The sequence below is a fragment of the Mycolicibacterium septicum DSM 44393 genome (genome assembly GCF_000455325.1).
GTDB classification, from domain to species: domain Bacteria; phylum Actinomycetota; class Actinomycetes; order Mycobacteriales; family Mycobacteriaceae; genus Mycobacterium; species Mycobacterium septicum.
Genome location: NZ_HG322951.1, coordinates 2,476,604 through 2,521,971, shown reverse-complemented (window position 1 = coordinate 2,521,971; position 45,368 = coordinate 2,476,604). Strand labels below are relative to the sequence as shown.

47 protein-coding genes are annotated in these 45,368 nt (G+C 67.3%); 33 read left to right on the top strand and 14 right to left on the bottom strand.

What is annotated here, in order from left to right; translation table 11 throughout:
- A partial coding sequence (locus TX88_RS35080) for an alpha/beta hydrolase-fold protein (RefSeq protein ID WP_044516979.1) occupies positions 1–360 on the bottom strand: 360 nt, incomplete at its 3' end.
- A gap of 462 nt (positions 361–822) precedes the next feature.
- Here TX88_RS35080 and TX88_RS11860 point away from each other — a divergent pair.
- Entirely contained in the window at positions 823–1,989 is a 1,167-nt protein-coding gene (locus TX88_RS11860) for an acyl-CoA dehydrogenase family protein (RefSeq protein WP_044516977.1), read from the top strand.
- Between the two features lie 13 nt (positions 1,990–2,002).
- Positions 2,003–2,626 carry an NAD(P)H-dependent oxidoreductase gene (locus TX88_RS11855; RefSeq protein WP_044516976.1) on the top strand — a complete coding sequence of 208 codons (624 nt, stop codon included), beginning with the start codon at positions 2,003–2,005 and terminating at the stop codon, positions 2,624–2,626.
- Between the two features lie 7 nt (positions 2,627–2,633).
- Here the strand turns inward: TX88_RS11855 and TX88_RS11850 are convergent, their stop codons facing one another.
- On the bottom strand, positions 2,634–3,191 hold the full coding sequence (locus TX88_RS11850) for a type 1 glutamine amidotransferase domain-containing protein (protein ID WP_044516974.1): 558 nt from the start codon (positions 3,189–3,191) through the stop codon (positions 2,634–2,636).
- A gap of 176 nt (positions 3,192–3,367) precedes the next feature.
- On the opposite strand from TX88_RS11850, the gene TX88_RS11845 reads away from it, so the two are divergent.
- The 8 genes from TX88_RS11845 to TX88_RS11810 are packed head-to-tail and all read left to right on the top strand — an operon-like array spanning position 3,368 to position 11,018.
- A complete protein-coding gene (locus TX88_RS11845; protein ID WP_044516973.1) occupies positions 3,368–4,459 on the top strand; it encodes a homogentisate 1,2-dioxygenase in 1,092 nt (363 codons plus the stop codon).
- A gap of 2 nt (positions 4,460–4,461) precedes the next feature.
- On the top strand, positions 4,462–5,697 hold the full coding sequence (locus TX88_RS11840) for an alpha/beta hydrolase family protein (RefSeq protein WP_044516971.1): 1,236 nt from the start codon (positions 4,462–4,464) through the stop codon (positions 5,695–5,697).
- Positions 5,694–6,896 carry a CaiB/BaiF CoA transferase family protein gene (locus tag TX88_RS11835; protein ID WP_044516970.1) on the top strand — a complete coding sequence of 401 codons (1,203 nt, stop codon included), beginning with the start codon at positions 5,694–5,696 and terminating at the stop codon, positions 6,894–6,896. Before TX88_RS11840 ends, TX88_RS11835 begins: the two co-directional genes overlap by 4 nt.
- A 1-nt stretch (position 6,897) precedes the next feature.
- Complete coding sequence (locus tag TX88_RS11830; protein WP_044516969.1) at positions 6,898–7,800, top strand: hydroxymethylglutaryl-CoA lyase; 903 nt, start codon at positions 6,898–6,900, stop codon at positions 7,798–7,800.
- A gap of 7 nt (positions 7,801–7,807) precedes the next feature.
- A complete protein-coding gene (locus tag TX88_RS11825) occupies positions 7,808–8,419 on the top strand; it encodes a TetR/AcrR family transcriptional regulator (RefSeq protein ID WP_044519336.1) in 612 nt (203 codons plus the stop codon).
- Positions 8,420–8,452: 33 nt separating this feature from the next.
- On the top strand, positions 8,453–9,697 hold the full coding sequence (locus TX88_RS11820; RefSeq protein WP_044516967.1) for an acyl-CoA dehydrogenase family protein: 1,245 nt from the start codon (positions 8,453–8,455) through the stop codon (positions 9,695–9,697).
- Entirely contained in the window at positions 9,694–10,674 is a 981-nt protein-coding gene (locus TX88_RS11815; protein ID WP_044516966.1) for a phosphotransferase family protein, read from the top strand. Before TX88_RS11820 ends, TX88_RS11815 begins: the two co-directional genes overlap by 4 nt.
- Positions 10,671–11,018 (top strand): DUF6285 domain-containing protein, encoded by a 348-nt coding sequence (locus tag TX88_RS11810; protein WP_044516964.1) that lies wholly within the window; start codon positions 10,671–10,673, stop codon positions 11,016–11,018. Before TX88_RS11815 ends, TX88_RS11810 begins: the two co-directional genes overlap by 4 nt.
- 5 nt (positions 11,019–11,023) lie before the next feature.
- On the opposite strand, the gene TX88_RS11805 is transcribed toward TX88_RS11810, so the two are convergent.
- On the bottom strand, positions 11,024–11,659 hold the full coding sequence (locus tag TX88_RS11805) for a class I SAM-dependent methyltransferase (protein WP_044516962.1): 636 nt from the start codon (positions 11,657–11,659) through the stop codon (positions 11,024–11,026).
- 58 nt (positions 11,660–11,717) lie between these two features.
- On the opposite strand from TX88_RS11805, the gene TX88_RS11800 reads away from it, so the two are divergent.
- The 18 genes from TX88_RS11800 to TX88_RS11715 all read left to right on the top strand — a co-directional run bounded on the left by TX88_RS11800 (position 11,718) and on the right by TX88_RS11715 (position 29,418).
- Positions 11,718–12,107, top strand: a complete 390-nt coding sequence (locus tag TX88_RS11800) for a nuclear transport factor 2 family protein (protein WP_044519335.1) — start codon at positions 11,718–11,720, stop codon at positions 12,105–12,107.
- A 37-nt stretch (positions 12,108–12,144) separates the two neighbouring features.
- Complete coding sequence (locus tag TX88_RS11795) at positions 12,145–12,660, top strand: YceI family protein (protein WP_044516961.1); 516 nt, start codon at positions 12,145–12,147, stop codon at positions 12,658–12,660.
- A gap of 64 nt (positions 12,661–12,724) precedes the next feature.
- On the top strand, positions 12,725–13,123 hold the full coding sequence (locus tag TX88_RS11790; protein WP_044516959.1) for an Rv3143 family two-component system response regulator: 399 nt from the start codon (positions 12,725–12,727) through the stop codon (positions 13,121–13,123).
- A 173-nt stretch (positions 13,124–13,296) separates the two neighbouring features.
- The gene (locus tag TX88_RS11785; RefSeq protein ID WP_044516957.1) at positions 13,297–13,665 is read left to right on the top strand and encodes an NADH-quinone oxidoreductase subunit A; all 369 of its coding nucleotides are present in this window, start codon (positions 13,297–13,299) and stop codon (positions 13,663–13,665) included.
- The gene (locus TX88_RS11780) at positions 13,656–14,210 is read left to right on the top strand and encodes a NuoB/complex I 20 kDa subunit family protein (protein ID WP_036388633.1); all 555 of its coding nucleotides are present in this window, start codon (positions 13,656–13,658) and stop codon (positions 14,208–14,210) included. The genes TX88_RS11785 and TX88_RS11780 overlap by 10 nt, the downstream gene beginning before the upstream one ends.
- A complete protein-coding gene (locus tag TX88_RS11775; protein WP_044516955.1) occupies positions 14,207–14,914 on the top strand; it encodes an NADH-quinone oxidoreductase subunit C in 708 nt (235 codons plus the stop codon). Before TX88_RS11780 ends, TX88_RS11775 begins: the two co-directional genes overlap by 4 nt.
- Positions 14,914–16,218, top strand: a complete 1,305-nt coding sequence (nuoD, locus tag TX88_RS11770) for an NADH dehydrogenase (quinone) subunit D (RefSeq protein WP_044516953.1) — start codon at positions 14,914–14,916, stop codon at positions 16,216–16,218. The genes TX88_RS11775 and nuoD overlap by 1 nt, the downstream gene beginning before the upstream one ends.
- Positions 16,219–16,279: 61 nt before the next feature.
- Positions 16,280–17,008: an NADH-quinone oxidoreductase subunit NuoE gene (gene nuoE, locus TX88_RS11765; protein ID WP_110918054.1), complete on the top strand. Its 729-nt coding sequence runs from the start codon at positions 16,280–16,282 to the stop codon at positions 17,006–17,008.
- The gene (gene nuoF / locus TX88_RS11760; protein ID WP_044516952.1) at positions 17,005–18,321 is read left to right on the top strand and encodes an NADH-quinone oxidoreductase subunit NuoF; all 1,317 of its coding nucleotides are present in this window, start codon (positions 17,005–17,007) and stop codon (positions 18,319–18,321) included. Before nuoE ends, nuoF begins: the two co-directional genes overlap by 4 nt.
- 96 nt (positions 18,322–18,417) lie before the next feature.
- A complete protein-coding gene (locus tag TX88_RS11755; protein WP_044516950.1) occupies positions 18,418–20,805 on the top strand; it encodes an NADH-quinone oxidoreductase subunit G in 2,388 nt (795 codons plus the stop codon).
- Positions 20,802–22,025 (top strand): NADH-quinone oxidoreductase subunit NuoH, encoded by a 1,224-nt coding sequence (gene nuoH / locus TX88_RS11750; protein WP_044516948.1) that lies wholly within the window; start codon positions 20,802–20,804, stop codon positions 22,023–22,025. Before TX88_RS11755 ends, nuoH begins: the two co-directional genes overlap by 4 nt.
- A complete protein-coding gene (gene nuoI / locus TX88_RS11745) occupies positions 22,018–22,542 on the top strand; it encodes an NADH-quinone oxidoreductase subunit NuoI (RefSeq protein WP_044516947.1) in 525 nt (174 codons plus the stop codon). Before nuoH ends, nuoI begins: the two co-directional genes overlap by 8 nt.
- The gene (locus TX88_RS11740) at positions 22,539–23,288 is read left to right on the top strand and encodes an NADH-quinone oxidoreductase subunit J (protein ID WP_044516945.1); all 750 of its coding nucleotides are present in this window, start codon (positions 22,539–22,541) and stop codon (positions 23,286–23,288) included. The genes nuoI and TX88_RS11740 overlap by 4 nt, the downstream gene beginning before the upstream one ends.
- A 4-nt stretch (positions 23,289–23,292) precedes the next feature.
- A complete protein-coding gene (gene nuoK, locus TX88_RS11735) occupies positions 23,293–23,592 on the top strand; it encodes an NADH-quinone oxidoreductase subunit NuoK (RefSeq protein ID WP_044516943.1) in 300 nt (99 codons plus the stop codon).
- Positions 23,593–23,599: 7 nt separating this feature from the next.
- Positions 23,600–25,480, top strand: a complete 1,881-nt coding sequence (gene nuoL, locus TX88_RS11730) for an NADH-quinone oxidoreductase subunit L (protein WP_044516942.1) — start codon at positions 23,600–23,602, stop codon at positions 25,478–25,480.
- The gene (locus tag TX88_RS11725) at positions 25,474–27,063 is read left to right on the top strand and encodes an NADH-quinone oxidoreductase subunit M (RefSeq protein WP_044516940.1); all 1,590 of its coding nucleotides are present in this window, start codon (positions 25,474–25,476) and stop codon (positions 27,061–27,063) included. Before nuoL ends, TX88_RS11725 begins: the two co-directional genes overlap by 7 nt.
- 2 nt (positions 27,064–27,065) lie before the next feature.
- Positions 27,066–28,631 (top strand): NADH-quinone oxidoreductase subunit NuoN, encoded by a 1,566-nt coding sequence (gene nuoN, locus TX88_RS11720; RefSeq protein ID WP_044516939.1) that lies wholly within the window; start codon positions 27,066–27,068, stop codon positions 28,629–28,631.
- A 19-nt stretch (positions 28,632–28,650) separates the two neighbouring features.
- On the top strand, positions 28,651–29,418 hold the full coding sequence (locus TX88_RS11715; protein WP_044516937.1) for an enoyl-CoA hydratase: 768 nt from the start codon (positions 28,651–28,653) through the stop codon (positions 29,416–29,418).
- Here the strand turns inward: TX88_RS11715 and TX88_RS11710 are convergent.
- From TX88_RS11710 to TX88_RS11685, 6 genes are all read right to left on the bottom strand, one after another.
- Positions 29,415–30,461 (bottom strand): zinc-dependent alcohol dehydrogenase family protein, encoded by a 1,047-nt coding sequence (locus tag TX88_RS11710; RefSeq protein ID WP_044516935.1) that lies wholly within the window; start codon positions 30,459–30,461, stop codon positions 29,415–29,417. The two genes, TX88_RS11715 and TX88_RS11710, sit on opposite strands and share 4 nt — an antisense overlap.
- Positions 30,462–30,491: 30 nt before the next feature.
- A complete protein-coding gene (locus TX88_RS11705; protein ID WP_044516934.1) occupies positions 30,492–31,166 on the bottom strand; it encodes a PIG-L deacetylase family protein in 675 nt (224 codons plus the stop codon).
- Between the two features lie 2 nt (positions 31,167–31,168).
- Complete coding sequence (locus TX88_RS11700) at positions 31,169–31,567, bottom strand: SgcJ/EcaC family oxidoreductase (protein ID WP_044516932.1); 399 nt, start codon at positions 31,565–31,567, stop codon at positions 31,169–31,171.
- 33 nt (positions 31,568–31,600) lie between these two features.
- Positions 31,601–32,965 carry an LLM class flavin-dependent oxidoreductase gene (locus TX88_RS11695; protein WP_044516930.1) on the bottom strand — a complete coding sequence of 455 codons (1,365 nt, stop codon included), beginning with the start codon at positions 32,963–32,965 and terminating at the stop codon, positions 31,601–31,603.
- The gene (locus TX88_RS11690; RefSeq protein WP_162563179.1) at positions 32,962–34,254 is read right to left on the bottom strand and encodes an MFS transporter; all 1,293 of its coding nucleotides are present in this window, start codon (positions 34,252–34,254) and stop codon (positions 32,962–32,964) included. Before TX88_RS11690 ends, TX88_RS11695 begins: the two co-directional genes overlap by 4 nt.
- A gap of 96 nt (positions 34,255–34,350) precedes the next feature.
- Positions 34,351–34,959, bottom strand: a complete 609-nt coding sequence (locus TX88_RS11685) for a TetR/AcrR family transcriptional regulator (protein WP_044516927.1) — start codon at positions 34,957–34,959, stop codon at positions 34,351–34,353.
- A 45-nt stretch (positions 34,960–35,004) separates the two neighbouring features.
- Between TX88_RS11685 and TX88_RS11680 the strand changes: the two genes are divergently transcribed.
- Together TX88_RS11680 and TX88_RS11675 are read left to right on the top strand one after the other, a co-directional pair.
- Entirely contained in the window at positions 35,005–36,150 is a 1,146-nt protein-coding gene (locus TX88_RS11680; protein ID WP_044516925.1) for a phosphotransferase family protein, read from the top strand.
- 1 nt (position 36,151) lies between these two features.
- Entirely contained in the window at positions 36,152–37,267 is a 1,116-nt protein-coding gene (locus tag TX88_RS11675; protein ID WP_044516924.1) for an Rv3169 family protein, read from the top strand.
- An 83-nt stretch (positions 37,268–37,350) separates the two neighbouring features.
- Here the strand turns inward: TX88_RS11675 and TX88_RS11670 are convergent, their stop codons facing one another.
- Positions 37,351–37,716: a DUF4345 domain-containing protein gene (locus TX88_RS11670; RefSeq protein WP_209446972.1), complete on the bottom strand. Its 366-nt coding sequence runs from the start codon at positions 37,714–37,716 to the stop codon at positions 37,351–37,353.
- Between the two features lie 33 nt (positions 37,717–37,749).
- On the opposite strand from TX88_RS11670, the gene TX88_RS11665 reads away from it, so the two are divergent.
- The gene (locus tag TX88_RS11665; RefSeq protein WP_044516920.1) at positions 37,750–38,505 is read left to right on the top strand and encodes a helix-turn-helix domain-containing protein; all 756 of its coding nucleotides are present in this window, start codon (positions 37,750–37,752) and stop codon (positions 38,503–38,505) included.
- Positions 38,506–38,569: 64 nt separating this feature from the next.
- On the opposite strand, the gene TX88_RS11660 is transcribed toward TX88_RS11665, so the two are convergent.
- Together TX88_RS11660 and TX88_RS11655 are read right to left on the bottom strand one after the other, a co-directional pair.
- Complete coding sequence (locus TX88_RS11660; protein ID WP_044516919.1) at positions 38,570–40,057, bottom strand: flavin-containing monooxygenase; 1,488 nt, start codon at positions 40,055–40,057, stop codon at positions 38,570–38,572.
- 44 nt (positions 40,058–40,101) lie between these two features.
- Entirely contained in the window at positions 40,102–41,073 is a 972-nt protein-coding gene (locus TX88_RS11655) for a TIGR03617 family F420-dependent LLM class oxidoreductase (RefSeq protein ID WP_044519333.1), read from the bottom strand.
- Between the two features lie 27 nt (positions 41,074–41,100).
- Between TX88_RS11655 and TX88_RS11650 the strand changes: the two genes are divergently transcribed.
- A complete protein-coding gene (locus TX88_RS11650) occupies positions 41,101–42,453 on the top strand; it encodes a flavin monoamine oxidase family protein (protein WP_044516916.1) in 1,353 nt (450 codons plus the stop codon).
- A gap of 7 nt (positions 42,454–42,460) precedes the next feature.
- On the opposite strand, the gene TX88_RS11645 is transcribed toward TX88_RS11650, so the two are convergent.
- The gene (locus TX88_RS11645; RefSeq protein ID WP_044516914.1) at positions 42,461–43,384 is read right to left on the bottom strand and encodes an alpha/beta fold hydrolase; all 924 of its coding nucleotides are present in this window, start codon (positions 43,382–43,384) and stop codon (positions 42,461–42,463) included.
- A gap of 43 nt (positions 43,385–43,427) precedes the next feature.
- Complete coding sequence (locus TX88_RS11640) at positions 43,428–44,525, bottom strand: NAD(P)-dependent alcohol dehydrogenase (RefSeq protein WP_044516911.1); 1,098 nt, start codon at positions 44,523–44,525, stop codon at positions 43,428–43,430.
- A gap of 69 nt (positions 44,526–44,594) precedes the next feature.
- Between TX88_RS11640 and TX88_RS11635 the strand changes: the two genes are divergently transcribed.
- Positions 44,595–45,368, top strand: a 774-nt coding sequence (locus TX88_RS11635) for an NADPH:quinone oxidoreductase family protein (RefSeq protein ID WP_044516910.1), incomplete at its 3' end; no start/stop codon positions are given.

Here is a 45,368-nt window from a genome sequence, read left to right as displayed (position 1 = left end):
GGTGTAGAAGCTGGACTGACCACCGACCGGCATGACCACCGACAGACCGCTGTTCAGGAACATCTCGAACGCGTTGGTGTTGATGTCCCAGCCGTTGAAGTCGTCCTGGGCGCGCAGGCCGTCGAGCAGGTACACCGCGTGCGAACCCGGCCCACCGCTCTGGAACTGAATCTTGATGTCACGGCCCATCGACGGCGACGGGACCATCAGGTACTCCACCGGCAGGCCCGGCCGGGAGAATGCCCCCGCGGTCGCCGATCCGCCGGTAACGCCGATCAAGCCAGGCAGCATCAGCGCTGCCACAGCCGCCACCGTCATGCGGCGGGCCCAATGGCCACGAATCTTGTCAATGAAGGTCATACTGCGAATCCATCCGTCTTCCGGTCATTACGCCATTTGCGCGGTCGGCGATCAGCATCGCCAAGCGACACCGCAGCGACGAAGTCACTGCACTGTCACGCCCGCCCGTCTGAGCCGGTGCCTCTGAAGAGCGGACCGAAGAATTCAGTTGTTGCGCCATGAGTAAATCACGGGCCCACGACGGGGGAAAACCCGCCGCGCGCCGCCGAACTGCATATCTTCGGATTCAAAAAAGTGAATTCGGCTTTATCTATCACCGCCGCACAGGCGATCTAGCTGGGAAAACGCCTCCCACCCCCGGACGGCACCAGCGGCACCCGATGAACGCCGATGCCTTTCCGTTCACAACTGGTGTCCGGAGGGTTATCCGATCGTCGCCAACCGGTTTTCGAAATGCCCGCCAGCAGCCCTCCCACGGCCTCAAACCCGGACCATACTAAAAAGTATGGTAGCTTTCGGGCCATGATCTCGCCCCCCACCGCCGGCTGCGTCATCAGCCCCGAATTCGTCGCACGACTGGCCGACCGCGCCGCCGAAGCCGAGGAGTTGCGCCGGCTTCCCGATGCCACGGTCACCGACCTTGTCGAGTCCGGTTTCACCGAGCTCCTGGTGCCGGCCCGCTTCGGCGGCCTGCAGGCCGATTTCCCGGCAATCCTGGATCCCGTGCGCCGGATGGCTCACGGCTGCACGTCGAGCGCCTGGACCATCGGTTTCCTGGCCCTGCACAACTGGATGCTGGCGCTGTTCGGGGAGCAGGCCCAGGAGGAGGCATTCGCGAGCCGCCCGTTCCTCGCCCCTGCCCCACTCGCGCCGACCGGGCGCGGGCTGCCGGCCGACGGCGGCATCCGCCTGACCGGCAGGTGGTCCTGGGCCACCGGCGTCATGCACGGGAACTGGATCATCGTCGCCGCCCTGTGCGGACCCGACGACGCGCTGTATCCGGCGCTGGCGCTGCTGCCGATCGGCGATGTGACCGTTGCCGACGTATGGCACACCGACGGCATGCGGGCCACCGGCTCCAACGACGCCATCGCCACCGATGTCTTCGTGCCGACGCACCGACTGGTGAAAGTGCTCGACATCTACTCCGGCACGGCCCCGGGCGCCGGACTGCACGACAGCACCGCCTACCGCTGGCCGATGGTGCCCGCCCTGGCCCTGCTCGCGGCGATGCCCGCCCTCGGCAGCGCCGAGCGGGTCACCGAGATCTACGCGCAACGCCTCGGCGAACGCGTGCTGCCCTACGAAGGCGTCATACAGAAGGACAAGCCGATCGCGCAGGCCCATCTGGCCGGGGCTCAGGTACGGGTGCGCGCGTTGCGCGCCCTACTGGCCGACACCGTCGGCGAGATCGAGGCCATCGTGGCGTCGGGCGACTCGGTGGACAAGCCGGTGCGGGCACAGGCCCGGCTGTCGGCCGCGCACATCGTCAGCGAGTCCAAGGCGGTGATCGCCGACCTTCTGGGCGCAGGGGGTGCGAGCATCCATTTCCTGTCCAGCCCACTGCAGCGGTTCAAACGCGATGTCGACGTCCTGTCGGGCCACGTGGTGTTCGACTACGACACCAGCCGCGAGTTGGCCGGTGCTCTGGCTCTCGGGATGAAGATCCCCCGTACGTCCATGATCTGACGGAGCTGAACTGATGCGGACTCTGTGGATCGAGGCCAGCCCAAAAGGGGACGACGCGCTGTCCTCACAGTTGGCGCAGGCCTATCTGGATGCCGCCGACGGCGTCGGCGTGGTGGAACGGTTCTCGGTATGGGACGACGATGCGCTGCGGTTCGGCCGGGATGCGGCGGTCGCGAAGTTCGCGCAACTGTTCGGCGAACCGATCACCGAGGATCAGCAGGCGGTATGGCGGCAGGTGCTCGGGGAGATCGAGCGGGTGCGCGGCTTCGACCGCCTGGTGGTGTCCTCCCCCATGTGGAACTGGCATGTGCCGCATGCGCTCAAGGCGTGGATCGACATCATCGTGCAACCGGTGGCCAGCTTCACCCTCAACGAGCGTGGTGAACACGTCGGCACTCTCGGCGAGGGAAAACCGTTGCAGCTCATCCTGACCCGCAGCAGCGCGTACGACGGGCGCCACCCGGAGCTGCAGGATTTCCAGAAGCCGTATCTGGAGTACGTGTTCGGGATGCTGGGCTACCGCGTCGACACGCTTGTCGTGGAGCCCACCACCCGGTGGACACCCGCTGAACGGGAACAGATGCGCGCGGAGGCAGTCGAGCTGGCCCGGGAAGTTGCCCGCGCCGCCGGGGCCTGACCGGCGCTCAGGTCTGGGCCGGAGTACACGCCAACGCCTCGGTGATCGCCTCACAGAACGCGGGCAGATCGCCGGGAGCGCGGCTGGTGATCAGGTTGCCGTCGACGCAGACCTGCCGATCCACCACGGTGGCACCGGCGTTGCCGAGATCCGTGCGGATGCTCGGATAGCCGGTCAGCGTGCGGCCGCGCACCACGTCCGCCTCGACCAGGGTCCACGGACCGTGACAGATCGCCGCGACGGGCTTGCCCGACCTGACGAAATCGCGGACGAAGGCCACCGCGGTCTTGTCGAGCCTCAACTTGTCCGGGTTCACGGTCCCGCCCGGCAGGATCAGCGCGTCGAACTGATCGACCTTCGCCTCGGCGACCGTGCGGTCTACCGGAAAGGTGCCCGCGGGTTCGAGATCGTGATCGCGGGCCTGGATTTCGCCGGCCCGAAGCGACAGCAGCTCGACGTGGCCACCCTCGTTCTCGACGGCCGCGCGCGGTTGTTCGAGTTCGATGCGCTCCACACCGTCGGCGGCAAGGATCCCGACCCTGCGGCCTTCCAATTCCTTTCTCATGACAGTCCTTTCGTTGACACCGACGGGCAGCAGTGAGCCTGGGCGCCCGCTCGAGGGCTACCCGGGGAAGCGGAGCCCGAAACGCGGAACTTCAGTCCCGCACACCTCTTGTCACCGGCCGTAACAAAAAGTAAAGTCACTTTCAGTTTTTAGCCCGCACCCTTCAGGAGTCGAGCATGGAATCCTTCGTCCACCTGCGTAAAGGCAAGACCCCGAAACGGGTGCATGCCGACCTCGACGGCCTCAAGGACGACGAACTCGGTCGCGGCGGTTTCGTCGGCCGTACCGCCAACATGTACCGGCGCAACGACCCCACCGCCTACCGCTCCGTCGGCCCGCTGCGCCCCACCGACGTGCTGTCCAGTGAGCTCAAGCCCAGCGACGCCACCGACGCCCAGGGCGGCCCGCTGCTCATGTTCTCCAACGCCGACTGCCAGGTACTACTGAGCCGGCGCACCGAGGAGATGCCGTTCTTCGTCCGTTACGTGGACGGCGACCTGCTGTTGTTCGTACACAAGGGATCGGGCCTGCTGGAGACCGAGTTCGGCCCACTGCATTACCGCGAGGGCGACTGGGTCTACATCCCGAAGGCCTGCACGTTCCGCCAGGTGCCCGAGACCGAGAGCACGTGGCTCATGATCCAGGCCACCGATGATTTCCGGGTCCCGCCGGCGGGCACCCTGGGCCGCCACTTCCCCTTCGACCCGGCGCAGGTGACCATCCCCGAACCGCAGCCCATCGACGACGACGGGCGAGACGAGTACGAGGTTCGGCTGATCCATGAAGGTGGACCGACTTCGCTGTTCTACCAACACAATCCCCTCGACGTGGAAGGCTGGCGGGGCGACAACTTCCCCTTCACCTTCAATATCGAGGACTACACCGTCATCACCTCCGAGAGCGTGCACCTGCCACCAACCGTGCACCTCTTCATGCAGGCCACCGGTGTGTACGTGATGAACTTCCTGCCCAAGCCCGCCGAGAGCGTGCCGGGCACCGAGCGCACCCCGTGGTATCACCGCAACGTCGACTACGACGAGATCGCGTTCTTCCACAGCGGTTCGCTCTACGGCATCCCGATGCCGCCCGGCCTGGTCTCCCATGCGCCGCAGGGCGTTCACCACGGGGCACCCGAGAAGGCGCGGGAACGCGCCCGCCGCAAGTTCGACGACTACGACCGGGTCGACTGGTCGGTGATCGCCATCGACACCCGTCGCCGTCTCATCCCGTCCGCCGAAATCCTCGCCAACGATCTGGGGCAGCACTAGAGATGACAACTGTTGAAGCACCTGTGAAGCACGAGTACGACCGCATCCCGTATCTGGTTGCCTACCAGAACAACTCGTCGGTGCGCGACGTGTACGGCGGAGTCGCCGAGCTCGTGGTGCTGGAGAGCTACCTGCTGCGGCCGAAATCGAAACCTTCCGACACGGTGCTGGTGTTCATGCACCCGATCGGCGGCGGTGCGTACCTGCCGATGATCAATGCCCTGGCCCGCGCCGGACACCACGTCATCTACTGCAACAGCCGGTTCCGAGGTACCGACTCGGCACTGCTCATGGAGAAGGTGGTCGAGGATCTCGGCGAGTGCATCAAGGACGCTAAGAACCGGCTCGGGTACGACAAGGTGGTGCTGGCCGGGTGGAGCGGCGGTGGGTCGCTGTCGGTGTTCTACCAACAGCAGGCGCAGAACCCCACCGTGACGGCGAGCCCGTCCGGTGACGGGCCCGACCTCACCAAGCTCGGCCTGATCCCCGCCGACGGAATCATGTTGCTGGCCGCGCACATCAGCCGGCACGGCACCATGACCGAATGGATGGATGCGTCCATCCTCGACGAGAACGACCCGACCAAGCGGGACCCCGAACTGGATCTCTACAACCCGGACAATCCCAACCAGCCGCCCTACACCGCGGAGTTCCTGGAGCGTTACCACCAGGCCCAGATCGCCCGCAACCGGCGAATCACCAAGTGGGTCAAAGAGAAGCTCGCCGAGCTCAGGGCCGCCGGGCGGCCGGATGACGAGTTCGCGTTCGTCGTGCACGGCACCATGGCCGACCCGCGATGGCTGGACCCCACCGTCGATCCCAACGATCGCAAACCCGGAACCTGTTATCTGGGTGATCCCCAGGTGGTCAACATGAGCCCCGTCGGCCTGGCGCGATTCTGCACGCTGCGCAGCTGGCTGTCGCAGTGGAGCTACGACGACGCCAACGGTGACGCGGTCAAGGCCGGTCCGGATATCGCGGTCCCCGCGCTGGTGATCGGGAACCTGGCCGACGACGCCTGTACGCCCAGCCACACCCGCCGGCTCTATGAAGCGATCGGCCACTCCGACAAGGAGATGCACGAGATTCCCGGCGCCAACCACTACTACTCGGGCCCGGATCAGCGCGGAACCCTGCGCCAGGCCGTCGCGATCTGCACGGATTGGCTGCACCGGCGCGGATTCGGAGGGCAGGAGCGAAGCGACCGGGGATCAACACAGTCGCTGGATCCGGCATGACAACCGGAGCTTTGGACGGCATCAGGGTGATCGAGCTCGGCACCCTGATCTCCGGCCCGTTCGCCGGCAGGCTGCTCGGGGACATGGGCGCCGAGGTCATCAAGATCGAACTTCCGTCCACCCCGGATCCGCTGCGCACCTGGGGGCAGGCTGAACTCGACGGGCACCATTTCTTCTGGACCGTGCACGCCCGCAACAAGAAGGCCGTCACCCTGGACCTTCGTACGGCCAAGGGCCGGGAATTGTTCCTGGAGCTGGTCGAGCAGTCGGACATCATCGTGGAGAACTTCCGGCCCGGGACCCTGGAGAAGTGGAATCTGGGCTACGACGTTCTGCGCGAACGCAACAAAGGCATCATCCTGGTGCGGGTGTCCGGATACGGACAGACCGGGCCGGACGCCGGCAAGGCCGGTTATGCCTCGGTGGCCGAGGCGTCGAGCGGGCTGCGACACATGAACGGGTTCCCCGGCGGCCCGCCGCCGCGGCTGGCCCTGTCGCTGGGCGACAGCCTGGCCGGCATGTTCGCCGCCCAGGGCGCCCTGGCCGCGTTGTACCGGCGGACCGTCACCGGCGAGGGGCAGATCGTCGACACCGCGCTGACCGAAAGTTGCCTGGCGATACAGGAATCCACCATCCCCGACTACGACATCGGCGGGGTGGTACGCGGGCCGTCGGGCACGCGGCTGGAAGGTATCGCGCCGTCGAACATCTACCAGAGCGCCAACGGCAGCTGGGTGGTGATCGCCGCCAACCAGGACACCGTGTTCCGCCGGCTGTGCGCGGCGATGGGCAGCCCCGAGCTGGCAACCGACGACCGGTTCTCCAATCACGTTGCCCGTGGCCGCAATCAGGACGAGCTGGACAAGATCATCGGCGATTGGGCCGGCAAGCGGCAGCCGGAGGAGATCATCGAAACCCTGTCGCAGGCCGGAGTGATCAGTGGGCCGATCAACACCGTGGCCGAGGTCGTGCAGGATCCGCAGTTGCAGGCCCGTGGCATGATCGCCGACCACTTCGACGAGCGCATCGGACGGACCGTGAAAGGCCCGGGCGTGGTCCCGGTCCTCTCCGAGTCACCCGGCACGATCCGCAACGCCGGCTCAGCCCGACCGGGCCAGCACAACGACGAGGTGTACGGCGACCTGCTCGGGCGCAGTGCACAAGACCTGGAAACCCTGCGCACAGAGGGGGTGCTGTGAGATGAACCTGCCGGCGAAGGTCGATATCCGCGAGGTATGCCTGCGTGACGGCCTGCAGATCGAGACGCCGATTCCGTTGTCCGCCAAGGTTGCGATCCTCGAAGCCATCGTCGCCACCGGGGTGCGGGAGGTGGAGGCCACGGCATTCGTCTCCCCGTCGAAAGTGCCTGCACTGGCCGACGCGGCCGAACTCGCCGAAGAACTACACAGATTCCCCGAGGTGGAGTTCTCCGCGCTGGTGGCCAGCCCCAACGGCGCCAAACGTGCCATCGCCGCCGGCCTGCGCTCGATCGAGTACGTGGTGTCCGCTTCGGATGCCCACTCCCATTCCAACGTGGGACGCACCTCGGCCGAGGCCACGGCACAGATCGCCGACATCGTGGCCATCGCGGGTGACAGCGACACCTCGGTGGAGGTGATCATCGCCACCGCGTGGGACTGCCCGTTCGACGGCCCGACCGATCCGCAGCGGGTGCTCGACATCGCCTCGGCTGCTGTCGGTTTCGGAGCGAACCGCTTGGCGATCGCCGACACCATCGGCACGACCACCCCGCGCCGGGTCAGCTCGTTGATCGAGAAGGTCCGGCCGCTGATAGGTGACCTGCCGCTGGGCGCACACTTCCACAACACCCGCGGAGCGGGACTGGCCAGTGCCTATGCGGCCGTCCAGTCCGGAGTCACCCGCCTGGACGCGTCGGTCGGCGGTTTGGGCGGCTGCCCGTTCGCACCGGGGGCCAGCGGCAACATCGCCACCGAAGACCTGGTCTACATGTTGCGCGACAGCGATATCGACGTCGACGTCGACCTGACTGCGGCCATCGACGCGGCCCGTGTCGCCCAGGATGCCGTGGGCCATGAACTTCCCAGCGCGCTGCTGCGGGCCGGCGACCGGATCCTGGGCTGAGGCGTCGATGACCGCCGCCGAGCTGGGCACCAAGGGCCGCCAGACCCGGTCTGCCATCGAGTTGGCCGCACGGAAGCTCTTCGCCGAGCGCGGCTTTCACGGCACCACCCTGTCGGACATCACCTCGGCCGCGGGCAAGAGCCCGGCGGTGTTCTATCGGTATTTCACCGACAAAGAGGATCTGCTGGCGGCGCTGGCCGAATCGTTCCTGCATGACGTCGTGGAACCATCCGGACTGAATCTGCACCTGCCGGACTCCCCCGACGACACCGACTTCTTCACCACGGTGGTCACCGGCTACTGGAACATCTTCAAACAGAACATCGGCATCATGATCGCGGTCGCCCAGCTGGCGGCCACCCAACAGCGATTCGCCGACGTGCAGAACAAGTTCCGGCGGTTCGGCATCGACATCGTCATCGCGTCGGTGCGCCACGCCCAGGAACAGGGCCACGCTCAAGGACTGCAGCCGGAACATGTGGGCGCGGCGATCGCCTTGTTGTTCGAGAACTTCACCACGGTCTTCGTCGGCCAGTCCGGGCTCGGCATCGAGATCGGCGATGCCGACGCCATCGCCACCCTGTCCACCATCTGGAAGAGAACCTTGTACGGCTTCTGACCCGAGCCTCAGACCCGAGAAAGAGAGATCATCGTGGATTTCGCTTTGCCCGACCATCTTTCAGCTGTGCTCACCGAGATGGACGAGTTCATCGAGGCCGAGATCAAGCCGCTTGAGCGTGAGCACATGCAGTACTTCGACCAGCGCCGCGAATATGCCCGCACCGACTGGGAGAACGGCGGAGTGCCCGCCCGCGCCTGGGAGGACCTGCTCGACGAGATGCGTCGACGTGCCGATGCCGCCGGCTGGCTGCGGTACGGCCTGCCCGCCCGGTTCGGTGGGCGTGACGGCAGCAACCTGGACATGGCGGTCATCCGGGAACACCTGGCGCACAAGGGCCTCGGGCTGCACAACGATCTGCAGGACGAATCCTCGATCGTGGGCAACTTCCCACAGGTGATCATGATGGACCGGTTCGGTACCGAGGCGCAGAAGTCCGAATGGGTCGAGGCGATGCTCACCGGCAAGCGTTCGATGGCGTTCGGTCTGACCGAGCCCGACCACGGTTCGGATGCGACCTGGCTGGAGACGACCGCGATACCTGACGGGGATGGCTGGGTCATCAACGGTCGCAAGCGGTGGAACACCGGAGTACACCGGGCCACCCACGATCTGATCTTCGCCCGGACCTCCGGCGAACCCGGGCAGGCCCGAGGCATCAGCGCATTCCTGGTTCCCACCGATTCGCCGGGATTCACCGTCCCGTTCTATTGGTGGACGTTCAACATGCCCACCGATCACGGCGAGGTCGAGTTGAACAACGTGCGGGTGCCCGCCGATGCGGTGCTCGGTGAGATCGACCGCGGCCTGGAGGTCGGGCAGACGTTCCTGCACGAGAACCGGATTCGTCAGGCCGCGAGCAGCCTGGGCGCGGCCCAGTTCTGTATCGACCGCGCGGTGGACTACGCCAACCGGCGCATGGTGTTCGGCAAGCCGCTGGCGGTGAACCAGGCCGTGCAGTGGCCGTTGGTGGAACTGCAGACCGAGGCGCAGATGGTCAGGCTGCTGGTCCGATACGCCGCAACGCAGTTGGACCAGAACCACCACATGGAGGTGTCCGACAAGGTGTCGATGGCCAACTACCGCGCCAACCGCCTGGTGTGCGAAGCCGCCGACCGGGCCATGCAGGTGCACGGTGGCATCGGCTACAGCCGTCACGAACCGTTCGAGCACATCTACCGCCATCATCGTCGCTACCGCATCACCGAAGGTGCCGAGGAGATCCAGATGCGCCGGGTGGCGCAGCGGCTGTTCGGGTTCGGCAAGGCCAAACGGTGAGCGAGGCCGCCCTTCTCGTTCCGCGGCTGGTCGACGTCCTCGCGCCGGTGCTGGGCGACGAACCGGCGGTGGAGAACCTGCGCGAGCTGACCGGCGGAGCCAGCCGCACCACGTGGTCCTTCGACGCCGTCACGGACTCGGCTCGTCGTGCGCTGATCCTGCGCACCGGCGCGCCCGACGAGATCCACGCCGGGATGGAACTGGAGGCCGGTGCCCAACGGGCGGCGGCGCTGGCCGGGGCGCCGGTCCCCCACGTTCTGGTCGCCGACAATTCCGTTGCCGCGCTGGGTGATCCCTTCCTGATCTGTGACTTCATCGGTGGCGAGACCATCGTGCGGCGCATCCAGCGCCGGCTCGACGATGCCGGCCGGACCCGGCTGCTCGCCCAGTGCGCACAGGCGCTGGCCGCCATCCACCGGGCCGAGCCGCCCGCGCTACCCGGTCTCGTCGAGCAGGACCAGCTGTCCCAGTGGCGCGAACAGCTCGACGAGATGGGCGACACCACGGCCACTTTCGAGTGGGCGTTTCGCTGGCTGGCCGCCAACCGGCCGCCCGCGTCGCCACTGCGGCTGGTGCACGGCGACTTCCGGATGGGCAATGTGATCGTCGACGACTCGGGCCTGGCCGCGGTGCTGGACTGGGAGTTGGTGCACCTCGGCGAGGTGTACGAGGACCTGACCTGGTTCTGCATCCGGGCCTGGCGGTTCGGGGCCCCGGCCGCCCTCGGCGCCGGTGGGCTGGGCAGCATCGAGAGCTTTCTGAACGCCTACGAGGAAGCCGGCGGCGCCACCCTCGACAGGTCCGCGATCCGGTGGTGGCTCGTGCTTGCCACGCTGCGCTGGGGCGTCATCTGCCGCTATCAGGCCGAACGTCACCTGAGCGGGCAGACCCGGTCGGTGGAGCTGGCGACGATCGGCCGACGGGTCTGCGAGACCGAGTGGGACCTGTTGACTCTGCTGGACGGGAGCAGCTGGTGAGCAACCTGTACGGACGGCCGACGGCGGCCGAGCTCGTCGCCGCGGTCGCCGAATTCCTCGACACCGAGGTGCGCGACAGTGAGACGGTCGCGGCTCCGGTGAAATTTCAGGCCAGGGTCGCGGCCAATGCGCTACGCATGGTCGAACGCGAACTGCTGGCCTCCGACACCCCTGCGGCAGCCACGACGGCCCTGGCGGATCTCGGGTTCACCGATGAGGCCGCGCTGGCCACGGCGATCCGGACCGGTGAACTCGACGACCGACCCGACGACGTCACCGCCTGCCTGCGGGCCTTGGTACGTCAACGGCTTGCCGCCGCACATCCGGGCTACGACGAGCAGTGAACCCGTCAGAGCCTGCGGATCCGGGCCAGCCACGCCGGCTCGTCCACCCGGGCTCCGACCTGCTCGCCCAGCGCCTCCGCATGGGCAGCGCCGACCACGCCGCGGTACGTCGTGGTGTCCAGGGCCTCCAGTTCCCAGCCCTCGGCGAAGGCCCGGCGGATCACCTCGGCGCTGACCTGCGGCCCGAATCCGCGGCCCGCGTCGGACAGTGCCAGAACATGCACCGTCGCACCGGGACGGGCCGCTCGGTGCAGGCTGGCCACATAGCGCGGCCGGTCGGCATCGTCGAAGACGTGGAACAGCGCGCTGTCGACGATGGTGTCGTACCGCGGGCCCGGCGACTCGCCGAGGCGGGTGGCGTCGGCGACGGCGAAGTGCGCGTCGATACCCCGCTGCGCGGCGTTCTCCCGGGCCTGGGCGACGGCATGTTCGGAGAAGTCGATGCCGAGCACGTCATAGCCGAGCCGGGTCAGCAGCATGGTGTGCTCGCCGGCACCACAGCCGACGTCGAGTACCTTGCCGCCCAGGCGGCCCGTGCGTTCCAACTCGACGATGGCCGGTTGCGGTTCGCCGATGACCCACGGCGCGGAACGCGACTCGTAGGCTTCGTCGAACAGCGAATGTGCGGGCGTGGAGTTCATGATTCGAGTCTGAAACCTGAATGGCCATTGAGGTCAAGCCCTAACCGAGGAGCCGATGATGTCCCCTGCCGAAGTTTCAGTCGTCGACGACGTCGCGCACCGACTGTTCGCTGCGATCGAGCGCGGCGACAAGGCGGGCGTGGCCCAACTGTGGGCCGACGACGTCGCGGTATGGCACACGGGCGATCCGAAGGACAACGACCGGACCCGCGCGCTGAAGGTCATCGACTGGTTCATCAACGCCACCCGCGAGCGCCGCTACGAGGTGCTGGACCGGCAGTTCTTCGACGGCGGCTTCGTCCAGCAACATGTCCTGCACGCCGGTGCCCGTGACGGCACATTGATCGCACTGCGGGTGTGCATCGTGATCAGAGTGGGTACCGACGGTCTGATCCATCGCATCGACGAGTATTTCGATCCGAAGGACATCGCGCCCCTGTTCACCTGAACGTCCACCCGCACCGAACCGACGAAATGGAGGTGTCATGGCCACGACCAGCGACATCCTGACCGCAAGCGCCGGAAACTGGACGCTGATCCCGGATCGGTCCACGGTGACGTTCCGGAACAAGACGCTGTGGGGCCTGGCGACGGTCACCGGGAGGTTCACCGAGTTCACCGGTGAAGGGTCCGCCGGCGCCGGGGTGAACGGCCGGGTGGTGATCGCGGCGGCATCGGTTCGCACCGGGATCGGTAAGCGGGACAACCATCTGCGGTCGGCCGATTTCTTCGATGTCGAGGCGCATCCCGACATCACCGTGCAGGTGACAGGTTTGGAGCCGTCCGACGACAGCGTGCGGTTGACGACGGTCCTGACGGTTCGCGGAGTGTCGAAGCCCGTCGAGTTACCGATCGACACGGAGGTACTCGACGACGGCGCGCTGCGACTGTCGGGCCGTTGTGAGGTTCAGCGAGACGACTTCGGCGTGTCGGGAGACCTGCTCGGGATGGTCGGTCCGACGACGGTCCTGTCGGGTGAACTTGTGTTCACCCGAGTCTGATGCCCCGCAACAGAATTCGCTGAGTTGTCCGGCCTACGGCGCCCTGCGCAGTAGCATCGGCGTCATGGCCGGCCCCGCGCCGCTGCACATCCTGGTGTACAGCGACAACCCGCGCACCCGCGAACAGGTACGTTTCGCCCTGGGCAAACGCGTGCATCCGGAACTGCCCGAACTGGAATACGTGGAGATCGCCACCGCACCGATGGTGGTCTCGCGGATGGACGCCGGCGGTATCGACCTGGCCATCCTCGACGGTGAAGCCACCCCCGCCGGGGGCATGGGGGTGGCCAAACAGCTCAAGGACGAGGTCGCGAAGTGCCCGCCGATCCTCGTACTCACCGGGCGGCCCGACGATGCCTGGCTGGCTAGCTGGTCACAGGCCGAGGCGGCGGTGCCACACCCGATCGACCCGATCCGGTTGGGCGACGCGGTGGTGTCGCTGCTGCGCACCCCGGTCCAGTAACTTTTCCGCGAATTGCCCTGTTGCCGTTGATTGTTCGCGGCATGGCTGTGGCCGCAGCGACACGCTGCCCCGATATGAAACGATACTAACCAAAATGTGTGGCACAGGCCGCAAACCTCGCTAGGCTGTGGGTTAGCTCACATCGACAGCCCAGCGAGGGAGCGATAAGTGGCATGAATTTATATACGCCCATCCTGGTTCTCGGAGCGATCGCGGCCGCTTTCGCCGTGGGTTCCGTGGGGATCGCGCTCGTGATCGGCCCGCGCCGTTACAACCGGTCCAAACTCGAGGCCTACGAATGCGGGATCGAGCCGATGCAGCCCGGGGCCGCCGGCGTGACCGGTCAGCGCATGCCGATCCGCTACTACCTGACCGCGATGTTGTTCATCGTGTTCGACATCGAGATCGTCTTCCTTTACCCGTGGGCTGTGGCGTTCGACAGCCTCGGTTTGTTCGCGCTGGTGGAGATGCTGCTGTTCATGCTCACGGTGTTCGTGGCATACGCCTATGTCTGGCGGCGAGGGGGCCTGAATTGGGACTAGAGGAACGTCTGCCCGGTGGAATCCTGCTGTCGACGGTCGAGGCAGTCGCAGGCTACGTGCGTAAGGGGTCGTTGTGGCCCGCCACGTTCGGCCTGGCCTGCTGCGCCATCGAGATGATGTCGACGGCCGGACCACGTTTCGACATCGCCCGGTTCGGTATGGAGCGCTTCTCGGCGACGCCGCGACAGGCCGATCTGATGATCGTGGCGGGCCGGGTGAGTCAGAAGATGGCGCCGGTGCTGCGCCAGATCTACGACCAGATGGCCGAGCCGAAATGGGTGCTGGCCATGGGGGTTTGCGCCTCCTCGGGCGGGATGTTCAACAACTATGCCGTGGTCCAGGGCGTCGATCACGTGGTTCCCGTGGACATCTACCTGCCCGGCTGCCCACCGCGACCGGAGATGCTGCTGCACGCAATCCTGAAGCTGCACGACAAGATTCAGCAGATGCCGCTCGGGGTGAACCGCGAGGAGGCCATCCGGGAAGCCGAACAGGCCGCACTGGCCGTCACCCCCACCATCGAACTCAAAGGCCTGCTGCGGTGAGCACGGTCAACGGAAGCGGCGAGAGCACCGACGCGGGCACCGGTCAGGGGCCCGAGGTGATCGGGACGCGCCGCGGCATGTTCGGCGCCACGGGCACGGGCGACACGTCCGGATACGGCCGGTTGGTGCGTTCGGTGGCATTGCCCGGCAGCTCCCCCCGGCCCTACGGAGGGTATTTCGACGAGGTGGTCGACCGGCTCGCCGAACTCCTCGGCGAGGAGCGCTATGCGGTCTCGATCGAGCGCGTGGTGGTTCATCGAGATGAGCTGACCCTGGAGGTCAGCCGGGTCCAACTACCCGCCGTGGCCAGCATCCTTCGCGACGATCCCCAATTGCGGTTCGAGCTGTGCCTGGGTGTGAGCGGGGTCCACTACCCCGACGACACCGACCGCGAACTCCATGCGGTCTACCCGCTGATGTCGATCACCCACAACCGCCGGATCCGGCTGGAAGTCGCGGCGCCCGACGGGGATCCGCACATCCCGTCGCTGTTCTCGGTATACCCCACCACCGACTGGCACGAGCGCGAGACCTACGACTTCTTCGGCATCGTGTTCGACGGGCATCCGGCGTTGACCCGGATCGAGATGCCCGACGACTGGGTCGGACATCCCCAGCGCAAGGACTATCCACTGGGCGGGATTCCGGTCGAGTACCACGGCGCGCAGATTCCGCCGCCCGATCAGCGGAGGTCATACAACTGATGAGCACCGAATCCCCCGTCGTGGTGGTCGGCGGACAGGACTGGGACGACGTGGTGGCCGCGGCCCGCGAGCACGCCGGCGAACGCATCGTGGTCAACATGGGTCCCCAGCATCCGTCGACCCACGGGGTGCTGCGGTTGATCCTGGAGATCGAGGGCGAGATCATCACCGAAGCCCGTTGCGGCATCGGCTATCTGCACACCGGCATCGAGAAGAACCTGGAATACCGCAACTGGACCCAGGGCGTCACCTTCGTCACCCGGATGGACTATCTCTCGCCGTTCTTCAACGAGACGGCGTACTGCCTGGGTGTGGAGAAGCTGCTCGGCATCACCGACGACATCCCGCCGCGGGCCAGCGTCGTGCGGGTGATGCTCATGGAGCTCAACCGGATCTCCTCACATCTGGTGGCGCTGGCCACCGGCGGTATGGAGTTGGGTGCGATGTCGGCCATGTTCTATGGGTTCCGGGAACGCGAAGAGATCCTGCGGGTCTTCGAGTCGATCACCGGCCTGCGCATGAACCATGCCTATATCCGGCCGGGCGGGCTGGCGGCCGACCTGCCCGACGACGCGGTCAGCCAGGTCCGGGCACTGGTCGATCTGCTGCCGAACCGCTTGCAGGACTTGGAGGATCTGCTCAACGAGAACTACATCTGGAAGGCGCGCACCGTCGGTGTCGGGTATCTCGATCTGACCGGGTGCATCGCGCTCGGGATCACCGGTCCGGTATTGCGCTCCACCGGACTCCCCCACGATCTGCGTCGTGCGCAACCGTATTGCGGTTACGAGGACTACGAATTCGACGTCATCACCGATGACGGCTGCGACTCTTACGGCCGGTACATCATCCGGGTCAAGGAGATGCGGGAGTCGGTGAAGATCGTCGAGCAGTGCCTGGAGAAGCTGGCGAAAATCGGCCCCGGTCCTGTGATGATCACCGACAAGAAGCTCGCCTGGCCGGCCGATCTCAAGGTCGGCCCGGACGGACTGGGCAACTCCCCCGAGCACATCGCCAAGATCATGGGCCACTCCATGGAGGGGCTGATCCACCACTTCAAGCTCGTCACCGAGGGCATCCGGGTACCGGCCGGGCAGGTCTACGTCGCGGTGGAGTCCCCTCGTGGGGAGCTCGGGGTGCACATGGTGTCCGACGGCGGCACCCGGCCCTACCGCGTGCACTACCGCGACCCCTCGTTCACGAATCTGCAAGCGGTGGCGGCGATGTGCGAAGGCGGCATGGTGGCCGATGCCATTGCGGCGGTGGCGTCGATCGATCCGGTCATGGGCGGTGTGGACCGCTGATGAGCGCTTGCGCGAAGAGGAAACGCGTCATGAGCGCTTGCGCGAAGAGGAGACAGCACGGATGACTGAAGTGTTCCTGGAGCTGGGGCAACGCCCCGATGAAGCGGGCCCGCCGATCAACGGGCCCGCGGCATATCCGGAGGAGGTGACAGCCCGGCTCACTGCCGACGCCGAACAGATCACCGCCCGCTATCCCGACGCCCGCTCGGCGCTGCTGCCGCTGCTGCACCTGGTACAGGCCGAGGACGGATGCCTCACCCCCGCCGGAATCGGTTTCTGCGCGGGGCTGCTGGGACTGACCGATGCCGAGGTCACCGCGGTCGCCACGTTCTACTCGATGTACCGGCGCACGCCTACCGGCGACTATCTCGTCGGCGTGTGCACCAACACGTTGTGCGCGATCATGGGCGGCGACGCGATCCTGGACGCACTGCAGGATCATCTGGACATCCACGCCGGGGAAACGACTGCGGACGGCCGGGTCACCCTCGAACACATCGAGTGCAATGCGGCATGCGACTACGCCCCGGTGGTGATGGTGAACTGGGAGTTCTACGACAACCAGACTCCTTCGTCGGCACGGGATCTGGTGGACGGCCTGCGCGGCGGAACACCCCCGGCACCGACCCGCGGGGCACCGCTGTGCACCTTCCGGGAAACGGCTCGCACCTTGGCCGGTCTGACCGATCCGCATGTCCCGGGCGGCGCCCCTGGGACGGCCACCCTGGCCGGCCTACGCGAGGCCCGGAAGCGCGGAATGTCCACTCCTGAGGCAGGTCCGACCACATGACCGCACTGACCCCGGTACTCAGCCGATTCTGGGACGAACCAGAACCGTGGACGTTGGACACCTATCGCCGCCACGACGGTTACCGCGGGCTGGAGCGGGCCCTGGCGATGGGGCCGGACGACGTGATCGCGCTGGTCAAGGATTCCGGGCTGCGTGGACGCGGCGGCGCCGGTTTCCCGACCGGGACCAAGTGGTCGTTCATCCCGCAGGGTGAAGACGGGGCGGGCGCCAAGCCTCATTACCTCGTGGTCAACGCCGACGAGTCGGAACCCGGTACGTGCAAGGACATTCCGCTGCTGTTGACCACTCCGCACTTCCTGGTCGAGGGTGTGATCATCGCGGCCTATGCGATCCGGGCCCGCCACGCGTTCATCTACGTACGCGGCGAGGTGCTGCCCGTGCTGCGGCGTCTGCAGGCCGCCGTCGACGAAGCCTATGCGGCCGGATATCTCGGAAACAACATCCTGGGTTCGGGCGTCGATCTGGAACTGACCGTGCATGCCGGTGCGGGCGCCTACATCTGTGGCGAGGAGACCGCACTGCTGGATTCCCTGGAGGGCCGGCGCGGCCAGCCACGGTTGCGCCCACCGTTTCCCGCCGTCGCCGGCCTCTACGCGTGCCCGACCGTCGTCAACAATGTCGAGTCCATCGCCAGCGTCCCGCCCATCCTCGTCAACGGTGTGGATTGGTTCCGGTCGATGGGATCGGAGAAATCCCCTGGCTTCACGTTGTATTCGCTGTCGGGTCACGTCAACCGGCCCGGTCAGTACGAAGCGCCGCTCGGGATCACGCTGCGCGAGCTGCTCGACTACGCGGGCGGGATCCGGTCTGGCCATTCTCTGAAGTTCTGGACCCCGGGCGGCTCGTCGACACCGCTGCTGACGGCCGAACACATCGACGTGCCACTGGATTACGAGGGCATGGCCTCCGTCGGGTCCATGCTCGGCACCAAGGCGCTGCAGATCTTCGACGAGACCACCTGTGTGGTGCGGGCCGTGCGGCGGTGGACGCAGTTCTACGCCCACGAGTCCTGCGGGAAGTGCACACCGTGCCGTGAGGGCACCTACTGGCTGGCCCAGATCTATGCCCGGCTGGAAACCGGGGCGGGTAGCCAGGCCGACATCGACAAGCTGCTCGACATCGCCGACGGCATCTTCGGAAAGTCGTTCTGCGCATTGGGAGACGGTGCGGCCAGCCCGATCATGTCCTCGATCCAGCATTTCCGGGACGAGTACGTGGCGCACCTGGACGGGGGCTGCCCGTTCGATCCGCACGCCTCGACGTTGATGGCGACCGAAGGGGCGGGTGCGTAGACCGATGATTCATCCCGCGAGCAGACGCGTAGGTGCCCCGGATGCGGGCATTTCGGGTACCTGCGCGTCTGCTCGGCCTAACAAAGGGGGGCGTGCATGACATTGGCTGAGCCGACCAAGGACACCCCGCCGGTGGAGATGGTGTCGCTGACCATCGACGGTGAACAGATCAGTGTCCCCAAGGGCACGTTGGTGATCCGCGCCGCCGAACTGATGGGCGTCCAGATCCCCCGGTTCTGCGATCATCCGCTACTCGATCCGGTCGGGGCGTGCCGGCAGTGCCTCGTCGAGGTCGAGGGCCAGCGCAAACCGATGGCCTCGTGTACCACCACGGTCAGCCCGGACATGGTGGTACACACCCAGTACAGCTCGGAAGCGGCCGACAAGGCGCAGCGCGGCGTGATGGAGCTCCTGCTGATCAACCATCCGCTGGACTGCCCGATCTGCGACAAGGGCGGCGAATGTCCGCTACAGAACCAGGCGATGTCCAACGGGCGCCCGGAGACCCGGTTCGAGGACGTCAAACGGACGTACCCGAAGCCCATCAACATCTCCTCCCAGGTACTGCTGGACCGTGAACGGTGCGTGCTGTGCGCGCGCTGCACCCGGTTCTCCGCACAGATCGCCGGTGACCCGTTCATCGAGCTGCTGGAACGCGGTGCGCTGCAACAGGTCGGTATCGCCCCGGGCGAACCGTTCCAGTCGTACTTCTCCGGCAACACCGTGCAGATCTGCCCGGTCGGCGCCCTCACCGGGACGGCCTACCGGTTCCGGGCCCGGCCGTTCGACCTCGTCTCCAGCCCCAGTGTCTGCGAGCACTGCGCGTCGGGTTGCGCCCAGCGCACCGACCATCGACGCGGGAAGGTACTGCGCCGCTTGGCCGGCGACGATCCCGAGGTCAACGAGGAGTGGAACTGCGACAAGGGCCGATGGGCGTTCAGCTACGCGACCGTCGGCGACCGGATCACCACGCCGTTGATCCGTGAGGACGGCGTATTGCGGCCGGCTTCGTGGTCGGAGGCGCTGACCGTGGCGGGGGCCGAACTGCTGGCCGCGGGCACGAACACCGGGGTGCTGGTGGGTGGGCGCACCACGGTGCAGGATGCCTACGCGTACTCGAAGTTCGCCCGAATGGTGCTGGGCACCAACGACATCGACTTCCGGGCCCGGCCGCACTCCGCCGAGGAGGCCGATTTCCTCGCGGCACGCATCGCCGGACAACCCATGACGCTGCGCTATGCCGAACTGGAGAAGGCACCAACGGTGCTGCTGGTCGGGCTGGAGCCCGAAGAGGAATCCCCGATCGTCTTCCTTCGGCTGCGCAAGGCCGCCCGCAAGAACGGCCAGCAGGTACTCGCGGTGGCACCCTTCGCCAGCCGTGGGCTGACCAAGATGGCGGGCACCCTGATTCCGGCGGTTCCCGGGACCGAAGCTGCCGCACTGGATGCGCTGCAGACCGACGAGCGGCTGCGACGCCCGGGCGCGGTGATCCTGGTGGGTGAACGACTGGCCACCTCACCAGGTGCACTGTCGGCCGCGCTGCGGCTCGCCTCGACCACTGGCGCCCGGCTGGCCTGGATTCCCCGCCGGGCCGGCGAGCGCGGCGCGCTGGAAGCCGGCGCCCTGCCGAACCTGCTGCCCGGCGGGCGCCCCGTCGATGACGCCGAGGCGCGGAACCAGACTGCCGCGGTGTGGAACACGTCCGATCTGCCCGGCGCCGCGGGCCGCGACACCGGTGCCATTCTGGCTGCGGCCGCTGACGGACGGCTCTCGGCGCTCATCGTCGGCGGCGTCGAGGTCACCGACCTGCCCGACCCGGCCACGGCCTTGGCCGCACTGCGCGCCACTCCGTTCGTGGTGAGCCTGGAACTGCGCGAGAGCGAGGTCACCGAACTGGCCGACGTGGTCTTCCCCGTGGCTCCGGTGGTGGAGAAGGGCGGCGCATACCTCAACTGGGAAGGCCGGATTCGTCCGTTCGAGCCGGCACTGCAGACCAACGCGATCCCCGACCTGCGGGTGCTGCACTACCTGGCCGACGAGATCGGCGTCGACCTCGGCCTGACCGGGCCCGAAGCCGCCGACAGCGAGCTGGCCCGGCTCGGCACCTGGACCGGACCCCGCCCCGCCGGTCCGTCGTCGGCACCCCAGCCGCCCCCTGCCCCGGGCCCGGGACAGGCAGTGCTGGCCAGCTGGCGTCTGCTGCTCGACGCGGGACGCCTTCAGGACGGCGAACCGTACCTGGCCGGCACCGCGGTCAGCCCCGTGGTGCGCCTCTCCCCGGCCACGGCCACCGAACTCGGTGTGACGCCGGGAGATCCGGTGACCGTCAGCACCGATCGCGGTTCTGTCACTCTGCCGCTGTCGATCGCCGAGATGCCCGACCGGGTGGTGTGGGTGCCGACCAATTCCCCGGGGTCGGCGATCCATCGCCAACTCGGGGTGACCGCCGGAGCACTGGTTTCGATCGGGCGGGCCGAGTCATGACCTACCCCGACCCCACTCTGTTCGGTCACGACCCGTGGTGGCTGATCCTGGCCAAGGCGCTGGGGGTGTTCGTCTTCCTGCTCCTCACGGTGCTCTCCGCGATCCTGATCGAACGTAAGGTGCTGGGCCGCATGCAGCTGCGGCCCGGCCCGAACCGGGTCGGCCCCTGGGGTCTGCTGCAGTCGTTGGCCGACGGCGTGAAACTCGCCCTCAAGGAGGGCCTCACCCCCGCCGGCATCGACAAGCCCATCTACCTTCTGGCGCCGATCATCTCGGTGATCCCGGCGTTCATGGCGTTCGCGGTGATCCCGATGGGCGGCGAAGTCTCGGTGTTCGGTCACCGCACCGCACTGCAACTGACCGATCTACCCGTGGCGGTGCTCTATATCCTCGCCGTCACCTCCATCGGGGTGTACGGCATCGTCCTGGCCGGCTGGGCGTCCGGATCCACCTACCCCCTGCTGGGTGGCCTGCGATCGAGCGCCCAGGTGATCTCGTACGAGATCGCGATGGCCTTGTCGTTCGCCGCGGTGTTCCTCTACGCGGGCACCATGTCCACCTCCGGCATCGTCGCGGCGCAGGACCGCACCTGGTACGTGTTCCTGCTGCTGCCCTCGTTCGTGGTGTACGTGACCTCGATGGTGGGCGAAACCAACCGGGCGCCTTTCGATCTGCCCGAGGCCGAGGGAGAACTGGTCGGCGGGTTCCACACCGAGTACTCGTCACTGAAGTTCGCCATGTTCATGCTCGCCGAGTACGTGAACATGACCACGGTCTCCGCCCTGGCCACCACGATGTTCCTCGGTGGCTGGCATGCACCGTTCCCGTTCAACCTGATCGACGGCGCCAACAGCGGCTGGTGGCCGCTGCTGTGGTTCACCGCCAAGGTGTGGACGTTCATGTTCCTGTACTTCTGGCTTCGGGCCACCCTGCCCCGGTTGCGCTACGACCAGTTCATGGCATTGGGCTGGAAGGTGCTCATCCCCGTGTCGCTGGTCTGGATCATGGTCGTCGCGGTCACCCACAGCCTGCGCGAGCACGGCTACCACAACTGGGCCACCGGCCTGGTGACCACCGCGGTGGTGGTTGTCGCGGTGCTGGCCGTCGCGCTGTGGAAGGCACTGCGCGGCAGAACCGTTCAGCCGATACCGCAGCAGAGCACCGGGGCCTATCCGGTACCGCCGCTGCCGAACGCTGGGAAGGAGGCCGTCGATGCCTAAATTCCTCGACGCCCTGGCCGGATTCGCGGTCACGTTCAGTTCGATGTTCAAAAAGACACTCACCGAGCAGTATCCGGAGAAACCCGGGCCGGTGGCACCGCGCTATCACGGCCGCCATCAGCTCAACCGCTACCCCGACGGCCTTGAGAAGTGCATCGGCTGCGAGTTGTGCGCCTGGGCCTGCCCGGCCGACGCCATCTTCGTCGAAGGCGCCGACAACACCGGCACAGAACGGTTCTCGCCAGGTGAGCGCTACGGCCGGGTGTACCAGATCAACTACCTGCGCTGCATCGGATGCGGGTTGTGCATCGAGGCGTGCCCGACACGCGCCCTGACGATGACCAACCAGTACGAGATGGCCGACGACAACCGCGCAGATCTGATCTGGGGCAAGGACAAGCTGCTGGCCCCGCTGCAACCCGGCATGCAGGCGCCCCCGCATGACATGGCACCGGGCAGCACCGACGACGACTACTACCTCGGCCGGATCAACCCGTTGACCGAGGACGTCCAGTGAGCCCCGACGTCGTGCTACTCGCCGCGAGCACGTCGACGTCGGAGGCAGTTCTGTTCTGGATCCTCGGGATCGTCGCGGTGCTCGGCGCCATCGGAGTGGTAGCCGCACCGAAAGCGGTGTACTCCGCGGTCTTCCTGGCCTGCACCATGATCTCGCTGGCAGTGCTCTACATCGCCCAGGGCGCCCAGTTTCTCGGGGTGGTCCAGGTGGTGGTCTACACCGGTGCGGTGATGATGCTGTTCCTGTTCGTGATGATGCTCATCGGGGTCGACCTGTCCGAATCCTTCGCGGAAACACTGCGCGGCCAACGTCTTGCGGCCCTCGCCGCCGGTACCGGATTCGGCATCCTGTTGATCGCCGGGATCGGCAATGTATCGGTTGCCGGCTTCACCGGGCTGGCGCAGGCCAACAGCGGCGGCAATGTGGAGGGGCTCGCGGCGCTGATCTTCACCCGCTACCTGTGGGCATTCGAACTGACCAGCACACTGCTGATCACCGCGGCGCTGGGCGCGATGGTGCTCGCACACCGGGAGCGCGTCGAGCGCCGCAAGACCCAGCGCGAACTGGCCGTCGAGCGGTTCCAGGCCGGCGGGCATCCGACCCCGCTGCCCAACCCCGGCGTCTATGCCCGCCACAACGCGGTCGACGTCCCGGCCCGGCTGCCCGACGGCTCCGACGCGGCGTCATCGGTCAGCGCCATTCTGCCGCACCGCACGATGAGTAACTCGGCGAACGGGGAGGGGTGATGCCGTGAATCCCGACAACTATCTGTACCTGTCGGCGTTGTTGTTCACCATCGGCGCGTCAGGAGTGCTGTTGCGACGCAATGCCATCGTGATGTTCATGTGCGTCGAGCTCATGCTCAACGCCGCCAATCTGGCGTTCGTGGCGTTCTCCCGCATGCACGGTCAGCTCGACGGGCAGGTGGTGGCGTTCTTCACCATGGTGGTCGCCGCCTGCGAGGTGGTGGTGGGCCTGGCGATCATCATGACGATTTTCCGCACCCGCCGTTCGGCCTCGGTCGACGATGCCAGCCTGCTGAGGCACTAAGGGCGACATGACGATTCCCATATGGCTCGTGATCGCCCTGCCCGCCGCCGGAGCCGTTGTGCTGTTGTTGAGCGGCCGACGTTCCGATCGGTGGGGACATCTGTTGGGTTGCGCGACGGCGCTGGGCGCGTTCGTCCTCGGGGCCGTGCTGTTCGCCCAGATGCTGGGCCGCGACGGCGAGCACCGTGCGATCGGCGAATCGCTGTTCTCCTGGGTGCCGGTCGCCGGCCTGCAGGTCGACTTCGGATTGCAGCTCGATCAGCTGTCGGTGTGCTTCGTGCTGCTGATCACCGGCGTCGGATCCTTGATCCACATCTATTCGATCGGGTACATGGCCGAAGATCCTGATCGGCGAAGGTTTTTCGCGTATCTGAACCTGTTCTTGGCAGCCATGCTGCTGCTCGTCCTCGCGGACAACTACCTCGGCCTGTACGCCGGGTGGGAAGGCGTGGGCTTGGCCTCGTATCTGCTGATCGGGTTCTGGTCGCACAAGCCCTCGGCTGCCGCCGCGGCCAAGAAGGCGTTCGTCGTCAACCGCGTCGGCGACATGGGCCTGGCCATCGCGCTGATGATCATGTTCGCCACCATCGGGTCGATCTCGTTCGCCGGGGTCTTCAGCGCCGCACCGTCATTGAGCGAGCCCACGCTCACCGCGATGGGGCTGCTGCTGTTGTTGGGCGCCTGCGGCAAATCAGCCCAGGTGCCGCTACAGTCCTGGCTCGGAGATGCGATGGAGGGCCCGACCCCGGTGTCGGCGCTCATCCACGCCGCCACCATGGTCACCGCCGGCGTCTACCTGATCGTGCGGTCCGGGCCGATCTTCGATCTGGCCCCGAGCGCCCAGACCGGTGTGGTCATCGTCGGTGCCGTCACGCTGCTGTTCGGTGCGATCGTCGGCTGCGCCAAGGACGACATCAAGAAGGCCCTGGCCGCATCCACGATGAGCCAGATCGGCTACATGGTGTTGGCCGCCGGGCTCGGCCCGGCCGGTTACGCGTTTGCGATCATGCACCTGCTCACCCACGGCTTCTTCAAGGCAGGCCTGTTCCTCGGCGCAGGGTCGGTGATGCACGCCATGAACGACGAGGTGAACATGCGCCGCTACGGCGGGCTGCGCAAGCTCCTGCCGATCACGTTCGCCACCTTCGGGCTCGGCTATCTGGCCATCATCGGGGTACCGCCGCTGGCGGGCTTCTTCTCGAAAGACAGCATCATCGAGGCGGCGCTGGGTGCCGGGGGCATCCGGGGCGTGATCCTCGGCGGGGCAGCGATTCTCGGCGCCGGGATCACCGCGTTCTACATGACCCGGGTGATGCTGATGACCTTCTTCGGCGAGCCGCGCTGGGATGAGAAGGCACATCCGCACGAGGCCCCGGCCGTGATGACCTGGCCGATGATCCTGCTCGCGGTCGGCTCGGTGGTCTCCGGTGGCGCGCTGGCCATCGGCGGCACGCTGTCGCACTGGCTCGAGCCGGTGGTCGGGGCTCACGAGGCACACCACGCGATCCCGGCGTGGGTGGTCACGGTGATGGTGCTCGCGGTCGTCGCGGTCGGCATCGCGGTGGCCTACCGGATGTACGCGCAGCGGCCGGTCCCGGCCGAGGTGCCCGACGGGTCGGCGCTGACGGTGGCCGCCCGCCGCGATCTGTACGGCGACGCATTCAACGAGGCGGTGTTCATGCGAGGCGGCCAGACCCTGACCGCGGCGCTGGTCGCCGTCGACGACAAGGTGGTCGACGGCACCGCGGGCGGGCTGGCTGCTCTGGTGAGCCGAACGTCGAATGGACTGCGCCAGTTGCAGACCGGCTTCGCCCGGTCCTACGCGCTGTCCATGCTCGGCGGGGCGGCTCTGGTGGTGGCGACGATCCTGGCGGTGCGACTGTGGTGAGCACATTTCCGTGGCTGACGGCGCTTTGGGCGCTCCCGACGGTGGGGGCCGCGGTGGTGATGCTGCTCCCGGCCGCACAACGGGCACTGGCGAAATGGCTGGCACTGGCGATCTCGCTGGCAGCCCTTGGCCTGGCGGGCGTGATTGCCGTCGGCTTCGACCCGGCCGGCGAGCAGTATCAGTTCGTCGAATCGCACCGCTGGATCCCGTCCTTCGGTACCGGTTACATCCTCGGGGTCGACGGGATCGCCCTCGCTCTGGTCGTTCTCACCGCGGTGTTGCTGCCGCTGCTGATCATCGCGGGCTGGAATGATGCCGCCCACCAGACCGGGCTCGGCGGCCGGGGCGTGCAGGCCTACCTGGCCCTGACGCTGGCCGTCGAGGGCATGGTATTCATGTCTCTGGTAGCTCTGGACATCCTGCTGTTCTACGTGTTCTTCGAAGCCATGCTGATCCCGATGTACTTCCTGATCGGTGGGTTCGGCGGGGAACACCGCTCGAAAGCGGCAGTGAAGTTCCTGCTGTACAACCTGTTCGGCGGTCTGGTGATGCTGGCCGCGGTGATCGGGCTGTACGTGGTCACGGCGGGCAGCGACGCATTCGATTCGGGCACCTTTGATTTCCGGGCCATCGTCGCGGCGGTGTCGTCCGGCGAGTTCGCGATCAACCCCGCGGTGGCGAACTTCTTGTTCCTCGGTTTCATGTTCGCGTTCGCGGTCAAGGCACCGCTGTGGCCGTTCCACCGGTGGCTGCCCGATGCCGCGGTCCAGGCCACCCCGGCCAGTGCGGTGTTGATGATGGCGATCATGGACAAGGTCGGCACCTTCGGCATGCTGCGCTACTGCCTGCCGCTGTTTCCGGATGCAGCGACGTATTTCCGTCCACTGGTCATCACGCTGGCGGTGATCGGCATCATCTACGGCGCCGTCCTGGCAATTGGTCAGACCGATGTGATGCGCCTGATCGCCTACACGTCGATCTCCCATTTCGGCTTCATCATCCTGGGCATCTTCGTGATGACCAGCCAGGGCCAGTCCGGTTCGACGCTGTACATGATCAATCACGGGATCTCCACGGCCGCACTGTTCCTGATTGCAGGGTTCCTGGTGTCGCGGCGCGGTTCCCGCTTGATCGACGCCTACGGCGGCGTGCAGAAGGTCGCCCCGGTGCTCGCCGGCACGTTCCTGGTGGCCGGCCTGGCGACGTTGTCGCTGCCGGGTCTGGCGCCCTTCATCAGTGAATTCCTGGTTCTCATCGGCACATTCACGCGCTATCCGGTGGTCGCGGTGTTCGCCGCCACCGCGCTGGTGCTGTCCGCGGTGTACATCCTGTGGATGTACCAGCGGATGATGACGGGTCCGGTCCGCGACGAGCTGCTCGACGGTGAGAACAAGGTACGGGATCTGGTGCCACGCGAGCTCATCGTCGTGGCACCGTTGATCGCGCTGCTACTGGTGTTGGGGATCTATCCCAAACCCGCTCTGGACGTGATCAATCCGGCCGTGCAGCACACCTTGACCACCATCGGACAGAGTGATCCGGTGCCGAGCGCACCACCGACCATCGCCGAGGGGGGCCGCTGATCATGGTAACGCCGAGCATCGAGTACGGCCTGCTCTCCCCCATGCTGATCGTGTTCGGGGTCGGGGTGGCCGGTGTGCTGGTCGAGGCCTTCCTGCCTCGGGCGGCCCGGTATCGGGTACAGGTCACGCTTGCGCTGGGTGGCTTGGTGGCCGCCGTGGTGGCGGTCGCGCTGCTGGCCCGCGACCTGCACGGCACCCCCGGCAGGCCCGCGGTGCTGGGCTCGGTGGTGCTCGATGCCCCGGCGTTGTTCTTGCAGGGCACCATCGCCCTGGTCGGCATACTGGGCATCCTTCTCATCGCCGAACGCCAGCCTGCCTCAGAGACTTCCGGCGATCCCCGCGGTCTGGACGGCTTCACACCGCAGGCGTCGGCGGTACCGGGGAGTGTGGCCGAGAAGCTGGCCACGAAGACCGGTGTGATGCAGACCGAGGTCTTTCCGCTGACCATGTTCGCCATCGGCGGCATGCTGCTGTTCCCGGCCGCCGACGATCTGCTGACCATGTTCATCGCGCTGGAAGTGCTGTCGCTGCCGCTGTACCTGCTGTGCGGGCTGGCCCGCCGCCGGCGGCTGCTGTCGCAGGAAGCATCCCTGAAATACTTTCTGCTGGGCGCATTCTCGTCGGCATTCTTCCTGTATGGCGCGGCCATGCTGTACGGCTACGCCGGGACCCTGGACCTGAACGGCATCGCCAACGCCGTGGTCACCAAGGCACCCAACACCCCGCTCGCGCTGATCGGTATCGCCCTGCTGCTGGTCGGGGTGTTGTTCAAAGTCGGTGCTGTCCCCTTCCATTCATGGATCCCCGACGTGTACCAGGGTGCCCCCACCGCGATCACCGCGTTCATGGCCGCGGCCACCAAGATCGCCGCGTTCGGCGCCATGCTGCGGATCTTCTACGTCGCAGTGCCGCAGTTGCGCGACGATTGGCGGCCGGTCCTGTGGGCGATCGCCATCCTGACCATGGTGGTCGGCACCATCACGGCCGTCACCCAGACCGACGTCAAACGCATGCTGGCGTACTCCGCGGTCGCACACTCGGGTTTCATCCTCACCGGCGTGATCGCCGCCAACCCCGCCGGGGTGTCCGCGACGCTGTTCTATCTCTTCGCGTACGGCTTCAGCACACTGGGGGCGTTCGCGGTCGTCGGCCTGGTCCGCAACGCCACCGGCGAGGAGGCCACCGGCATGGCCCAGTGGGCCGGGCTGGGTCGACGCTATCCGATTGTCGGCGCAGTGTTTTCGCTGTTCCTGTTGGCGTTCGCCGGGATTCCGCTGACGAGCGGGTTCGTCAGCAAGTTCGCGGTGTTCAAGGCCGCGGGTGAAGGCGGGGCGATCCCGTTGGTCATCGTCGGCGTCATCGCCAGTGCCGTCGCGGCCTACTTCTACGTGCGGGTGATCGTGCTGATGTTCTTCACCGATCCACCCGACGACGCACCCGAGGTGGTCGTCCCCAGCAGGCTCACCACCGCCGTCATCACCGTCACCGCGGCCATCACGTTCGCGCTCGGTGCATTGCCGCAGCCGTTGCTCGATCTGGCCAACAACGCCGAGACCTTCCTGCGGTGAGGTCCGTTACATTCGAACGATGACGACCGTCCTCACAGCTGACCACGGCGCGGTCCGGGTCCTCACCCTCCATCGCCCCGAGGCGCGGAACGCTCTGGGCCGTGAGTTGATCGAGGAGCTCTACAGCGCCCTGGACGACGCCGACGCGGACGAGACGGTGCGCGTTATCGTGCTCACCGGGACCGACCCCGCGTTCTGCGCCGGCGTCGACCTCAAACAGGCGCAAACGCTCGGCATGGAGTATTTCGCGAAGTTCCGGTCCCACAACTGCATCACCAAGACCGGCGAACTCCGCACCCCGATCATCGGGGCCATCAACGGTGCGACGTTCACCGGCGGGCTGGAGATGGCCCTGGGTTGCGATTTCCTGATCGCCTCCGAACGCGCGGTGTTCGCCGACACCCACGCCCGGGTCGGGATCCTGCCCGGTGGCGGGATGACGGCACGGCTCCCCCACGTTGTCGGCGCCGCGATGGCCCGCCGGCTCTCGATGACCGGAGAAGTCGTCGACGCCGCCCGCGCCGAACGCCTGGGTCTGGTCACCGAGGTGGTACCGCACGAGCGGTTACTGGACCGGGCGCTGGAGCTGGCCGGTCAGATCGCCGAAGTTCCGGGCCCGACCATGGCCGGCCTCAAGGAGATCTACACCCGCGGCAGCGATCCCCTCATCAGTCCGGCACTCGCCGCCGAGCAGGCCATCGCCGGTGCGCAGACGCGCGACTTCGACGGCCTCGGTGACCGTTATCGCGCTGTGGCCCAACGGAACCGAGGACAGATCGACGACTAGGCCGCCCGGCCGGGTTCGATGATCGTCATTCCCGATCCCGAGGGTGCATCCATGGCGGCCATCGCCGCGCCCGCGTCGTCCAGCCCGATCAGCCGGGTGACCAGCAACTCCGGCTGCAGCGCGCCGGACGCGAGGAGGTCGAGCATCGCCGGATAGTCGACGGCGGGCATGCCGTGCGACCCGAGGATCGAAAGTTCCTGGGCGATCACCCGGTCCATCGGGAAGGCGGTCTGCGCCGCGTCGCCCAGCAGCAGCCCCACCTGGATATGCCTGCCCGTGCGGCGCAGCGAGGTGACCGAGGCTGCCGCGACGGCGGGATGGCCGATGGCGTCGACCCCGATGTGCACGCCACCTCCGGTCCGGTGAACGACTTCGGCTGCGACATCGGGGATCTCGGTACCGTTGATCAGCTCATCGGCTCCGAGGCGACCGGCGGTGGCGAGCGCCTGCGCGTCGCGGTCGACGGCAACAACCCTGGCGCCGAACGCCTTCGCGATCATCACCGCCGACAGGCCCACTCCCCCGCAGCCGTGAACCGCCACCCATTGGCCGGGCTGCACCCCGCCGTGGGTGACCACGGCCCGGAACGACGTCGCGAAGCGGCACCCGAGCGACGCCGCCGCGACGAACGAGACGCTGTCGGGCAGCCGCACGAGGTTGGCCTGGGCCCGCGGCACCGCGACCCGTTGCGCGAACGAGCCCGGCAGGGTGAACCCGGGCTGCAGCTGGCTCGGGCAGACCTGGGCGTCACCGGCCACGCAGAATTCGCAGTGCCCACAGCCCAGGACGAACGGTGCGGTCACCCGGTCACCCGCCTGCCAGCCCGATACGCCAGGACCGACCGCCACGATCGTTCCGGCGAATTCATGCCCGGGGATGATCGGCAGGGCTACCGGATCATGCCCCCGCCACGCGTGCCAGTCAGACCGGCACACACCGGTGGCCACGACCTCGACGATCACCCCGTCGTCGGGACATCCAGGGTCGGCCACCTCGACCACAGCGGGCAGCACACCGACCTCGGAATACATCACAGCACGCACAGCTGCGATGGTAGGCCGACTCCGGCAGGCTCAGCGATGCCGCTTCAGAATGAAGCCGACGGTCCGCTCGCCGAGTCCCGGTAGTGCCGGTGTGGACATCTCCACCTGCCGGCGGGCCTGTTCGACGACGGGCGTCTCCGGATCAAGCACTGACAGGTAAACGTCGTGGGCAGCAAGGGAATTCACTGCTACGTCGGTGTACCCGTCGACCACCTCGCAATGCGTCGGCTCCGGCCCGTTCTCGAACAGCCACGCCGGCGGGTCGACGAGGCTGTCATAGGCCGCCGCCACCGCGCGGGCGAATTCGATGTGATCACGCTGGTTCGGCGCATCGGGCGCCCAGGCCGGACCGCTGTAGATGGTGATCACGACGTCGGGACGGAGCGCGACGATGGTCTCGGCGATCTTCGCGCGCAGCTCAGGGGTGTCGCGGATGTTGCTGTCCGGAAAATCCCAGAACGCCACGTCGTCGACCCCGACGATCGCGGCGGACCTGCGCTGCTCCCCTTCCCGCAGCGGCCCGGCCTGCTCCGGCGGCATACCGGCGATACCGGCCTCGCCCCGCGACGCCAACGCGTAGTGCACGGTCCTGCCCGCGGCGGTCCACTTCGCGACCGCCGCGCAGACCCCGTACTCGGGGTCATCCGGGTGCGGCACCAGCACCAGCGCGGTCTGCCAATCGGCGGGAAAAGGTTGCACCGCCATGGCTAGCTCACCCGCGTGTTGTGGGCGGAGCGGATCAGCCAGCGCCCGTCGTGTTCGACGACGACATAGCTGATGATTCCGCTGCGGTCTTCCGGCTGGGCTCCCGGCGGCACGTGGCCGGGCCAGTCCCAGCGAGTGTGCACGAGCGCCACGCCCGGGGCGATCTCGGCGATGGCCTCGACCTGCTGGGTGTAGTTGTGCTTCTGGCCGACAACGGCTTCCGGCACATCCAGGTGCCCCGCGACATTGTCCTCGCGCGAGGTCCACCACAGGCCGCTGTGCGCGACGAAGTCGGCGTCCTCGGTGAAATACCGGCCCCAGCCCTCCATGTCGTGCGCTACCCACAGGTCGGTGGCGGCGTCCATGACGGCCCTGATGTCCTGTTGATCCTTCGCGTTCACCAGACCAGTGTCGGACCTCAACATTGGTTCATGTCAACCCCAGCCCTCCGGCCGGTAGGCCGCGCCCGGATGCCCAGGAGCCAGCAGCGGTCCGGCGCCACCGAGCCGCTCACGCAGGGTGGCCCGCTCAGCCTGTTCGGGTAACCGGCCGCGACGACGCAACTCGGGTACGACATGGCGGGCGAAATCGACGAAAGTGCCCGGCGTCGTGACGTAGGCCAGGTTGAACCCGTCGACACCGGCCTCGTCGACCCACCGCTCGAGTTCATCGGCCACCTCGGTGGGCGAACCCACCACGACCGGGCCCCGGCCACCGAGACCGACCTCGTGGGCCAGCTCCCCCGCCGTCCAGTTCCGGTCCGATGTGGTGAACGACGCCAGCGCAGAACGATTGGCCTCGGTCTGGACGTACTTCAGCGGTTCGTCAGGCTCGAGCTCGGCCAGATCGACGCCGGTCCAGCCGCCGAACAAAGCCAATGCCCCGGCCGGGCTGACAAACTGCCGGTACTCGTGCAACTTGGCGACGGCCAGTTCACGGGTCTCGGCGACGATCGGCGTCAGCATCGTGAACACCTTGATGGACCGGGGATCTCGTCCTTGTTCGGCCGCGGCGGCACGCAGTGCCTTGACCGGCTTGGCGACGATCTCGGGCGTCGGCCCCGACACGAACACCGCCTCTGCGTGAGCCGCGGCGAACCGGACGCCTCGCGGCGAGGCGCCTGCCTGGAACAGCATCGGGGTGCGCTGCGGAGACGGTTCGCACAGGAACGGCCCCGGGACGCTGAAGTAGCGGCCCTTGTGCTCGATGTCATGGACTTTCGCCGGATCGGTGAAGACACCTCGTTCCCGGTCCCGGACGACGGCGTCGGGCTCCCACGATGCCTCCCACAGCTTGTAGCAGACCTCGAGGTACTCCTCGGCGATCTCGTAGCGCTCGTCGTGCGGAATCTGGGCGTCCAGACCCAGATTCTTGGCGGCGCTGTCGAGATAGGAGGTGACGATGTTCCAGGCCACGCGGCCGTCGGTCAGGTGGTCGAGTGTCGAGAACCGGCGTGCCAGCGCATAGGGCTGTTCGTAGGTCAACGACACCGTGACACCGAATCCCAGGGTCTCGGTGACCGCCGCCATCGCCGAAACGGCCAGTGTCGGGTCGTTGACCGGTACCTGTGCGGCGTCGGCCACCGCGGCATCCCGCGATCCGCCGTACACGTCGTAGACGCCGAGCACGTCGGCCAGGAACAACGCGTCGAAGCCACCGGCCTCCAGCGTGCGGGCCAGATCCGTCCAGTACTTGAGTTCGCGGTACCGGTAGCCCTGGTCTTCGGGGTGGCGCCACAAACCCGCGGACTGGTGTCCGACGCAGGCCATGTCGAAGGCGTTGAGATAGATCCTGCTCATCGCGCGTCCCCGATCTCGTCCCGATGCGTTTCGCGCGCGAAATAGGCCGCCGCGAACGTGATCGCCGTCAGCACCACGAAGTATCCGACGATCAGCCACGGGCTGCCGCCACCTGCAACCAGCAGCGCCGCCGCGATCAACGGTGCGAAACCGCCCGAGAGCACGGCACCGATCTGATACCCCAACGAGGCGCCGCTGTAGCGCACCCGAGTATCGAACAGCTCGCCGAACCAGGCGGCCTGCGGCCCGTACATGGCGTCGTGAGCGATGTTGACCCCGAACACGATCGACAACACGATCGCGATGTGGGACCCGGTGCCCGCCGCGACGAAGAACAGGATGAGGGCCACCACACCGGCCACCGCACCGAACAGATACGGAGGGCGTCGGCCGATCCGGTCGGACAGCATTGCCCAGGCCGGGGTACTGACCAGGCCGATGGCCGACGCGATCAAGACGGCCGTCAAGCCGACCTGGCTGCCCGCGGACGACGAATCCTGCAGGTAGGTCAAGGAATACGTGGTCAGCAGGACAAACAGGGCGATCTGTGAGAACCGCAGTCCGGTGGTGATCAACACATTTCGCGGTTGGGTGCGCAGCACCTCCAGCACCGGCAACCGTGCCACCTCACCACGGTCTCGGACCTCGGTGAACACCTCGGCATCGGTGAGCCTCAGGCGGATCACCAGACCGATCACCACCAGGACGGCACTGAGCAGGAACGGGATTCGCCAACCGTAGGCGAGGAAGGCCTCGGGACCGGTGACCGTTCTCGTCACGTAGAAGATCGCCGTCGAGAGCAACATGCCGGCCGGGGAACCCAATTGGGTGAAGCTGCCGAACAGGCCGCGGCGACCTGGCGGTGCATGCTCCACCGAAAGTAGTGCCGCACCGCCCCATTCGGCGCCCACCGCCAGGCCCTGCAGCAGCCTCAGGCCCACCAGCAGTGCGGGCGCGAGCAGCCCGATCTGGGCGTAGGTCGGCAGGAGTCCGATCGCGAAGGTGCTCAGCCCCATCCCCACGAGCGCGGCGACCAGAACCACCTTGCGCCCCAGCCGATCTCCGTAGTGACCAGATATCAGGGCGCCCAAGGGCCGGGCACCGAACCCCGCGGCGTAGGTCGCGAACGAGGCCAGCGTGCCGGCCGTCGACGAGATGTTCGGGAAGAACAACGGTTTGAAGACCAGGGCCGCGGCAGTGGCATACAGATAGAAGTCGTACCACTCGATCGTGGTGCCGACCGCGCTGCCCAGCGCGACGGTGCGCGCACTCGGCTTGGCGGTGGCCACGGAACGTGGGTCGGTAACAGTCACGTGGCCGCAGGCTATGCGGGGTTCGAACGGCCCGGAAGGTTTGCCCTCAGGCTGACGCAAAGGCGTCAGACGCTACTTTCCGACGGTGGCCCCGTGCACCAGGATCGCCGCCGTCTGCGCCACCCACTCGTCGTCGAGTTCGCGATCGGGCCACAACAGCATCCGCAGCATGGTCGACCCGCCGATGAGCTCCACCAGGCGGTCCGGGTCGACATCCGGTTGGACCTCACCCCGCACGATGCCGTCGACGATCCGCGCGCGCACGGTGACGAAGGTCCCCGCGAAGCGCTGCATCACCCGGGCGTTCAGGTCGGTGTCGGCGACGACGTCGGCGACCAGTCCTGGCAGCGCCGCACGCATCACCGGACTGGTGAACACATCGCGGGCGGCACCGATCATCGCCCGGATATCCGCGGCGATGTCGCCCGCCGGCGCGGTCAACGCGGTCGCGGCAGCGGGGAACACCGCCTCGTGCACCAACTCCGCTTTGCTCGACCACCGGCGGTACAGCGCGGTTTTCGTGGTCTGCGCCCGCTCGGCGACCGCCGCCATGGTCAGGTTCGAGTAGCCGATTTCGACAAGCAGGTCCGCGGTCGCCTGCAATATGGCAGCGTCAATGCGCGGGTCGCGGGGGCGTCCCGCTCCGGCGCTCTTGCCAACTGATGATGGCTCTGCTTTCATAACGCTACTAACAGTATCGTAATTGTGGCCGTAAGGAACAGTTGAATGGCAAACGAGGCCGTGGACGCTCCTGTGGAGAACGTCGACCACCTGCAACGCTCCAGCCGTGACGTCACCACCCTGCCGACGGTGCTGTCCAAATGGCTGTCCACCGTGATGCCGGGCGGCGTCGCCCCCGAGATCACCGTGGAGAGCGGAGTCGACTCCAACGGCATGTCCTCGGAGACGATCATGCTGACCGGGCGCTGGGACGAGAACGGCGAGCCGAAGGAGCAGAAGTGGGTGGCCCGCGTCGCCCCCACCGCCGACGATGTCCCGGTGTTCTCGTCGTACCGGCTTGATCACCAGTTCGAGGTCATGCGTCAGGTCGGCGAACTCACCGATGTGCCGGTCCCCAACGTGCGCTGGATGGACACCACCGGCGAGGTGCTGGGCACTCCGTTCTTCCTGATGGACCGGGTCGACGGCGAGGTGCCGCCCGACGTCATGCCCTACACCTTCGGCGGCAACTGGTTCGCCGATGCCCCGCTCGAACGCCAGCGCGAACTGCAGGACAGCACCGTCGAGGTGCTCGCGAAACTGCACGCGATCCCGGACGCCGCGGAGCGGTTCGGGTTCCTGTCCGAGATCGATCCTCCCGGCGACACCCCGCTGCGCCGGCACTTCGGCTGGCTCAAGGGCTGGTACGAGTACTCGGTTCCCGATATCGGCCGTTCCCCGTTGGTCGAGCGGGCACTGCAGTGGCTCGAGGACAACTTCCCCGAGGATGTGGCGGGGACGGACTCCGTGCTGATCTGGGGCGACTCGCGCATCGGCAACGTGCTCTACGACAACTTCCGGCCGGCTGCCGTGCTGGACTGGGAGATGGCCACCATCGGCCCTCGTGAACTCGACGTCTCCTGGATCATCTTTGCGCACATGGTGTTTCAGGAGCTGGCGGGCATGGCGGGGCTGCCCGGCCTGCCCGACGTGATGCGCGAGGAGGATGTCCGCGCCACCTACCGCGAGCTGACCGGGGCAGAACTCGGCGACCTGCGCTGGTTCTACATCTACTCGGGCGTCATCTGGTGTTGCGTGTTCATGCGCACCGGCGCCCGGCGGGTGCACTTCGGCGAGACCGAGAAGCCCGACGACGTCGAAACGATGTTCTACCACGCGCCGTTGCTGCGGCGTCTGATCGAGGAGTCCTGACATGCTCGGCCCGATGGACGAATTCCCGGTCCACCAAGTCCCCCAGCCGATCGCCTGGCCCGGGTCTTCCGACCGGAACTTCTACGACCGTTCGTATTTCAACGCCCATGACCGCACCGGCGACATCTTCGTCATCACCGGCCTGGGCTACTACCCCAACCTCGGGGTGAAGGACGCGTACTTCCTCGTACGGCGCGGCGATGAGCAGACGGCGGTCCATCTGTCCGACGCGATCGATCAGGACCGGCTCAACCAGCACGTCGGCGCTTACCGGGTCGAGGTCACCGAGCCGCTCAAGAAGATCCGCATCGTGCTCGACGAGACCGAGGGCGTCGCCGCAGATCTCACCTGGGACGGGCTGTTCGACGTCGTCCAGGAACAGCCACACCTGATGCGCCAGGGCAACCGGGTCACTCTCGACGCCCAGCGCTTCGCCCAATTGGGTTCCTGGAGTGGCCATCTGGAGATCGACGGCCAGCACATCGACGTCACCCCAGACACCTGGATCGGCTCGCGCGACCGGTCATGGGGCATCCGCCCGGTCGGTGAGGCCGAACCGGCCGGACGTCCGGCCGACCCGCCGTTCGAAGGCATGTGGTGGCTGTACGTGCCGATGGCTTTCGACGACTTCTCGATCGTCTTCATCATCCAGGAGGACCCCAGCGGGTTCCGCTCGCTCAACGACTGCAGCCGCGTCTTCAAGGACGGCCGCGTCGAGCAGCTCGGCTGGCCGCGGGTGAAGATCCACTACCGCTCCGGCACCCGGATCCCGACCGGGGCCACCATCGAGGCCACCGCGCCCGACGGCACCCCCGTCCGGTTCGACGTGGAATCCAAACTGCCCGTGCCGATTCACGTCGGCGGCGGCTATGGCGGCGACGTCGATTGGATCCACGGCGTGTGGAAGGGCGAGAAGTTCACCGAGCGCCGCACCTACGACATGAACGACCCCGCGGTCGTCGGCCGGACCGCGTTCGGCGTGATCGACCACGTCGGACGGGCCCTGTGCACCGAGGGCAACGGTGCGCCGGTGGAAGGCTGGGGCCTGTTCGAGCACGGCGCACTCGGCCGGCACGATCCGTCCGGCTTCGCCGACTGGCTCACCGTCGCCCCGTAGGTCACATTTCTTCGCGCGAGCAGACGCGTATGTACCCCACATTGTGAGTTTCCGGGTACATATGCGTCTGCTCGGCAGGACGGCTAGGCCGCCCAGAACAGCGCGCCCGCGCCGATCGCCTCTACCAGGCAGTAGAACCAGTTGGGGTAGAAGGCCGTCCGCTCGTCGAACACCGCCGAGACGGCACGGCCGACTGCCATTCCGGCCAGTGCGGCACCGACCGTGATCAGTATCCCGGTGCGCACCTCCCCCGGCGCCATCGCCGCGTAAGCCAGCACCGCGGCGATGGCAAGACCGAAGCCGCCGTACACGCCACGGACTTCCGCGCGGGCCGCGGCAGTCCTCAGGTCGTAGTCGAAGGGACGCAGGATCGCCTGCGGAGCTGCCAGCGCGTACACACCCATGCCGAGGAAGAACACCCCGACCACGACGATCACTGCGACGACCACGGTAAGCCTCCTGTTCACGTTGTCCCGCTCAGCATGCAGACTGAACCCGTGCCTGCGCTTCCACAAACCTGCTGCCCCACGGTGTGGCTGTGGCCGGGGCAGGCGCTCTATTCCGGGCCCGGTCTCGGTCTGCAGCCGCATTCCGGATCCGTGTGGTGCATGGCTGCCGGGGTCGACGGACCGCTGACGGTGACGGTGCAGGGCAACGCGATCGTCGCTCGCAGCGTGCTGATCCCACCGCGGCTCACCCATCACCTGTCGATGCAGGGTGGGTTGGTGTCGTGCTATCTCGATCCCAGTTCGCAGCGCAGCGCGTCGTGCCGTCGGCAGTTTTCCGACTTCCGCGGCAGCATCGGCGTCGGTCACGCCGCCGAGCACGTCCTGACGGCGAGGCCGGACGACGACGACGCCGCCCGGCGCTGGCTGGACCTGGCCGCCCCGGACACACCCCATCGGATCGATCCCCGGATCGAGCTGGTGGCCAAGCAGATTCGCGAAGACCCGGCGGCAGCGGTATCGGCGCGTGAGTTCGCGGCCGCCGCTGGGTTGTCCGAGTCGCGGTTCCTGCATCTGTTCCGGCGTGAGGCCGGCACCAGCCTCCGCCGTTACCGGATGTGGAGCAGGCTCGTGTCAGCGGGTACCGCCGTGGCGGCAGGACAGAATCTGACCGCAGCGGCGGCCGATTCCGGATTCGCCAGCCCGTCGCACCTGGCCGACACCTTCAAGACCACCTTCGGGCTGTCGGCGACACAGCTGCTGACGACGGGACTGCGCATCCGCACCCCCTGACGAGCGACCGCACAGGTACGCGAAATGCGGCGTGTCGGCGTACAGACACGGTCGCTCGCGGTGCCTAGGAAGCGGCAGTGACGGGTGCGCGGCCGAACACCATGGACTCGTCGATACGGTCGAAGCGGTGGTCGATCGCGTCGAGCACATAGTTGTGCCGCACGTGCCACGGCCGTTTGGTGCCCGACCGCGGCAACGCGTGCTCGGAACGCTGGATGTAGCCGGCCTCCAGATCCCACGTGCGCTTCTCCGGCATCGGCGCCGCACCCTTGTGCGGATAGGCATGGGTGTAGCCGTGAGCACCCATGTACGCCAGCAGGTTTGCGAAGGCCCGGGCGGTCATGTCGGCCCGCAGCGTCCACGACGCGTTGGTGTAGCCGATGCACCAGGCCAGGTTCGGAACGTCCTCCAGCAGGAACTCCTTGTAGACGAACCGCTCGGTCGGCTTGACCTCGTTCCCGTCGACCGCGATCCTGATGCCGCCGAGCGCCTGCAGTTGCAGGCCGGTCGCGGTGACGATCACGTCCGCGTCCACCCGCGCACCGGATTTCAGCACGATGCCCGTGGCATCGATGTGGTCGATGTGATCGGTGACGACCTCGACCCGGCCGTCACTGATGTCCGCGAACAGATCACCGTCGAGCACCAGGCACAACCGCTGATCCCACGGGTTGTAGCGCGGCTTGAAATGCACGTCGACGGGATAGCCCTCGGGCAATGCCGCCACGATCTGCTTGCGCAGGTAGCTGCGACCGAGACCGGGTGCCTTGCGGAAGAAGAAATAGCTCAGCACGTGGATCATCGCGTTGCGGAACCGCACAACTTGATGGGATAGCTTGCGCGGCAGGTATTTCCGGATCGCTTGCACCGATGGAACAACGCGGTCCGCCGCCACCATGTAGGTCGGTGACCGCTGCAGCATCGTCACGTGGCCGGCCTGTTGTGCCAGCGCGGGCACCAAACTGACCGCGGTGGCCCCGCTGCCGATCACCACGACACGCTTGCCGGAGTAGTCCAGCGATTCCGGCCAGAACTGCGGGTGCACCACCTCGCCGCCGAAGTTCTCCATACCGGGGAATTCCGGGGTGTAGGGCTCGTCGTAGTTGTAGTAACCGGTGCCGAAGAACAGGAACCGGGCCCGGTAGGTGACGGCCTGGCCGTCCTGTTCGGCCTGAACGGTCCAGGTGTCGGTGTCCGGATCCCAATCCGCCGACAGCACATGGGTGTTGAACCGGATGTGACGGTCGATGCCGTGCGCCCGGGCGGTCTCGGTCAGGTAGTCGCGGATGTCGTCACCGTCGGCCACGTTCTCCGGCTTGGTCCACGGCTGGTACGGGAAGCTCAGCGTGAAGATGTCACTGTCGGAGCGGATCCCCGGGTAGCGGAACAGGTCCCAAGTGCCACCGATCCGCTCCCGGCGTTCCAGCACGGTGTAGGTCAGCCCGGGGCTCTTCTCATGGACGCGGTAGGCCGCGCCCAACCCTGAGATCCCCGCCCCGATGATGAGCACATCCGAGTAGTCCGGATCCGCAGCGCGACGCGCACCGTCCATGGCGAACCTCCTTTGGTCCCGCGCAGTACCACCACCCTATGTGCTCAGTCGCGCAGCGCGTCAACGATCTGGGCAAGCGAATCCACCGCGATCGGACCGGGTTGGTACAGGCAGATCCGGTCGGACACCCCGCCCACCCGGTCCCGGATGTGGGCGGCGATGTCGGCGGGGCTACCGCAGGCCGCGATGGTGTGCAGCACCTCGTCGTCGATCAGCGAACCCATCTCCTGCCACCGCCCCTGCTTGGACAGCGCGTTGAGCTCGGGCTGCAGATCGCCCCACCCGTGTACCTCCAGCACCGGGCGATAGGCCGGCGTCGAGCCGTAGAAGGCGAGCAGCCGTCGCGCCGCGTCATGATCGTCGCCGGCCGACACGATGATCTCCGGGACTATGGCCAGCTCCCCCTGGTCACGTCCGGCGGCGGCGAGCCCGTTCCGCACCGCGGGCAACGTCGCCTCGTGCAGGAACCGCTTGGACCCGAACGGCATCACCAGCAGGCCGTCGGCGAACTGCGCGGTGGCCCGGGTCAGCCGCGGCCCCAGCGCGCCGACATAGATCGGCGGCGGACCGTAAGGGTTGTCCCGGGGAGTGAACGTCGGAGTCATCAGGGTGTGCCGGTAGTACTCGCCCCGAAAATCGAGCCGCTCGCCGGTGTCCCAGGCCGCGAAGATCGCCCGCAACGCCGCGACGAACTCGGACATCCGGGCCACCGGCCGGTCGAACTCCGCGCCGAACCGCTTCTCGATCTGGGCGCGGATCTGGGTGCCGAGCCCGAGGGTGAACCGCCCGCCGGACAGGATCTGGTGGTCGATGGCCTGGTGCGCCAGGTGAATCGGGTTGCGGGGAAACGCAATTGCCACGTTAGTCATCAGATCGAGACCCCCGACGGTGCTCGCCAGCGTCAAGGGGGTGAACACATCGTGTGGCCCCTCGAACGTGAACACTCCGGTGGCACCGGCCTCGCGCAGGGCCGCGGCACGGCCGATCGCGTCTTGCGGCCCGAACAACGCTGTCATGACCTTCACGCGTGAGAGCCTAGACAGGTGAGCATCCCAACCAGCACCGACGTCGTCGTTGTCGGCGCCGGCTTCGCCGGCTTGTCCGCCGCCCGCGCCCTGGTCCGGCTCGGACACCAGGTGGTGGTGCTGGAGGGCCGTGACCGCGTGGGCGGGCGCTCGTCGACCACCGAGATCGCCGGGGTGCCGGTCGACCTGGGCGGCACGTTCGTCGGCCCCACCCAGGACGCTGTGCTGGCGCTGGCCGACGAACTCGGGTGCGACACCGTGCCCACCTACGACCGCGGCAAGAACCTGATCCTGTGGCACGGGCGGGTGCGGGCCTACCGCAGCACCATCCCCCGCCTGTCGATGATGGAACTCTTCGACGTCTCCCGCATCCAGTGGCGCTTCGAACGGCTCTGCCGGCTGATCCGCGTCAACGAGCCGTGGAAGAGCCCCAACGCCCAGAAACTCGACGAGCTCACGCTGGAGCAGTGGCTGCGCTCGGCCGGTGCCAACGCATCGACGCGCAACCTCATGGCGATCATGTCCCGGGTCACCTGGGGCGCCGAGCCCGACGAGGTGTCGATGCTGCACGCCGCCCGCTACGTCAAGGCCGCGGGCGGGCTGGACCGCATGCTCGACGTCCGCGGCGGCGCCCAGCAGGACCGGTTTCCGGGCGGTACCCAGCAGATCGCGTGCAAGATCGCCGAGGAACTCGGAGAGCGAGTGGTGCTCAACTCCCCGGTGGGCCGCATCGAACGACGCCCCGACGGCACTGTGGCGGTGAGTAGCCCGGCCGGCGAGGTGCAGGCACGCGCGGTGATCGTGGCGATCCCGCCCCAGCACCGGACCGGGATCGAGTTCAGCCCACCGCTGCCCGAGCCCTACGCCGAACTGGCGGCGAACTGGCCGCAGGGCAACCTCAGCAAGGCCTACGCCGCCTATGACCGACCGTTCTGGCGCGCCAACGGCTGCTCGGGCGAGGCATTGTCCGATGAGGGCCCGGTGTTCATCACCTTCGATGTCAGCCCGGGCGACGGTGGCCCCGGAATCCTGCTCGGGTTCACCGATTCCCGCACGTTCGACCGGTTGTCACCGGATGAACGACGCGAGCAGGCCCTGTCCGGGTTCGCGACCCTGTTCGGCGATGCGGCGCTACAGCCGACCGACTACGTCGATCACTGTTGGAGCACAGAACAATTCGCACCCGGTGGGCCGACGGCGGCGGTGCCGCCGGGATCGTGGACGCAGTACGGTCGGTGGCTGCGCGAACCGGTGGACGCCATTCACTGGGCCGGCACCGAGACCGCCGATGTGTGGACCGGTTTCCTCGACGGTGCGGTGCGGTCGGGACAGCGAGCCGCGGACGAGGTGGCCGGGCTGCTGGCCGGCTGATTTAGCCTCAGCCGATACGGCGCTGTGTCGCAACGGATTCGGTAAGACGACGCAAGTGGGCGCTGACCTCGTCCGGCCGCTCGAGAATCGCGCAGTGACCTCCCGACAGCTCCACGAAGGAGGCGAGGTTCGGCGCGTCGGTGGCGATGCGGCGTGAGGCGACGATCGGCAGCAGCCGGTCCCTGGTGCTGCCGATCACCAGCGTCGGGACGACGAGGTTACGCAGCGAGATGTGCGTGGGCCCCAAACTGTCCACGAGAGCGCGGGCCCAGCCGCCACGACTGGCCGGTGGCGTGGCGGCGAAAAGGTGGTGCACGAACTCGGCGACCCACGGTTCGGCGTCGCGGCCCACGGCCAGGTAGGCCACAAACCGCTTGTTCGGTCCGTCGGCGAGGTGGGGCACCGGCGTGGCACCGAAGGTCTTGAGGAAGGTGCCGGCCGCGCGGATGCGCGCCGCCGACAGCGGGGCGGGGACGGGCGCCAGTTTCACATGGCGCAGCAGGTCCCCGGTGGTGGTGTTGATCAGCGCGACCGCGTCGGCACGGGCGGCCACCCGGGTCGGATAGCGCTGCGACCATGAGGTGATCGCGATGCCGCCCATCGAATGTCCCGCGATGATGGCCCGCTCACCGGGCTTCAGCGTGGCGTCGAGCACCGCGTCCAGGTCGGCGGCGAGGTGGTTGAGGCTGTACCGGTGACGTCCGTGCGGAGTCTCGCTGCGGCCGTGCCCGCGATGGTCGTAGGCGATCACGCGGTAGTCGGCGGCCAGATCGGCGATCTGGTGGGCCCAGACCCCGATGGCACAGGTGATGCCGTGGGCCAGCACGATCGGGTAGCCGTCCTCGGGCCCGAACACCTCGGCATGCAGCCGCACTCCGTCGATGGCGCGAACCTCGACGTTGCGTCCCGGTGGTAGCTGAGGAAGGGTCATGCTGCTCCGATCATAGGCGCCGTCGCCAAGCGAAACTGGGGATTCATGAGCTTGCCGCGCCGGTGATCAGCACGGGTTTGACCACGTCAGCGGCCTTGGCGGCAGCCCAGGCCCGGTCGAAGTCGTCGAACGGGTACCGGCTCACGAACTTGTCGAGCGGAAGTTCGCCACGGCGGTGCAGATCGACGAGGCGCGGGATGAAGGTCTGCGGATCGCTGTCCCCCTCCACCACGCCGCGCACGGTCAGGCCCTTGCCCATGATGGCCGCGACGGGCAGATCGGCGGTCAGCGCGCCGAGGCCCAGCAGCGCCAGGGTTCCGCGCTCACGCAGCACTCCCACCGCCACGGCGAGAACATCGGGCCGCGCGGTGGTGTCGACCGCGGCCGCTGCTCCCCCGGTCAGCTCGAGGATGACCGCAGCGGTGTCGGATGTGGTCGGGTCGATCGTCGCGGTCGCGCCCAATTCGCTTGCCAGCGTGCGCCGCTGCGCGATCGGGTCGACAGCGACGATGGTCCGGCACCCCGCGATGCGGGCGCCCATGACCGCCGAAAGCCCGACAGCGCCGGCACCGAACACCACGAGCGCGTCCGCGGGTTGCGGCGCGAGCACATTGAGTACGGCGCCGACACCGGTCTGCACGCTGCAGCCCAGCGGGGCCGCCAGCGCCGGGTCGATCGGCTCGGACAGCACCACCGCGTTGCGACTGCCGGCGATCGCATAGGTGCAGAAGCTGGACTGGCCGAAGAATCCAGCCCCGATGGGCGCACCGCCGGCGTGCAGTGCACTGGACTCGTCGCGGCGGCCACCACGCATGTTGAGGTCGGTCGAACGCTCGCAGTACGCCGGGGCATCAGCCTGGCAGTTGCGGCAGGCGCCGCAACTGGCGAAGGTGAGAACCACCTGGTCGCCGACCCGCGGCGTGGCAGTCTGCCCGGCCTGCACCACGGTGCCCGCGCCCTCGTGGCCGAACACCATCGGCAGCTTGCGGAAGCGCGCGGCCACGCTCACGTCGGTGTGGCAGATACCCACCGCGTCGATGCGGACCAGCACTTCGTCGCCGAGCGGTTCCCGGATCTGAACGTCGGTGAGCCGTGGATCGGCCCCGGCGTCGAGCACCACCGCGGCGCGGGCGTTGAGCATCCGGTGATGCTAACCACCGAGTTGACACCTGTCACAATTGGCTGGCGACCCCACCTGAAGGAGACACCGATGCGTGCAGCACAGATCACCCGACTCGACGGACCCGACGCTGTGCGGGTGGCCGACGTGGCGGAACCCGCTGCCGACGACACCGTGGTGATCGACGTGCACGCGGCCGGGGTCGCCTTCCCGGACACCCTGCTGACCCGTGGGCTCTACCAGTACAAGCCGGACCTGCCGTTCACCCCGGGTGCCGAGGTCGCCGGGGTGGTGCGCAGCGCCCCGGCCGATGCCCATGTCCGTGCCGGTGACCGCGTGCTGGGCCTGACCATGTTGTCCGGCGGCATGGCCGAAGTCGTGGCACTGCCCGCCGAGCGGGTGTTCGCGCTGCCGGACGCCGTGTCTTTCGAGGCCGGCGCAGGCATCCTGTTCAACGACCTGACGGTGCAGTTCGCGTTGCGCACCCGCGGCAGGCTGGCCGAGGGCGAGACCGTCCTGGTACACGGCGCGGCAGGCGGGATCGGCACCTCGGCCCTGCGGCTGGCACCGGCGCTGGGGGCCTCACGCACCATCGCGGTGGTGTCCACCGAGGAGAAGGCCGAGATCGCCAGGGCCGCAGGCGCATCGGATGTGGTGCTGGCCGAGGGATTCCGCGACGCGGTAAAGGAACTCACCGGCGGCCGTGGCGTGGACGTCGTCCTCGACCCGGTCGGCGGGGACCGGTTCACCGACTCACTGCGGTCGCTGGCCGTGGGCGGGCGACTGCTGGTGGTCGGATTCACCGGCGGCGAGATCCCCACGGTCAAGGTCAATCGCCTGCTGCTCAACAACGTCGACGTGATC

Excerpts from the sequence above, each read along its gene's own strand:
- TX88_RS11665 (WP_044516920.1), top strand. The coding sequence starts at position 37,750 with ATGCAGACTGAACCCGTGCCTGCGCTTCCACAAACCTGCTGCCCCACG.
- TX88_RS11830 (WP_044516969.1), top strand. The coding sequence starts at position 6,898 with ATGAACCTGCCGGCGAAGGTCGATATCCGCGAGGTATGCCTGCGTGAC.
- TX88_RS11715 (WP_044516937.1), top strand. The coding sequence starts at position 28,651 with ATGACGACCGTCCTCACAGCTGACCACGGCGCGGTCCGGGTCCTCACC.
- TX88_RS11685 (WP_044516927.1), bottom strand. The coding sequence starts at position 34,959 with ATGAAAGCAGAGCCATCATCAGTTGGCAAGAGCGCCGGAGCGGGACGC.
- TX88_RS11840 (WP_044516971.1), top strand. The coding sequence starts at position 4,462 with ATGACAACTGTTGAAGCACCTGTGAAGCACGAGTACGACCGCATCCCG.
- TX88_RS11835 (WP_044516970.1), top strand. The coding sequence starts at position 5,694 with ATGACAACCGGAGCTTTGGACGGCATCAGGGTGATCGAGCTCGGCACC.
- TX88_RS11805 (WP_044516962.1), bottom strand. The coding sequence starts at position 11,659 with ATGAACTCCACGCCCGCACATTCGCTGTTCGACGAAGCCTACGAGTCG.
- TX88_RS11790 (WP_044516959.1), top strand. The coding sequence starts at position 12,725 with ATGGCCGGCCCCGCGCCGCTGCACATCCTGGTGTACAGCGACAACCCG.
- nuoF (WP_044516952.1), top strand. The coding sequence starts at position 17,005 with ATGACCGCACTGACCCCGGTACTCAGCCGATTCTGGGACGAACCAGAA.
- TX88_RS11860 (WP_044516977.1), top strand. The coding sequence starts at position 823 with ATGATCTCGCCCCCCACCGCCGGCTGCGTCATCAGCCCCGAATTCGTC.
- TX88_RS11850 (WP_044516974.1), bottom strand. The coding sequence starts at position 3,191 with ATGAGAAAGGAATTGGAAGGCCGCAGGGTCGGGATCCTTGCCGCCGAC.
- nuoD (WP_044516953.1), top strand. The coding sequence starts at position 14,914 with ATGAGCACCGAATCCCCCGTCGTGGTGGTCGGCGGACAGGACTGGGAC.
- TX88_RS11800 (WP_044519335.1), top strand. The coding sequence starts at position 11,718 with ATGTCCCCTGCCGAAGTTTCAGTCGTCGACGACGTCGCGCACCGACTG.
- TX88_RS11825 (WP_044519336.1), top strand. The coding sequence starts at position 7,808 with ATGACCGCCGCCGAGCTGGGCACCAAGGGCCGCCAGACCCGGTCTGCC.
- TX88_RS11755 (WP_044516950.1), top strand. The coding sequence starts at position 18,418 with ATGACATTGGCTGAGCCGACCAAGGACACCCCGCCGGTGGAGATGGTG.
- nuoH (WP_044516948.1), top strand. The coding sequence starts at position 20,802 with ATGACCTACCCCGACCCCACTCTGTTCGGTCACGACCCGTGGTGGCTG.
- TX88_RS11845 (WP_044516973.1), top strand. The coding sequence starts at position 3,368 with ATGGAATCCTTCGTCCACCTGCGTAAAGGCAAGACCCCGAAACGGGTG.
- nuoI (WP_044516947.1), top strand. The coding sequence starts at position 22,018 with ATGCCTAAATTCCTCGACGCCCTGGCCGGATTCGCGGTCACGTTCAGT.
- TX88_RS11645 (WP_044516914.1), bottom strand. The coding sequence starts at position 43,384 with ATGACCCTTCCTCAGCTACCACCGGGACGCAACGTCGAGGTTCGCGCC.
- nuoL (WP_044516942.1), top strand. The coding sequence starts at position 23,600 with ATGACGATTCCCATATGGCTCGTGATCGCCCTGCCCGCCGCCGGAGCC.
- TX88_RS11655 (WP_044519333.1), bottom strand. The coding sequence starts at position 41,073 with ATGACAGCGTTGTTCGGGCCGCAAGACGCGATCGGCCGTGCCGCGGCC.
- TX88_RS11640 (WP_044516911.1), bottom strand. The coding sequence starts at position 44,525 with ATGCTCAACGCCCGCGCCGCGGTGGTGCTCGACGCCGGGGCCGATCCA.
- TX88_RS11660 (WP_044516919.1), bottom strand. The coding sequence starts at position 40,057 with ATGGACGGTGCGCGTCGCGCTGCGGATCCGGACTACTCGGATGTGCTC.
- TX88_RS11795 (WP_044516961.1), top strand. The coding sequence starts at position 12,145 with ATGGCCACGACCAGCGACATCCTGACCGCAAGCGCCGGAAACTGGACG.
- TX88_RS11785 (WP_044516957.1), top strand. The coding sequence starts at position 13,297 with ATGAATTTATATACGCCCATCCTGGTTCTCGGAGCGATCGCGGCCGCT.
- TX88_RS11695 (WP_044516930.1), bottom strand. The coding sequence starts at position 32,965 with ATGAGCAGGATCTATCTCAACGCCTTCGACATGGCCTGCGTCGGACAC.
- TX88_RS11680 (WP_044516925.1), top strand. The coding sequence starts at position 35,005 with ATGGCAAACGAGGCCGTGGACGCTCCTGTGGAGAACGTCGACCACCTG.
- TX88_RS11675 (WP_044516924.1), top strand. The coding sequence starts at position 36,152 with ATGCTCGGCCCGATGGACGAATTCCCGGTCCACCAAGTCCCCCAGCCG.
- TX88_RS11855 (WP_044516976.1), top strand. The coding sequence starts at position 2,003 with ATGCGGACTCTGTGGATCGAGGCCAGCCCAAAAGGGGACGACGCGCTG.
- TX88_RS11705 (WP_044516934.1), bottom strand. The coding sequence starts at position 31,166 with ATGGCGGTGCAACCTTTTCCCGCCGATTGGCAGACCGCGCTGGTGCTG.
- nuoN (WP_044516939.1), top strand. The coding sequence starts at position 27,066 with ATGGTAACGCCGAGCATCGAGTACGGCCTGCTCTCCCCCATGCTGATC.
- nuoE (WP_110918054.1), top strand. The coding sequence starts at position 16,280 with ATGACTGAAGTGTTCCTGGAGCTGGGGCAACGCCCCGATGAAGCGGGC.